Origin of the sequence: Metabacillus idriensis, from assembly GCF_050483325.1 — a bacterium.
GTDB classification, from domain to species: domain Bacteria; phylum Bacillota; class Bacilli; order Bacillales; family Bacillaceae; genus Bacillus_P; species Bacillus_P idriensis_A.
The window spans coordinates 1-55,420 of record NZ_JBCMYF010000020.1; the positions used below are offsets into that span (position 1 = coordinate 1).

Genomic DNA, 55,420 nt, shown 5'->3' on the forward strand with positions numbered 1-55,420 from the left:
AGAAATGCTGTTCTTTTTTTATGTAAAAAGAGAGAATGATTTGTACTTGGCGAGAAGAAAAGGAGCTTAGACGAGCATACGTTTCAGGGAACCAGCACAAATGACAGGTGAGTGAGCATTAAATCTGCTCTTTAAGCATCAGAACAGGACGAACAATCATACTTGTATTACCCCGATAAAGAGTGTTTCCTAGCTGCTTTCACCTTTAAAAAGCTTTCAGCCCAGATATTTTTTTGTAGACATACACGATTTGTGAACACCATCATACAATTAGAGAGGGTAAGATAATTCGAAATCTTGTATACAACTTTTGATCTGTGGCAAAACTGTTTGTATGGAGGTGGAGAGCATTGAATTCGGAGGACTTGAAGAAACCGGATGGGGAAACGTGTATTATATGTGATACAGAAAAGACGAAGGGAATTCATCTCTATACAAGCTTTGTTTGTACAGATTGCGAGACTGATATGATTCAGACTGAAACAGAAGATCCTAAATATAAATATTTTATTGATAAGCTGCGGAGAGTGAAAACGCCGCCGCTCTATTCTTAAGCTGCCGGGTCAGGCGGCTTTTTCTATTGACCTTCTACTGATATAATAACGGTAATACATCATAAAGGACGGTTTTTGTTTAAATGGCGACTCCGCTGTATTCAGCTCTTAAAAGGCATGCGATGAAGCGCCCGGTTTCGTTTCATGTACCCGGGCATAAATATGGACAGGTTTTTTCTGAAGAGGCAAGAGGGGATTTTGAAGATATATTAAAGTTAGATGCAACTGAGCTCACTGGACTTGACGATCTTCATGATCCAAGCGGTCCGATTGCAGAAGCCCAGGAGCTTGCAGCAGCTCTATATAAAGCAGATAAAACATTCTTTTTAGTCAATGGTTCAACATCAGGAAATATCGCGATGATTATGGCTTGCTGTGAGCGAGATAAGCCGGTTTTAGTCCAGCGGAACAGTCATAAATCCATTATTAACGGGATTAGACTAGCGGGAGCACACCCCGTGTTTTTGGCGCCGCAATTTGATGAAGAACTGAGGGTGCCTTCTTATGTGCCGTTGCAAACCATTGCTTTAGCAATAAAAGAATACCCGGATGCATCCGCATTAATTTTAACGAATCCGAATTATTACGGACTTGCGTGTGACCTCCATGGGGCAGTGAAGCTTGCGCATGAAAAAAGCATTCCAGTTTTGGTGGATGAAGCGCACGGGGCCCATTTTATACTTGGGGATCCCTTCCCGCAATCCGCATTGGAGGCTGGTGCAGATGTTGTTGTTCAATCTGCCCATAAAACGCTTCCTGCAATGACCATGGGGTCGTATATACATGTGAAAAGCACATTGGCAGATGCAGACCGAATAAGCCGCTTTTTATCCATTTTACAGAGCAGCAGTCCCTCTTATCCAATTATGGCCTCGTTGGACCTGGCAAGAGATTATTTGCAGGGGTTAAGATCTGCAGCAGAAGTTAATTCCATTTCTGCCTCAATCACATCTTTTAAAAATAGGATTAAGAAAATAGATGAGCTTTCAATTGTTCATTCCAGTGACAGAAACGCAAGTACGGATCCTCTTAAACTTACGATTAAGTCAACTGCCGGAATGTCTGGTTTTGAGCTTCAGAGTCACTTAGAGGCTTCTGGCGTCTATACGGAGCTTGCAGACCTTCAGAATGTTCTGCTCGTCTTGCCGCTCTCAAGTAAGATAGTGCCTAATTTTGGGTATACCACTATAAATAGTACTTACGCTGGAAAAAACGATTTTAATCCTCTGTTTTTACAGACTGGCACCAGCCCTATCAGTATGCTCCCTCTATCCTATCATCAGTTAAATGGGTATAGTAGAGAGGTTGTACCTTTTAAAGATGCATACGGCTTATTAAGCGGAGATGCTGTTATTCCATATCCGCCTGGAATTCCTCTTTTAATGGAGGGAGAAAGAATAACAAAGGAACATATCAGTCAAATACAGGCACTGATTCAGGGCGGTGCGAGGTTTCAGGGAAGCAGGGCACTGACAGAAGAAAAGCTTGCAGTTTATATAAAGAAAAGGTGATTGTAATGAAAGGGATTTTTATCACGTTTGAAGGACCTGATGGTGCAGGAAAGACAACGATTCTGAATATGCTGTCAGAGGAATTCATGGAAAAGGGAATAGAGGCAGTCTTCACCCGTGAACCGGGAGGAATCAGAATTGCAGAGCAAATCCGCGAAGTGATTTTAAATAAAGAAAATATAGAAATGGATTCAAGAACAGAGGCTTTGCTGTATGCAGCTGCTAGGCGCCAGCATATTGTCGAAAAAGTCATTCCTGCTTTAAATGAGGGAAAGCTGATTATTTGTGATCGATTTATTGACAGTTCGCTTGCTTATCAGGGGTACGCTAGAGAAATTGGTGTGGATGATGTTTATTCGATAAATATGTTTGCTATTGACGGAGTCATGCCTGAGGTAACTTTATACTTCGATATAGAGCCTGAGCGCGGATTATTGAGAATCAATGGCAGTGATAGCAGAGAAGTGAACAGACTGGATTTAGAGAAGATGGACTTTCATTTAAAGGTTCAAAAGGGCTATAAACAATTAATCGATAAATTTCCGGAACGGATAAAAGTCATCAATGCTGATCAGTCTGTAGCAGACGTCTATCGGGACGTTAAGGAAGTTTTAATTCCTTATTTAAAGTAAACGCTGATATAATAAATAACAATAATGTTACAATTACCATAAATGAAACAATGCTTTATCAGGTTTAAGCTGTTAAAATATAAGGAGGCATACCTATGAAAATGATTATTGCGGTTGTACAGGATCAGGACAGCAATAAGCTTTCAAGCGCATTGGTTGAACATAATTTCAGAGCAACGAAACTCGCAACAACTGGCGGATTTTTAAAGTCAGGCAATACAACTTTCATGATTGGTACGGAAGATGTGCGTGTTGAGAAAGCGTTGGCCGTTATTAAAGAGAACTGTCAGTCAAGAGAGCAGCTTGTAGCTCCAGTGTCTCCCATGGGCGGAAATGCAGATTCGTATGTACCTTATCCTGTTGAAGTTGAAGTTGGCGGAGCGACAGTTTTTGTGCTTCCGATCGAACAATTCCATCATTTTTAAGGCGTGGGAATAAATGAAGATCAATCAAGAGCTTCGAACAGGTTTAGATAAGAGAAATGCCAATCTGAAGACAACTGCCGGCGGATCCAAGCCGTTTTCAGAGATAGTGCTGAAACAAGAATCCAAGCTGCAGCTGCAGCAATTGAATACATTGATGGCAACTGTAGAAGAGGCTGGCCGGCGCATCGCGAAATCCAGGAATATGCGGGATCTTTCAAGATATAAATCGCTTGTCAGACGCTTCGTACAAGAAGCTGTTGACTATGGTCTGAAAGTGAAGCAGTCCGGAAGCTTCGATTATAGTGGAAACAGCCGCTCGCTTGTAACTGTAGAACAACTGGATCAGCATCTGATTGAACTGACGGAAAGTCTGCTCAATGAGGATCAGTCATCCATCGACATATTGGCAAAAATAGGTGAAATTAAAGGCCTTTTAATTAACCTCTATACGTAAAGAGTGATAGATATGACAATGAGTACTTGGAATCAGCTTGCTGATTATCAGCCTAAAGTACTGAAATTGCTGGGCAACAGTCTCGAGAAAAACCGGCTGGCCCATGCATACCTTTTTGAAGGAAGAAAAGGAACAGGGAAAAAAGAAATCAGCTTGCTTCTTGCCAGAAGCTTCTTTTGTGAAAATACCGAAGATTTCAGACCATGTGAGACATGCAGAAACTGCAAACGCATCCATTCCGGGAATCATCCGGATGTTCATTTGGTGGAGCCAGACGGTTTATCAATCAAAAAGTGGCAGATTCAAGATCTTCAGGGAGAATTCACAAAAACCGGCGTAGAATCAAGCAAAAAACTGTATATTATTTCGCATGCAGATAAAATGACGGCAAATGCTGCCAACAGCCTGCTGAAATTTTTGGAAGAGCCAAATGCCAATACGATGGCTATTTTGATGACTGAACAAGTGCATCAAATTTTAAATACAATCCTTTCAAGGTGCCAAACGCTCACTTTTATGCCGCTGCCTGTTTCAGCTATTGAGAAGGAGCTGTTAAAACAGGAGGTATCTCCTAATTATGCCAAGCTTGCAGCAAGAATGACCAACAATGTTGAAAAAGCACTCGAATTAAGTCGAGATGATTGGTTTGCACAGGCAAGACTTGTAGTGATAAAATTGTATGAAGTGATATCAAAGCGAAACGGACAGGCATTTGTCCAGGTTCAAACGCAATGGATGCCATTTTTCGCAGAAAAAGAACAGCAGGACATGGGCTATGACTTGCTATTATATTTATATAAAGACATTCTCTCCATCCAAATTGGCAATACGGATCATGTTATCTATCAAGATCTGCTTCCACAGTTAGAACAGCACGCCATTCAAGTATCTAGGCAAATGGTCCTTGAAAAAATCACTTCTATTTTAGAAGCAAAAAAAAGACTCCAGATGAATGTGAGTCCACAATTACTGATGGAGCAATTGGTTTTATCTTTGCAGGAGGGATAAGCTTGTACGATGTAGTGGGTGTCCGCTTTAAAAAAGCGGGTAAAATATATTATTTCGACCCTAATGGGCTTCAAATAGAAAACGCCGATTTTGTTATTGTTGAAACGGTAAGAGGCGTAGAGTTTGGCAAAGTAGTAATTCATAAGAAACAAGTTGGCGAGAATGATATCGTCTTGCCGCTTAAAAAGGTTCTTCGTGTAGCTGATGAGAAAGACCGGCTGATCGTTGACGAAAATCATCATGCAGCAAAAGAAGCCTACGAGGTTTGTCAGCAAAAAGTAAATGAGCACAGGCTTGATATGAAACTTGTTGATGTTGAATATACGTTTGACAGAAATAAGGTTATTTTTTACTTCACCGCTGACGGACGCGTAGATTTCAGAGAATTGGTTAAGGATCTCGCTGCCATCTTCAAAACTCGAATTGAGTTAAGGCAAATAGGGGTCAGGGATGAGGCCAAAATGCTTGGCGGAATCGGCCCTTGCGGAAGAATGCTTTGCTGCTCCACTTTCTTGGGGGATTTCGAACCGGTTTCCATCAAGATGGCCAAGGATCAGAACCTTTCGCTGAATCCTACGAAAATCTCAGGGTTATGCGGCAGATTAATGTGCTGCTTAAAATATGAGAATGATGAGTACGAATCTGCTAAAGAACAGCTTCCGGATATTGGAGAATCGATCGGGACTCCAATCGGAATTGGAAAAGTAGTCGGGTTAAATATATTGGAACGGGTATTGCAGGTTGAACTTTCAGAAAAAGACCGCGTGGTTGAATTTACTTGGGAAGAATTAATGAAAGAAGGCGCAGTTCCAATGAAATCCACAGATTAATGAGGTGGAACAAGTGGATAAAAAAGAGATCTTTGAATCTGTAAGCAGTATGGAGGAACAAATCGGCTCTCTGTATCGACAGCTTGGAGAGCTGAAGCATCATTTAGGCGAGCTGCTTGAGGAAAATCATCATTTGCAGCTTGAAAATGATAACCTTCGCAGGCGCCTGAACGCGACTGCTGCAGCAGAAAAAAAGAAGCAGAATAAACAGCATACAGATAAACAGGCACTGGATTCAAAGATTGTGGACATTGGAGAGGGATACGACAATCTGGCCCGTCTTTATCAGGAAGGCTTTCATATTTGCAATGTTCATTATGGAAGTGTCCGCAAAGATGGAGACTGCTTGTTTTGTCTTTCCTTTCTTAATAAGAAGTAAACTGGCTTTCCTGCTTAGAGGAAAGCTTTTTTTATCTGGCGTAAACGGCTAATACATAGTGATTAAGTCAAAAAAACAGGACTCTTTTCGTAAACATTGTTGCTTTTAGGCTAAATGTTTAAAACCTTAAGCGGATCGTCGCGTAAGGTAACGGACAACATTTATAATCAAAAACAACAATCTATGCGAAAACAGTAAAAAACTGACAATTATTGGAGAAGAAAAGAACTACACCGATAGAAATTTCAATTTATGGATGAGGTATACTTTGTTAATACTAACAATAAAGAAAGGATTTTATGATGGTTGATTTAATAGGAGATGAACGTCTCGATTATTTACTGGCAGAGGATTTAAGGATTATTCAAAGTCCGTCTGTCTTTGCGTTTTCATTAGATGCGGTGCTTCTTTCAAAATTTGCATATATGCCGATACAAAAGGGACGGGTCCTTGATTTATGTTCAGGGAATGCAGTTATTCCGCTGCTGCTTTCTACAAGGTCAAAAGCGATGATTACAGGAGTTGAGATTCAGGAGAGATTATTTCAAATGGCTGAAAAAAGTGTTGCCTATAATCAGCTTCAGAATCAAATTACGATGATCCATGGCGATTTAAAGGAAATGCCGGCAGTACTTGGTCAAGGGAAGTTTGATGTGATTACATGCAATCCTCCTTATTTTAAAACGCCTAAGAAAGACGAAATCAATCAGAATGAACATCTTGCCATTGCCCGTCATGAAATCCTCTGCACACTTGAGGATGTCATTAAGGCAAGCAGCAAGCTTGCCAGAATGGGAGCAAAAATAGCATTTGTTCACCGTCCGGGAAGATTAATTGAAATTACAGAGCTTATGAAAAAATATAATATTGAACCTAAGCGGATTCAGCTTGTTTACCCGAAACATGGAAAAGAAGCAAATACTTTATTAATAGAAGGAATTAAGGGCGGACAGCCGGATTTAAAGATTCTGCCTCCTTTGTTTGTATATGACGAAGCCAATGAATACACAAAAGAAGTAAAAGAGATTTTATATGGAGACAAATAGCACTCATTTCTTTTATGTGCTTGAATGCAGGGATGGGAGCTATTATGCAGGCTACACAAATGATCTTCTGACCCGCATTCAAAAACATAATGCCGGGAAAGGCGCTAAATATACCCGTGCAAGAAAACCCGTATCCTTGCTCTATAACAAACAATTTAAAACGAAAAGTGATGCTCTGAAAGCAGAATATTACTTTAAACAGCTGTCCAGGAAAAAGAAGGACGAATTTTTAAATGTGCCTGATGAGGAAAAGGTATGGGGATTTTTGCAGGGAGAGGATGATACGGATGCAGGAACAAAAAAGCTTTAATCAAGATACAGAGTGGGGTTCCCTTTACCTGGTCCCAACCCCTATAGGAAATTTAGAAGATATGACGTTTCGGGCAATCAATATATTAAAAGAAGTTGATGTGATTGCAGCTGAGGATACTCGGGAGTCAAAAAAGCTGTGCAATTACTTTGAAATTGACACACATCTGATCAGTTACCATGAGCACAACAAGGAATCAAGCGGCCATAAAATCCTTGAGCTGATGAAGCAGGGAAAAAATGTTGCATTAATAAGCGATGCCGGGATGCCAATTATTTCAGACCCAGGCAGCCAGCTTGTAGATGAAATATTGGCTGAGAACGGAAAGGTAATCCCTCTTCCGGGTGCAAATGCAGCCCTTACAGCTTTGGTGGCATCAGGAATTACCCCGCAGCCATTTTTCTTTTTCGGATTTTTGGAAAGGCAAAAAAAAGAGAAGAAAAAGCAGCTCGAACAATTATCAAAGCGTACGGAAACGATGATTTTTTATGAGTCTCCGCACCGGCTGAAAGAGACCCTGGCGGTGATGAGTGAAATATTGGGCAACCGCAGAATATGCTTATCAAGAGAGCTGACAAAACGCTTTGAGGAATTCGTGAGAGGAACAATAAGCGATGCTGTAAAGTGGTCGGAGGAAAATCAGATTCGCGGAGAGTTTTGTTTAATTGTAGAAGGCCGGGATAAAAATGACGTGACTGCTGAAGAAGAGTGGTGGAACTCCATGACGCTTGAAGAGCATGTCAATCACTATGTCAGTGAAGGGTATGCTTCAAAAGAAGCAATCAAGCAGGTAGCAAAGGAACGCAGCATCCCGAAGCGGGACGTATATCAGTCTTATCATGTGGATCAATAATACAAAAAGGACCTGACAGCTGTTGTCAGGTCCTTTTTGTATTATTTTACTAAGTTGCTTTGGATTTCTTTTAGGATTTGTTCTGCACCTTCACGGCTAAGAACTAATTTTCCGTTACCTAAAGTGAAGTTATCATCAGATACTTCGCCAGTTACAGCACAAGTCATGTTTGGCTTATATTTTTTAAGGATAATTCTTTCATCATCCACGTAGATTTCTAATGCGTCTTTTTCTGCGATTCCTAATGTGCGTCGTAATTCGATTGGAATAACCACACGGCCGAGCTCATCAACTTTACGTACGATACCTGTAGATTTCATGTTTATGTTCTCCTCCCAAAAATAGGTTCTCTATATGTGTTTTTTCTTAAACTTCGTCATTATTCGACAAAATCTTCATCCTCATAAGCATAACAGTGTTTCCAATAAACGTCAATCCTCAAATAACCAATAGTTTGTCAAAAAAAGTGAATTTTTCTTGAACCCTTATGCACTAAGCATAATATGAATATATACCCCTGATAAAAGGAAAATAAACTCATAAAAGGAAATTATTAATTATACATGCAATAGTATTAATTCAAAATATTGTTTATTTTATTATAACGATTGTTCGACAAGAATCAACAAGAAAAATTGATTAGGAAACATTTGGCATACCAGAGCCATTCATATTATTCCTGTCCTCCTTTGTTTTTTTGTCCATAGAAGGTATATTTTCTTGATATTAAAGGCTAAGATGGTATCATAAAGAGTATAAATAACAATGATTAGTCGCTCTCGTCCATTGGGGCGGGGGCTTTTCTTCTCTAACCCAGAGACAGTCTTCATTACCAGGAGGGAAACGGATGGAAGGTCACAAAAAGTCATTTTATATTACAACACCTATTTACTATCCAAGCGGAAAACTACATATTGGACATGCTTATACAACAGTTGCCGGGGATGCAATGGCCCGTTATAAGCGCATGCGCGGTTTTGATGTGATGTATTTAACAGGCACTGATGAACATGGGCAGAAAATCCAGCGCAAGGCAGAAGAAATCGGGGTAACACCTCAAAAATATGTGGATGATATTGTCAGCGGGATAAAAGATCTTTGGAGCAAACTTGATATTTCGTATGATGATTTCATCCGTACAACAGAAGACCGTCATAAAGAAATTGTCGAAAAGGTATTTGCTAAGCTTCTTGAGCAAGGGGATATTTATTTAGATCAATACGAAGGTTGGTATTGTACACCTTGTGAATCGTTCTTTACAGAAAGACAGCTTGAAAACGGGAATTGTCCTGATTGCGGACGTCCGGTAGAAAAAGTAAAAGAAGAATCCTACTTCTTCAAGATGAGCAAATATGCAGATCGTCTTCTGAAGTATTACTCAGAGAATCCGGAATTTATTCAGCCGGAATCACGCAAAAATGAAATGATTAACAACTTCATTAAACCAGGTCTTGAGGACTTGGCGGTGTCACGTACGACTTTTGATTGGGGAGTAAAAGTGCCTGGAGATCCAAAGCATGTTATATATGTATGGATTGATGCACTGTCCAATTATATTACTGCTCTTGGATATGGATCAGAGAACGATGAAAAGTACAAAAAATTCTGGCCTGCAGATGTTCATCTAGTAGGAAAAGAAATTGTCCGGTTCCACACCATCTATTGGCCGATTATGCTGATGGCGCTTGATTTGCCGCTGCCGAAAAAAGTGTTTGCACATGGCTGGCTATTGATGAAGGACGGAAAAATGTCAAAATCAAAAGGGAATGTAGTAGATCCTGTTACGTTAATTGACCGCTACGGCCTTGATGCTCTTCGTTATTATTTATTAAGAGAGGTGCCGTTTGGTTCAGACGGCGTCTTTACACCAGAAGGATTTATAGAGAGACTGAATTTTGATCTTGCCAATGACCTTGGAAATCTGCTGAACCGTACAATCGCCATGATTCAAAAATATTTTGACGGTGAAATTCCTGCGTACAGCGGACCAAAAACAGATTTTGACGGAGAATTAACAGCTTTCAGCAAAGATACCATCGTAAAATACGAAGAAGCGATGGAAAAAATGGAATTTTCTATTGCTTTGAATGCTCTATGGCAGTTCATCAGCAGAACGAATAAATACATTGATGAAACACAGCCATGGAATCTTGCCAAGGATGAGGAAAATCGTGAAAAGCTTGCATCAGTTATGTATCATCTTGCTGAGTCGCTTCGCATTTCAGGGATCCTCCTGAAACCATTCCTTACAAAAACACCTGATAAGATGTTTGAACAGCTTGGCATTCAGGACTCTGCCTTAAAAGAATGGGCAAGTTTATCAGAATTTGGGCAGCTGTCTCAAGTTAAAGTTTCTAAAGGAGTGCCGATTTTCCCTCGTTTAGAAGTAGAGGAAGAAGTTCAGTATATTAAAGAGCAGATGCAGGGAACTGCACCAGCTGCCGAGGAAGAAAAGAAAGAACAAAAAGAAGACACATCAGGCGAAATTACTTTTGATGAATTCATGAAAGTGGAAATGCGTGTTGCAGAAGTCATTCATGCAGAGCCGGTAAAAAAAGCTGATCGTTTATTAAAACTTCAGCTGGATCTTGGTTCTGAAAAAAGGCAGGTTGTATCAGGAATTGCGAAGAGCTATCAGCCTGAACAGCTTGTCGGAAAAAAAGTCATCTGCATTACGAATCTTAAACCAGTGAAACTTCGCGGTGAACTGTCTCAAGGCATGATCCTGGCGGGCGAAGAAGAAGGCAATTTGTCGCTTGCTACTGTCGATTCAAGTCTTCCGAACGGTACAATTATTAAATAAAAAAAAAGAGAAAAAAGAGGTGTTTCACGTGTAACAATCGGGAATGACGCCTCTTTTTTCTTCTGTTTACACAAGAAGAAAGGATGTCGAATCATGTTATTTGATACACATGCTCATTTAAATGCCATTCAATACGAAGATGACTTAGAAGAAGTCATTGAAAGGGCGCTGGAAGAAGGAGTAACCCATACAGTTGTAGTCGGGTTTGACACAGAGACTATCACAAGGGCAATCGAGCTTGCTGAAAAATACGATTTTATTTATGCAGCAGTTGGCTGGCATCCAGTTGACGCTATTGATATGAAAGAAGAAGATCTTCAGTGGATAAAAGAGCTTGCATCACATCCTAAAGTAGTGGCGATTGGCGAGATGGGGCTCGATTATTATTGGGATAAATCTCCGAAGGAAATTCAAAAGGAAGTATTCCGCAAGCAGATTGCCCTTGCGAAAGAAGTACAGCTTCCGATAATAATTCATAATCGGGATGCGACCTCTGATGTAGTTGAGATTCTGCAGGAGGAAAATGCGAGTGAAGTGGGCGGCATTATGCATTGTTTTACAGGAAGCCTTGAAGTGGCGAAACAATGCATGGAGATGAATTTTTATATTTCATTTGGCGGACCGGTTACATTTAAGAATGCTAAAAAGCCGAAGGAAGTTGCGGCTCAGATACCAATGGAACGTCTTTTGATTGAAACAGACTGCCCATATTTAACACCTCATCCGTTTAGAGGGAAACGAAATGAACCGAGCTATGTGAAATATGTAGCAGAGCAAATTGCAGAGCTTAGAGAAATGGATTATGCAGAATTTGTTAGACAAACTTCCGACAATGCAAAAAGAATATTCGGCATTTCTCGCTAAAGGAAATTGTAGAATTTTGCTGGAGCTTGTCCGAAAGTACAGGTTTTAAAGAGGTTCTACAAGTCTCCTTTTCTTCATAGGATATATTTGTCGACAAGAATTGCTTCACTTTTTGATAGTTTTTTAGCATAATAGTGATTACGATTAGAAAAAATTGAAAAAAGTGGGTGAGGGTTGACAGCAAGGTCGATACTCTATATAATCCTCGGAGGAGAAGGAGGCGTTTTTCATAGTGATAAATAATATGAAAAAGCTGTTATCCGCAAAACTAAGCTTTAACAAGATTGTCCTCGCAATTGTCAGTTTAGTAGTTTTGGGAACGGGTACTGCGTTCGCGACGTTTGAAGCGTCGAAGAATACGGTAACAGTTTCGCTGAACGGCAAAGACGAGAAGCTCAGGACACACGCAAGTACAGTAGATGAATTACTTCAAGATTTAGACATAGATAGAAAACAAGAAGACGATGTATCCCCATCTGGAGATACTAAGATCACAAACAATTTAAAAGTTGTTTATGAAGCTTCGAAACCTGTACAGCTTACGGTGGACGATGAGAAAAGGACAATAAGGACAACAGCAAAAACCGTAGAAGAATTTTTAAAAGAACAAAAAATAGCAGTTTCTGAGCACGATAAGATGAATACTTCGTTACATACGAAAATTGCAGATAATCTTAAGCTCAACATTGAGAAAGCCATACAGATCACACTAACAGTTGGAGATAAAAAACAACAAGTATGGTCAACTTCGACTACTGTCGCTGACTTTTTGAAAGACCAAAAGGTACAGGTAAATGAACTTGATAAGGTTGAACCCCAAATTCATGAAACATTGAGTGCAAATGACGCCGTAATAGTCACACGTGTAGAAAAAGTCACCGATGTAGTGGAAGAACCAGTTGCATTTTCGGTTGTAACAAAGAATGACAGCAGCATTCCAAAAGGTAAACAGGAAGTTATTGAACCTGGTACAGAAGGTACGGTTGCGAAGCATTTTGAAGTTATGCTCGAAAATGGAAAAGAAGTGTCAAGAAAGCTGATCAAAGAAGAAACGAAAAGTGAAAGTCAGGACCGTGTTGTTGCATTAGGCACAAAAACTGAGCCTAAGCCAGTGAGCACGGCAAATACTAAAAGCAAGCCTGAGACGGTGTCACGTTCAAACGATTCTGTCGCAAAAGAATTTACTGTTACATCAACTGCTTATACAGCTCATTGCAATGGGTGTTCAGGCAAGACAGCCACAGGTGTGGATTTAAGAGCCAATCCGAATGCCAAGGTGATTGCCGTAGATCCGAGTGTAATTCCATTGGGGTCTAAAGTATATGTAGAAGGTTACGGATATGCCATTGCCTCTGATACAGGCGGCGCAATTAAAGGGAAAAAGATTGATGTTTTCTTCTCTGATAAGGGAGCAGCCTATCGCTGGGGAAGAAAGCAGGTTAAAATTAAAGTGTTGAATTGATTCTCTGACAGGGGGTTTAGATCCCTCTGTTTTTTTGCGTTATAATGGGTTACAATTACGTTTCAATAATATAGACGTTTGACCGCTCAGGAAAGTTTCATCTTTTTGGAGGAAAACATGAAAATTAAAGAAATTATTGTTGTTGAAGGAAGAGATGATACAACTGCCATAAAACGCGCAGTTGATGCAGATACTATTGAAACGAATGGATCTGCAATAGGAGATTCGGTCATTGAACAGATCCGCCTTGCACAGAAAACGCGGGGAGTCATTATTTTTACAGATCCGGATTTTCCCGGCGAAAAAATACGCAAAACGGTTGCAGAGCAGGTTCCAGGCTGCAAGCATGCGTTTATTACAAAACCTGAGGCAAGGCCTAAAAATGGCAAAGGCATTGGAGTTGAGCATGCTTCCGCAGAAGCAATCCGAAACGCTCTAAAAGAGGTTAAAGAAGAGATGGCGGATACAGATCCGATTATTGATAAAGATGATTTACTAACTGCGGGTTTAATAGGCGGGCCGAAAGCGAAGGCTCGGCGCGAAAAACTCGGGGTGCTTTTGAAAATAGGCTATACAAATGGCAAGCAGCTTGAAAAAAGACTGCATATGTTTCAAATTACAAAACAAACTTTTGCACAAGCTATAGAGGAGATTGTTCGGGAGGAGCAGCAAAATGATTAAAGATATCGCAACACCGGTTCGCACGAAAGCTATATTGGAAAAGTACGGTTTTTCTTTCAAGAAAAGTCTTGGACAAAACTTCTTAATTGATCCTAATGTGCTGAACCGTATTGTAGACCATGCAGATGTAACAGATGAAACAGGAGTTATTGAAATCGGTCCGGGGATCGGAGCTTTGACAGAACAGCTTGCCAAACGGGCGAAAAAAGTTGTTGCATTTGAAATTGATCAGCGCCTCATCCCAATCTTAAAAGATACATTATCTCCTTATGACAATGTAACGGTCATTCATCAGGATATCCTTTTGGCGAATGTAAAAGAGGTTATGGAAGAACAATTTAAGGACTGCCGCGAAGTAATGGTCGTTGCAAACCTCCCATACTATGTAACAACTCCAATTATTATGAAGCTCCTTGAAGATCATTTGCCTTTAAAAGGGATTGTCGTCATGCTTCAAAAAGAAGTAGCTGACCGCATAGCTGCTTCACCTTCTTCAAAAGACTACGGTTCATTGTCTATAGCTGTACAGTACTATACAGACGCTAAGACGGTCATGACGGTGCCCAGAACCGTCTTTATGCCGCAGCCTAATGTGGACTCAGCCATTATCCGTCTGCTTCTGCGTGAGGAAGCAAGAGTTGTGATTAAAGATGAAGACTTTTTCTTCAAAATTGTTCGTGCAAGCTTTGCCCAGCGGAGAAAAACGCTCCTGAACAATCTGACTCATTCCCTACCGGACGGAAAAGAAAAGAAATCGGTTATTGAACAAGTATTAGAAACAGCTGGCATCGATGGAAGGAGAAGAGGAGAAACTCTTTCCATTGAAGAGTTTGCAGTCCTTAGTGATTTATTGATTGAAGAATTTCATGGATGAAAAAGATTGTCCGCAGCTGATATAGCTGCGGTTTTTTTGTGCTGGTTATTTTTAGCGGTGCTTAGCAATCTTAATAGATGGTCAGAACGGCTCGAAATGTCTTACGGAAAAAGGATTGAGTCAGATATTCTCACTGGTAGTTATTTGGAAAAAAGAAAGTATTTTCTCTAAACCGGCAAGTATTTCTCTGGTTCTCGCTAGTAAAAGGGGCATTCCGGCAAGTAAAAACCCTTTTTTAGAAAGTAAATCAGATTCACCGCAGGATTCTATTTGAAACGAAAAGTTTTATTCCGGCTAAATGAAGAGAAAAAGCCTCAATAGAGAATTGAGCCGGATCCTTATCTTCTGCCCGCTCTAACCGGGCGGCTCCGCTTTTCTCATTGTCCAGCTCCATCGCCCAACTCCTCGGCCAGAACGGATCCGTCTGTCGGAGCTAAACAGGCGATTCCGCTTTTCTCATTGTCTAGCTCCGCCTCCTAACCCCTCGGTCAGAACAAATCCGTCAGCAAAGGCAAAAAGCGCCTTCACTGCCGGATTCTTATCTGCCTGTCGGGGCTAAACAGTCGGCTCCGCTTTTCTGATGGGTCACACTTTTTATTCGTTATCATAGGCTAGAAAAGGATTGTTCTTAGCTTAGGGGTCTATAAGAAATAGACATAGAATGGGCATCACCTTAGGACCTAACCAGTCCGCGGTGCTCTTTAAAGATCAGTTCCGGCGAATCGGTCATTTGGAGTGAAGAACATGCAAGTGAAAATAGGAGATATCGTAGCCCGAAAGTCATATCGATGTGATGTCTTGTTTAGGGTGATTGACTTGAAACAAACAGAGGATGGAAAATGGGCTGCCATTTTATACGGAGAAGAAGTACGTCTGATCGCTGATGCACTATGTGATGATTTAGCTGTTATTAGTGACCGGGAACGCAATGAGAGAAAAGTGCATGAAAAGGAAATGCTTGAGCAGTCTCTTTACTTATTAAAGCAGGATTACCGGCTGCTGCAGGAGAAGCGGGAGTATGGTGCAACCGCAAGCTACAGTCACAATGAGGAATTTTTCCATTTGCCGGGAAAAGTGCTGCACTTAGACGGCGATCCGATGTATCTTCAAAAGTGTCTGACTCTCTATGAACGTGTTGGTGTCCCGGTATTTGGCGTACATGTAAAAGAAACAGAAATGGAGGATGTCGTAGCAGATTTAATTGAAGAGTACCGTCCCAATATCCTTGTCATAACGGGTCATGATGCCTATTCAAAGCAAAAAGGGGCGATTAATGATCTAAATGCCTATCGTCATTCAAAGCACTTTGTACAGACAGTGCGAAACGCTAGAAAAGCCGTGCCTCATCTAGATCAGCTGGTTATCTTTGCCGGGGCCTGCCAGTCTCACTTTGAATCCTTAATCAGGGCTGGAGCGAATTTTGCGAGTTCGCCCTCACGAGTAAATATACATGCGCTGGATCCGGTGTATATAGTTGCTAAAATAAGCTTTACTCCTTTTATGGAGAGAATTAATGTCTGGGATGTCCTCCGCAATACTCTAACAAGAGAGAAGGGCCTCGGCGGCATTGAAACCAAAGGCGTCCTCCGAACAGGGATGCCATACCACAGACATGATGAATCAAATTCTTAGGGCCGCTTTCCACTTTGAGACAGCGGTTCTTTTCTTCTGGCTGTATGCTATATGATTTCATTGGATTGTAGATGCAGTTAATATGTAAAAGAAATCATTTCCTTTCTTTACATAAAAAATAGGAATTAGGTTAATCCTAATTTGTAGATAGAACGTGAATTTTGTTGAAAATATTTTGTTGACAACGAACTTTTATCACTGTTATAATTTAAATTTTATTTGACTTAAAATAGGCTATCGTGTATACTGAAATTAGTGAGGTGGATGCAATGGCAAAAACTTTAGTCGATATCAAAAATTCCCTGGATTCTAATCTTGGAAAGCGGCTTACGCTTAAAGCGAACGGCGGCCGCAGAAAAACGATTGAGCGTTCAGGTGTTCTTACAGAAACGTACCCAGCTGTTTTCGTTGTACAACTAGATCAAGATGAAAATGCATTTGAACGTGTATCATACAGTTATGCAGATGTATTAACTGAAACAGTGCAATTAACATTTTTTGAAGATACTTCAGGTTCAGTGGCAGTTGCTGGGCAGTAGACACTAGTTTGCTGCTTTTTTTTATGGTTAAAATCAGGGCATCTTTTTCCTGAGACAGTATTTTTTTATGGATAACACTTACACAAAGCCGCACATACTACTAGTGCCGCTTTTTTTTATGCGGTTAAGTCCTTGAGGATCAGACGTAAATTAAAGGGGTGTTCTGTGATGGGAAGACGTCAGGGAATCATGTCCGATGAATTTAAATACGAACTGGCTAAAGACCTGGGATTTTATGATACAGTCAAAAATGAAGGATGGGGTGCCATTAGATCGCGTGATGCCGGAAACATGGTGAAGAGAGCGATCGAGCTTGCAGAGCAGCACATGGCAAGTCAGAATAAATCATAAAGCGTATTAATAGACGGCAGAAGCCGGGGCGACAAGCTCCGGCTTTTTATCACAATAAAAATTGTTCTTTTTTCCGGCGCTGTTATTTCAAATATTCCATCATTAAGCGGAAATGTCGAAAACTGCGTTATATTCATTCTATTTGTGGTACAATGTGGATAATTTCAGTTCGTTAAAAGTAGGTGAAAATGTTGCGTATATTAGAGAAAGCGCCGGCTAAAATTAATCTTTCGCTCGATGTTCTTCATAAGAGAACAGATGGATTTCATGAAGTGAAAATGATTATGACGACCATCGATCTTGCCGATCGCGTCGAGCTTGTCGAGCTTGCGTCCGATGAGATTAAAATTATCTCTCATAATCGGTTTGTTCCGGATGATCAGCGGAATTTAGCCTATCAGGCTGCTTCATTGTTAAAAAAGAGGTACGGTGTAAAAAAAGGCGTCTCTATAGCCATCACAAAGGTGATACCTGTAGCTGCCGGGCTGGCAGGTGGCAGCAGTGATGCGGCTGCTACTCTCAGAGGGCTGAACCGGTTATGGAAGCTTGGACTCAGCTTAGATGAGCTTGCAGAGCTTGGAGCAGAGATTGGTTCGGATGTTTCATTCTGTGTGTATGGCGGAACTGCACTTGCTACCGGCCGGGGTGAAAAAATTCAGCATATAGATACACCCCCTCATTGCTGGGTCGTGCTTGCAAAGCCGACGATTGGAGTATCCACTGCTGATGTGTACCGTAATTTAAATTTAAATACAGTTGCCCATCCTGATGTAGAAGGAATGATTGAAGGAATCAAGGCGCAGGATTTTGATCAGATTTGCAGCCTCTTAGGAAATGCTCTTGAAGGTGTTACTTTAAAGATGTATCCAGAGGTAGCGAATATTAAAGATCAAATGAAGCGGTTTGGTGCAGATGCTGTCCTTATGAGCGGAAGCGGGCCAACTGTATTTGGTCTTGTCCGCTATGAATCAAGGCTGCATCGTGTGTACAATGGATTAAGGGGTTTTTGCGATCAGGTATTTGCTGTCAGATTGCTTGGGGAACGGAATAGCCTTGATTAAATACGTATATTAAGTTATATTATCTTTAAAATATTCGGATTTTGGAGGTTATTCCATGAAATTTCGTCGCAGTGGAAGGCTTGTTGATATGACTTATTACTTGCTACAACATCCACATGCACTTGTTCCCTTAACTTTTTTCTCTGATCAGTACCAATCAGCCAAGTCTTCAATCAGTGAAGATTTGACGATCATAAAGCAAACCTTTGAACAGAGGGGCATCGGTTCCCTTTTAACCGTGCCGGGCGCTGCCGGAGGAGTTAAATTTATTCCTAAAATCGGGGTAAGTGAAGCAAAAGAAATTATTTCTGAGCTTTGCGCTCATATGGCAAAACCTGAACGCCTGCTGCCTGGGGGTTATTTATATTTAACGGATATACTTGGCAACCCGACGATCGTCAATCAGATTGGCCGTTTATTTGCATCTGTTTTCGCAGACCGGAAAATTGATATTGTCATGACTGTTGCAACAAAAGGAATTCCAGTTGCTTACGCAGTTGCAAATCAGCTGGACGTACCAGTTGTCATTGTGAGAAAAGACAGTAAGGTGACAGAAGGGCCGACTGTCAGCATCAATTATGTCTCAGGGTCATCCAAGAGAATTCAGACAATGGTTTTATCAAAAAGAAGTTTGAAGACAGGTTCAAATGTCCTGATTATTGACGACTTTATGAAAGCCGGCGGAACAATAAATGGAATGGTCAGCATGCTTGAAGAGTTTAATGCAAATCTCGCTGGAATCGGCGTGCTGGTTGAATCAGAAGGTGTAGAAGAACGCCTTGTTGATGAATACATATCTGTTGTGAAATTAACAGATGTAAATGTAAAAGATAAACAAATTGATGTCATGGACGGAAACTTCTTCCGCTTTTTAAACCAAGTAACATTATAAGGAGAGATTATGATGAGAAAAGTTGATACAAAAAAGGCTCCGGCAGCCATTGGACCATATTGTCAGGGAATGATTATTGACCGTTTATTCTTCAGTTCCGGTCAAATTCCGCTGACTGCTGAAGGTGATATGGTAAATGGCTCAATAGAAGAGCAGACACATCAGGTTTTTTCAAATTTAAAAGCTGTCCTTGAAGAAGCGGGTGCCTCTCTGCAGACTGTCGTAAAAGCAACCGTATTTTTAAAAGATATGAATACCTTCGCAGCATTTAACGCTGTGTACGGTGAATACTTCAGCGACCATAAACCTGCCCGTTCATGTGTTGAAGTAGCGAGATTGCCTAAAGATGCAATGGTGGAAATTGAAGTTATTGCTTCTGTTGACTGATCATTTTTTTGCAAGAAGAAAATTGTTTTTATGGGGTCTGCAGGGTGAAAAGTCCAGCATGATCTCTTAAATGAACGTCAAAAACAAGAACACCAATTAAAAATGAGCAAAATCACCTGATTTTTCAAAATATTTTTCCAATCTTGCAGGAAAAAGAAAAATTCCGTTGAATAACTTAACTAAAGTTTTTCATACAGGGAAAAGGTGGTGAACAGAATGGAAGTAACTGACGTAAGATTACGCCGCGTAAACACCGAAGGCCGCATGAGAGCGATTGCATCAATTACGTTGGATCATGAGTTTGTTGTTCATGATATTCGTGTGATTGATGGTAACAATGGCCTTTTTGTAGCAATGCCAAGCAAACGCACTCCAGACGGAGAGTTCCGAGATATCGCACATCCTATTAATTCTGGAACTCGCGGGAAAATTCAAGAGGCCGTATTAGCCGAGTATCATCGTTTAGGTGAACTAGAAGTTGAATTTGAAGAAGCAGGCGCTTCTTGATTATATGAAGCACTTTGAAAGTCGGGTAGGACTTAGTCCTATTCGGCTTTTTTGTTGTTAACAGCCAAAACTAAGTTGCTGTTTAAATAAGAAATGAGCCTTACATATCATGACAATTTTATGAAAAATTATGTACTTTCATATGTTTTCTTGAAATAAGGGTCTATTTGAGATATATTTTTCTATGGATAAAAAGGTATATTGGAGGCCTGAATATGGATAACCGATACGCAGTAATTTTAGCTGCCGGACAAGGCACTAGAATGAAATCAAAGCTTTATAAAGTGCTGCATCCAGTAGGCGGCAAGCCAATGGTTCAGCATGTTGTTGATGAAGTTTCTAAATTAGATTTAAGCAAAATCGTTGCCATAGTAGGTCACGGAGCGGAAAAAGTACAAGATCAGCTTGGTGAAAGTATCCAGTATGCTGTTCAAAGCGAACAGCTCGGAACGGCTCATGCTGTTATGCAGGCAGCAGCTCATTTAGAAGATTTAGAAGGAACGACTATTGTTATCTGCGGAGATACTCCTTTAATAACAGCAGATACAATGGCATCTTTACTTTCTCATCATACAGAAATGAATGCAAAAGCTACAATTCTTACAGCAAAAGCAGATGATCCTGCAGGCTACGGCCGTGTTGTCAGAAATGCTGAAGGCCGCGTTGAAAAAATTGTAGAGCACAAAGATTCAAATGCAAAAGAGCTTTTGATCAAGGAGATCAATACCGGAACGTATTGCTTCGACAACCGTTCTCTTTTCGATGCACTGAAAAAAGTGTCAAATGAAAATTCACAAGGTGAATATTATCTTCCTGATGTGATTGAAATCTTAAAAACGAACAATGAAATCGTTTCTGCATACCAGACGGCATCTTTTGAAGAGACGCTTGGAGTAAATGACAGAGTAGCTCTTGCGCAAGCTGAGCAGTATATGAAAAAGCGGGTAAACGCCTTTCATATGAAAAACGGGGTTTCTATTATTGATCCTGACAACACATACATCTCAAGTGATGCTAAAATTGGACGTGACACTGTGATTTACCCTGGCACTGTCATTTCAGGCAATACCGTTATTGGAGAGGATTCTGTTATTGGACCTCACACTGAAGTGAAAGACTGCACGGTTGGAGATCGTACAACAATCCGCCAGTCTGTTGCACATGACAGTGAAATTGGCCATGATGTAAATATCGGGCCATTTGCGCACATCAGACCTGCATCATCTATTGCTGATGAAGTTAAGATCGGCAATTTTGTCGAAATCAAAAAATCAGCAATGGGCAAAGCGAGCAAAGCTTCTCATTTAAGCTATATCGGCGATGCTGAAGTCGGTGCAGATGTAAACCTTGGCTGCGGATCCATTACGGTCAATTATGACGGCAAGAATAAATTCCTTACTAAAATTGAGGATGGTGCTTTCATAGGCTGCAATTCAAATTTAATAGCACCTGTAACAGTTGGACAAGGAGCATATGTTGCTGCAGGCTCAACAATAACGGATGATGTACCAGGCAAGGCGCTTTCTATTGCGCGTGCAAGACAAGTTAATAAAGATGAGTATATGAAGTAAAGAAAAGCGGTGGCGCGCCTTGTTCGGCGCAGGCATGGCAGATCTGTTCTGACCGTGGAGTTAGGCGCTGCAGGACATTAATGCGCAAGAATAATTACTTCTCAATATTAATAAAACCTAGTGGAGGTCTCCTTTTAATATGTCTAATCGTTATGCAGATTCTAATTTAAAGATTTTTACGCTAAATTCAAATCCGGCTTTAGCTCAAGAGATTGCTGATGAAGTTGGGGTTGATTTAGGTAAATGTTCCGTAACTCGTTTCAGTGATGGGGAAGTTCAAATTAACATTGAAGAAAGTATCCGCGGCTGTGATGTATTCGTGATTCAATCAACGAGTGCTCCGGTTAATGAACACTTGATGGAAGTATTGATCATGGTTGATGCGCTTAAGCGGGCATCTGCAAAGACAATCAATATTGTAATGCCTTACTATGGCTATGCACGCCAAGACCGCAAAGCGCGTGCACGTGAGCCGATTACGGCTAAGCTTGTAGCTAACTTGCTTGAAACAGCAGGCGCTGACCGCGTCATCACTCTTGATCTGCATGCACCGCAAATTCAGGGATTCTTTGACATCTTAATTGACCATCTAATGGGTGTGCCGATTCTTTCAGAGTACTTCCTTGAAAAAGACTTAAAGGACATCGTCATTGTTTCGCCTGACCACGGCGGTGTAACGCGTGCCCGCAAACTTGCAGACCGTTTGAAAGCGCCGATTGCCATCATTGACAAACGCCGTCCTAGACCAAATGTTGCTGAAGTTATGAACATTGTAGGGAATATTGAAGGCAAAACAGCTATTTTAATTGATGATATTATTGATACAGCTGGAACGATTACACTTGCTGCTAACGCATTAGTAGAAAACGGAGCAACAGAAGTTTATGCTTGCTGTACTCACCCTGTTTTATCAGGACCTGCGATTGAGCGTATTGAAAACTCAAATATTAAAGAATTAGTCGTTACAAACTCTATTGCTTTGGGCGAAGAGAAGAAAATTGGCAAGCTGAAACAGCTGTCAGTTGCGCCTCTAATCGGTGAAGCTATTATCCGCGTTCATGAAGAACAATCTGTAAGCACACTTTTTGATTAATGCTCTGCAAGAACACCCTTACGCCCTTTAGGCACAGAGGGTGTTTTTTTGTTTTAAGCAAAGCAGCAATCCAGCAAAGCAGCCTCGGAAAAAACCGCCCTTTTCTAAAGAAAAATGTTTAGACCCTTACGATAATGGGAATTAAATAAGACATAACTTATCGTTAGGAAGGTGTTTTGGACTATGACAACATTAAAAGTGCAAGAACGAACAGAATTTACAAACTCAGCAAGAAGAAAGGTTCGTGAACAGGGACAAGTTCCCGCTGTCATTTATGGTAAGTCAACTGATACAAAATCAATCTCCTTAGATAGCATCGAATTAATTAAAACGCTGCGTGATGAAGGACGCAACGCGATTATAAAACTTGATTTAAATGGAAAGTCCCATTCGGTCATGCTTTATGAAATGCAGACTGACCCTCTAAAAAATGAAATTGTGCATGCTGATTTCCATGTTGTCAATCTTAAAGAAGACGTAGTGGTTGAGGTTCCGGTTACACTGACAGGCGATGCAGCTGGCGTAAAAGACGGCGGAGTGCTTCAGCAGCCTATGTATCAGGCATCAATTACAGCTAAACCTGGTGATATCCCGCAATCCATTGAGGTAGATATTTCAGAGCTTGGTGTAAACGATACTCTGACAATTAAAGATGTGAAGGTTTCTGGGAAGTACACATTCAATCATGAAGAAGATGAAGTGGTAGCTTCTATCCTTCCTCCAAAGCAGGAAGAGGAAATTGACAGCGGCGAGCAGCAGGAATCTGGCGAGCCTGATAATGCTGAAGGCAGAGAGAACGAAGAAGATTCCTCTGAAGATGAAAAACAATCATGATTTGCTGAACGTAGCCATTTAATGGCTGCGTTTTTTATGGTATTGTTTAAATAGAGAAAAAAGATACTAAACTCAGGGTGATGATTTTGATTGGGATAACTCTGCTCCAATCCGCATCATCCTTTTTGAACATAACCCGGGGAAGTATGGCAAGAGGCGCGCAGCCTTAAGCACAGTCATACCACCTCTAGACTAAAGGCAGGTACGAGAATGAAACTTTTCATTGGACTTGGGAATCCAGGGAAGCAATATGAGGATACACGGCACAATGTCGGATTTATGGCGATTGACGAACTTTCAAAGAGATTGAACATTCCTCTTGATCGTTCAAAGTTTAACGGAATCTTTGGAATCGGTCATGTTTCCGGCGAGAAAATCATATTATTAAAACCACTTACATATATGAACCTTTCAGGTGAGTGCATCAGACCTTTAATGGACTATTATGAAATTGAGGATAAAGACATTGCTGTCATTTACGATGATCTTGATTTGCCGGCTGGAAAAGTGCGTATGAGAACAAAAGGCAGTGCAGGCGGACATAATGGAATTAAATCAATGATTCAGCATTTAAACACACAGGAATTTAACCGTGTGCGCATTGGAATCGACCGTCCATCTGGCGGCATGAGCGTTTCAAATTATGTTTTGGGCTCTTTTGGAAAAGAAGAACAGCCGAGCATAAAAGATGCAATCTCATTATCTGCAGATGCGTGTGAAAGCTTTATTAAAGAGCCTTTTTTACAGGTGATGAACAAATATAACTGAAGAGTATAAGCAGACTCCTGAAGGTTCATACTAGATTTAAAAACCTTTTCAGGAGGGGCTTTTAAGTGGCGCTACACTATAAATGCCGTCATTGCGGCGTAGAGGTTGGAACAATTGACAGCGTTTCAGTTTACAGCGAGCAACTGGGGTTTCATCACCTGTCGCAGGAAGAGAGACAAGAAATGATATCATATGAGTCGAATGGCGATATACTTGTAAAAACCATTTGCGAGGATTGTCAGGAAGCATTAGAGCGAAATCCTGATTATCATCAGCTGCAGCGTTTTATTCAATAGGAAAAGCTTTGGTGACGAAAGGAACCAAGGCATTTTTCCGTTAAATCCAGTAATTAGGTTTATGGCCAGGTGCTAGTTTTGGCTTCTGACCATCCATTAATAGAGAGATCGACATCCGCCTTTCTATCACTAACAAAAGGGGAGGTTTTAGCCTTTGCAAAGTTTGCAGCATTACTTTTATGATAATGACGATTTTCAGACAATTATTGAAGGGGTTCAAGGAGGCTTGAAAGAACAGCTCGTAGCAGGCTTATCCGGCTCTGCAAGGTCTGTTTTCACGTCTTCACTCTATCAGCATTCAGATAAACCGATTTTGATGATTACTCATAATTTGTTTCAGGCGCAAAAGATCTATGAAGACCTGGTCAACCTTGTCGGTGATCAGGTTCTGCTGTATCCGGTGAACGAATTAATTGCATCTGAACTTGCTGTAGCAAGTCCCGAGTTAAAAGCACAGAGAATGGAAGTGCTGAATCAACTATCACAAAATAAAAAAAGAATAATCGTTGCTCCGGTCGCAGCACTCAGAAGGTTCTTGCCGCCTAAAAAAGCATGGCTTGAAAATCAGTTTTACTTAAAGCTTGGACAAGATTTGGATCTTGAACAAACAATGGCATCTTTAATTACGATGGGGTATGAAAGAGCCGGTATGGTTTCAGCTCCAGGAGAGTTCAGTTTAAGAGGCGGAATTATGGATATCTATCCTCTTACGGAAGAATATCCAATCCGGATTGAACTGTTTGACACCGAGATTGATTCAATCCGTTCCTTTAACAGTGAGGACCAGCGTTCGATTGCTAAGCTAAAAGAAGTTCATATCGGTCCAGCTGAAGAACTGATTGTGGATCAAAGCAGAATCAATAAATGCATACAGAAGCTTGAAAACGGCTTAGCCTATAGCTTGAAGCGTTTGAAGGATGAAAAGCAAAAAGAAATTCTGGCAGAGAATATAGGGTATGAGCTTGAACAATTAAGGAATGGCCGGTTTAATCAGGAAATGTTTAAATATCTTTCATACTTCTATGAGAAGCCTGCTAGTTTACTAGATTATTTTCATGAGCAGACAATCGTTGTCATGGATGAAGTCAGCAGAATTCAGGAAATGTATGAAAATCTCGAAAAAGAAGAAGCTGACTGGTATACGAGCCTGCTTGAACACGGGAAAATTGTAAATGATGTTCAGATGTCACATAAATATGCAGATGTTCTGACTAAAACAAAACATCCGCTTGTCTATTTATCCTTATTTTTACGTCATGTTCCGCACACAAGTCCTCAGAATATCCTGAATGTATCTTGTAAGCAGATGCAAAATTTCCATGGACAGATGCACGTATTGAAAAGTGAAATTGATAGATGGAAAAAAGCGAAATTCTCGGTTGTTTTCCTTGGGGCAACAGAAGAGAGAGTTAAAAAGCTTGAAGGCGTGCTTGCCGATTATGACATCACCGCAGCTTTTTTGAAAAAAAATGAAGCGCCAAAGCTTGGGAATCTCTATCTTATGGAAGGCGATCTGCAAACTGGATTTGAACTTCCTATGCAGAAGCTTGCTGTAATTACTGAAGAAGAACTCTTTAAAAAGAGAGTGAAAAAGCAGCCAAAAAGCCAAAAGATATCAAATGCAGAGAGAATCAAGAGCTATTCGGAACTGCAAGTCGGAGATCATGTTGTTCATGTAAATCACGGGATTGGTAAATACTTAGGAATTGAAACCCTGGTGATTAACGGCGTTCACAAAGACTATCTGCATATCCGTTATCACGGAAGCGACAAGCTGTATGTACCGGTTGAACAAATTGACCTCATTCAGAAGTATGTCGGTTCAGAAGGAAAAGAACCGAAGATCTACAAGCTTGGCGGCAGTGACTGGAAGCGGGTTAAGAAGAAGGTTGAATCATCTGTTCAGGATATAGCAGATGATTTAATCAAGCTGTATGCTGAGCGGGAAGCTAGTGTAGGCTACGGATTTTCGCCTGATGGTGAAATGCAGCGCGAGTTTGAATCTGTCTTTCCTTATCAGGAAACAGAAGATCAGCTGCGCTCCATTCATGAAATCAAGCTTGATATGGAACGGGAACGTCCTATGGACCGGCTTCTTTGCGGTGATGTGGGCTATGGTAAAACAGAGGTTGCGATCCGTGCTGCATTTAAAGCGGTTGCTGATGGAAAACAGGTTGCACTACTAGTTCCGACGACCATTCTTGCACAACAGCATTTTGAAACAGTCAGAGAGAGGTTTCAGGATTATCCGATTAATATAGGCTTGTTAAGTCGTTTTAAATCAAGAAAAGAAATGAACGAAACGGTAAAAGGCCTGAAAAATGGCACAGTTGATATGGTTATTGGTACACACCGGCTCTTATCTAAAGACGTTACGTACAAAGAGCTTGGCCTCTTGATCATCGATGAAGAGCAGCGCTTTGGTGTTACGCATAAAGAGAAAATTAAACAAATGAAGGCAAATATTGATGTCCTGACTTTAACAGCAACCCCTATACCGCGCACGCTGCATATGTCGATGCTTGGAGTCCGCGATTTGTCTGTTATCGAAACACCGCCTGAGAACCGGTTCCCTGTTCAGACATATGTTGTTGAATATAATGGGGGCTTCGTCCGTGAAGCCATTGAAAGAGAGCTTGCAAGGGGCGGCCAAGTCTACTTTTTATACAACCGCGTTGACGATATTGACCGCAAAGCGGATGAAATTTCTATGCTTGTACCTGATGCACGTGTGACATACGCCCATGGCAAAATGTCAGAGAATGAACTTGAATCTACGATGCTTAATTTTCTTGATGGGCAATTTGATGTGCTTGTCAGTACGACCATCATTGAAACAGGTGTCGATATTCCAAATGTTAATACCCTTATCGTCCATGATGCAGATAAGATGGGCCTATCTCAGCTTTATCAGCTAAGAGGGCGTGTCGGCCGTTCAAGCCGAATTGCGTATGCTTACTTTACGTACCGAAAAGATAAAGTTTTGACTGAAGTGGCAGAAAAGCGTCTGCAGGCAATAAAAGAATTTACTGAGCTTGGTTCTGGCTTTAAAATCGCGATGCGCGATCTTTCTATCCGTGGGGCAGGAAATCTGCTTGGTGCCCAGCAGCATGGATTCATCGATTCTGTTGGTTTCGACCTTTATTCTCAGATGCTGAAGGAAGCAATCGAGGAACGGAGAGAAGACGGGCCGAAAGAAAAGCCGTTCCAAGTGGAAATTGATCTTGAAGTGGATGCATACCTGCCTGAAGAGTACATTTCAGACGGCAGACAGAAAATCGATATCTATAAACGTTTCAGAGCAGTTGCTTCTTTAGCAGATCTAGAAGAACTGCAGGAAGAAATCGTCGACCGATTCGGGGATTATCCGGCAGAGGTAGGTTATCTTCTGCAGATTGCAAAGCTTAAAGTTTTTGCTGTCCAAGAGAAGGTTGATATGATTAAACAGGTTAAAGATGCAGTTGCTCTATACGTCAGTGAAGATGCGAGCAGACTGATTGACGGTCAGAAGCTGTTTGAACTGAGCAATAAGTACGGAAGAGCTGTCGGTCTCGGAATGGATGGTAAAAGACTGAAAATCACCATTCAATTAAAAGGCATCAATACGGATAAATGGCTGAAGATTGCTTCAGAGCTCCTAAATGGATTAGGATCGGTAAAAAAAGAAGAGATTTCAGCAAACTGAGTTTAATACCTGTTGTTTTTGTCTAAGCTGAAAAGAAAATACTGCCTATTCAAGAAAATTCCGCTGTGATTGTGTATATTGCGTGTTTTACTGAAGAATACTATTTCTAAGCAATGATGGTTGTGGCAAAAAAAGGCTCACTTTTAGCTTGCGCCAACAATCATCCTAGTACACAATCATCAAGTGAAAGTGAGGCAGCATTAGATGAAAGCAACTGGTATAGTACGTCGTATTGATGATTTAGGCCGTGTGGTCATACCGAAGGAAATACGCAGGACTCTGCGCATCCGAGAAGGAGATCCGCTTGAAATCTTCGTCGACCGGGACGGAGAAGTAATCTTGAAAAAGTATTCACCAATCAGTGAGCTTGGCGATTTTGCCAAAGAATATGCCGATGCTCTATATGACAGTCTTGGACATCCCGTGCTGATATGTGACCGTGACACATACATAGCAGTTTCAGGCGGCTCCAAAAAGGAATACATGAATAAAAATATTAGCGAACAGGTTGAAAAAGCGATGGAAGAACGAAGCTCTGTGCTGAACACAGAAGGCGGGAATATCCAATTGATAGATGGAACAAGCGAAGAGCTTAAATCCTTCACAGTTGGACCGATTGTTGCTAATGGAGATCCTATCGGTGCTGTTGTGATCTTTTCAAAGGATCAGGCTGTTGGCGAAGTCGAGCATAAAGCAGTAGAAACAGCAGCTGGATTTTTGGCGCGTCAAATGGAACAGTAGTCATTATTCATATGGTTTTATCCAGGCAGCGATTTTTTGCTGCCTTTTCCTGTTTAACAGTATTTATATCGTCTTGAACAATGATGTCTAGCTCCATCGCCCAACTCCTCGGCCAGAACGGATCCGCAAGTATTGGCAAAAAGCGCCTTTTCTGTCGGATCCTTATCTGTCTGTCTGCGCTAAACGGGCGCTTCCGCTTTTCTAGCGGGTTGCAAATTGTGATATAATAGGCACGTTCAGCTTAAAAGTGGAAGGAGAATTGGGCGATGGACGTCCGTTCTGATAGAACAGCAAATCTCTTCCTGCAAGGTGCCTATGTATTGACGCTTGCGGGACTTATCATAAAGATCATGAGCGCTGCTTACAGGGTGCCTTATCAAAATATTGTCGGAGACATCGGATTTTACATATATCAGCAGGTTTATCCTTTTTACGGGATTGCTATTATGCTTGCTACAACCGGATTTCCGGTTATTATTTCTAAATTAATCATTGAATTTGGAGATAAAGAAAACAAATCCTCTCTTTTTTCTATCCTGAGGATTTCCTTTTTGTTCTTACTTTCCGTTTGTGTTTTTTTCTTTTTATGCCTCTATTCAGGCGCAGTGTACATTTCAGAAATTATGGGTGATGCGGAGCTTGCCCCGCTGCTTAAAATTATTTCTTTCTCTTTTCTTTTGCTTCCCTTTATATCAATTGCAAGAGGTTATTTTCAAGGGTTAGATAATATGCTGCCTACCGCTCTCTCCCAAGTAACAGAACAAGGAATCAGAGTTGTGACGATTCTTTTTTTTTCATATATTCTGATTCAAAATGGCTACTCTCTGTATGAAGCTGGAGAAGGGGCGCTGTTCGGCTCTTTAACTGGCGGAATTGCAGCAGCAGCCGTATTATCCATATTTTTAGCCAAGGATAAAAGAAGCGCTCTTTTTTTTCAAACAGGGAAATCCTTCATTCAGACTAAAACTATTTTTAAGTATTTAGTAATCAATACAATGACCATTTGCATCACAAGCTTAATGCTGATTTTTATCCAAATGATCGATGCCATGCAGCTCTATTCGGCGCTCCGCTCTAACGGAATAGAAATGTCAGCAGCCAAGGCCCTAAAAGGGATATATGACAGGGGACAGCCTCTGATCCAGATAGGAACAGTTGTTGCAACATCCTTTTCCTTATCATTAGTTCCGCTTATATCATATGCGAAAAAGAATCATGAAGATGGTGTGATTGCAGATAAAATAACGAGTTCCATGAAAATCTGCACGGTGATTGGAACAGGGGCGGCAGCAGGGCTTATCATGATTATGGAGCCGACTAACATCATGCTGTTCCGGGATGCATCAGGAACGAATGTGCTTGGAATTTTAGGCATATCTGTCTTGTTTACATCCTATGCCCTGACCCTGTCTGCTATCTTGCAGGGTCTAAGCTTTACTTTTTTTCCTGCAGCAGCAGTTGTCATTGGGTGTGCGGTTAAACTCGGTTTAAACATTCTTTTGGTGCCGTCGATGAATACGGAGGGAGCAGCTATTGCAACCGTTGCGGCATATGCAGTGATCGCTCTTTTGAATGCATGGTATTTAAAAAAGAAAGGGTACATGATCATCAGCTGGGTGGATATGCAGAAGACAGCAGCCGCTGCAGGTCTGATGCTTGCGCTGCTTTTTCTGTATATGTCTGTCTTTGATCAATATTGGACTGATCATAACCGAATGGCGGCTGCAGCTGGATCATTATCAGGTGCATTAGCAGGAGCGGTGATCTATCTATTTGCTGTTTTAAAGCTTTCAATTTTTACGAAAAACGAACTCGCTGCCTTTCCGGGCGGAAAGAAACTTGAGAAGTTTTTAAAATAAATGAAACGGGGTATGGAATGATGGTGAAAAAGATTACAGTAGTAGGACTTGGGGGCTCGGATGCCAGTCATTTGCCGCTTGGAGTTTATCGAACACTTACATCAGCCTCCCACTTGTTTTTAAGAACAAAGGAACATCCGGTTGTTGATGAACTGCTGGCAGAACTCCCGGAATACACAACATTTGATCACCTCTACGAAGAGAATGATCAATTCGGAGATGTTTACGCTAAAATTGAACTGGAGCTGTACAAGGAAGCGGAAGATAAAGAGATTATTTACGCTGTTCCCGGACATCCCCTTGTTGCAGAGCAGACAGTTCAATTGCTGCTTCAAAATGGAAGACAGAGAGGCTTTGAGATCCATATAGCGGGAGGACAAAGCTTTTTAGATGCAACATTTACTGCGCTTCAAATCGACCCGATTGACGGATTCCAAATGGCAGATGGTCTGACGATGAAAAGAGAACAGTTAAATTACAGACAGCACCTGATTATTTGCCAGGTATATGATCAAATGGTTGCTTCTGAGGTGAAACTGACGCTGATGGAAGATTTGCCTCATGACTATGAGGTTCAGATTGTTACAGCGGCCGGAAGCAGTCAGCAAAAGATCGTAAAGGTGCCTCTCTTTGAGCTTGACCGGGTTACGTCGGTAAACAACTTAACAAGTGTGTATGTGCCTCCCGCAGAGGATGAGAGCATTCTGTATCACCAATTTTCTGCACTGCGCTCGGTGATTGCGGAGCTTCGGGGACCAAACGGATGCCCGTGGGATCTCGTGCAGACCCATCAATCTCTGAAAAAATATTTGATTGAAGAATGCTATGAGTTAATTGAGGCCATTGACGAAGCAGATGAGGACCATATGGCTGAAGAACTTGGAGATGTTCTCCTTCAGGTCATGCTTCATTCTCAAATTGGTTCAGACGATGGCATGTTTTCCATTGATGATGTCATCAGAACATTAACAGAAAAAATGATCCGCAGACATCCTCATGTTTTTTCAACAGCTGTTGTAAGCGGTTCGGACGAAGTACTGTCAAACTGGCAGGAGATAAAGCGTGCAGAAAAGGGATCAGATGAAAAAGAGTCTCTTTTGAAGTCAATTGCCGGCTCACTCCCTGCATTGTCTAAGGCCTACCATATTCAAAAGAAGGCAGCTAAAGTCGGCTTTGACTGGGATCATGCTGAGTCAGCATGGGAAAAGGTTCAGGAAGAGCTGCAGGAGTTCAAGGCTGAAACATCTGAAAAACACGCGGATCAATCGAAAATTCTTGCAGAGTTTGGGGACATCCTCTTTGCACTGGTCAATATTGGAAGATTTTACGGTGTAGAGCCTGAGGAAGCCTTATCGAATACCAATCATAAATTTAAAAGACGATTCGAATATATAGAGAAAAAAGCAGATGAGCTTAATCAAAACCTTGAAGAGATGTCTCTTGAAGAAATGGATTCTTACTGGAATGAAGCAAAAAGCAAAGGGCTATAAAGGGGTGCTGAAAAGATGAGACTAGATAAATTTTTAAAGGTTTCAAGACTGATCAAAAGACGTACACTTGCAAAGGAAGTGTCTGATCAAGGGAGAATTACAGTAAACGGCACAGTTGCAAAAGCAAGTTCTATTGTGAAATTGGGTGATGAACTTGCAATTCGATTCGGCCAAAAGCGCATTACGGTAAAAATTGAAAACCTGCAGGATTCATCCAAAAAAGAGGATGCTGCAGGCATGTATTCTCTTGTAAAAGAAGAAAAGATCAGTGAAGAATAGGATTTGATATCATACGAGGGCTTGTTCTATTTCGCATTCCCGGCTCATAGAAATAGGTAAGAATATTTCTTAGAAGAATGCGGGGGTTGGCAATGAATCAATATTATGATAATCAATCACAGCCTAAGGGAACGATCCAAGAGCATGATGTTATTATGAGAGGCCGTAAACTGCTTGATATTACAGGAGTAACACATGTGGAAAGCTTTGATAATGAAGAGTTTCTGCTTGAAACGGTGATGGGCGCTCTTGCCATCCGCGGCGAGAATCTCCAAATGAAAAATTTGGACGTTGATAAAGGGATCGTCTCGATTAAAGGAAGAATTTTTGATCTTGTCTATCTCGATGAGCATCAGACGGAGAAAGCTAAGGGACTCTTTAGCAAGTTGTTTAAATGACGCTCTCCACTCAATTCCTGACGATGCTTTCCATGGTATGTTCAGGCTGTTTTATTGGCGCTTCTCTTGATACTTACGGCCGCTTTCTAATGCGGCCGAGAAGAGCCAAATGGGTCGTTTTCATAAATGACATCTTATTTTGGCTCGTTCAGGGCCTCCTTTTATTTTATGTTCTCCTGAACGTGAATGAAGGAGAATTCCGCGTCTACATTCTGCTTGCCCTGCTGTGCGGATATGCAGCTTATCAGAGCTTGATCAAGGGCATTTACTTAGCACTTCTCGAATTCATCATTAAGTGTGTGATCAGTATTTATAAGACGGTGCTGAAGCTTGGGAACTTCTTGTTGGTGAAGCCCGTTATTGGCATTTTTAATTTATTGACAGCGATTATAAGCGGACTTGTCATTTTTTTATGGAACTTGTTAAAATGGATGGCAAGAGTGATTTTTCTTATTTTAAAAGTGCTGTTATCTCCCGTTTTTTGGATCTTAAAAGGATTGTGGAAACTAATTCCTTTGTCCATCAGAAACTTTTTTTACAGGTTTTTCAAGAAAACAGCAGGATTTTATGAGAAAATCAAGAATAAGAGTGGTAACTTATGGATTTCGTGGAAAAAGAAGAAATAAAGGAGGCTAATGAATGAGTCTCGCAAAAGATCGGAAAATAACGCAGCTTCAATCACAATATATGCAGCAGCAGGAGCGGAAAGATCAAATATTAAAAAGGCGCAAACGAGGATTAATCAGACGCCTTACATTATTTGGATTGATTGCGGCGGTAACTTCTGTTATCGTATTAACGACTCTCATATCTCAATCAAGTGCCATTAATGAGAAGGTTCATCAAAAGAAAGAACTTAAAACTCAATTAACGGAGCTTCAAAAAGATGAAAAGATATTAGAGGAAGAAATCGTAAAGTTGAATGATGATGAGTATATTGCTAAAATTGCTCGTCGGGACTATTTTTTATCAGAAGACAACGAGATTATCTTCACGTTGCCAAATAAAGATAAAGAGTAGTGTTGTTGACACTTGATTTTTGGATTATGTATAATTAAATAAATGAGTTTTTTATGTTTATTAAGGAGGAGCATTTTTTTTATGTCGATAGAAGTTGGCAGCAAGTTACAAGGTAAGGTAACGGGCATTACAAATTTCGGAGCGTTCGTAGAGCTTTCGGGTGGCACTACAGGGCTCGTCCACATCAGTGAAGTTGCTGATAATTATGTGAAAGATATTAACGATCACTTAAAAGTCGGTGACGAGGTAACCGTTAAAGTCATCAATGTAGAGAAAGACGGAAAAATTGGCTTGTCAATTAAAAAGGCAATTGATCGTCCTGAGCGCCCAGAACGTTCAGAACGCCCGAATCGCTCAGACCGTCCAAACCGCTCAGATCGTCCAAGAGGCAGAACGAACACAAATGAATTCCGCCCTAAAGAGAATTTCGAGCAAAAGATGAGCAGGTTCTTAAAAGACAGTGAGGATCGCTTATCATCACTTAAACGCAATACAGAATCAAAGCGCGGCGGTCGCGGAGCAAGAAGAGGTTAACTTGCTGCTATCTGATATAAATGCTGAAACGGCTGAGAAAGTACATGAGAATGTGCTTTCTTTTTTTATTTGTCAGACGGAGCATGTACGACTAAGTTTTCAAATACTCCCTGAATAGCCGAACAGCTCTTTAATTTTTTATATCTGCATGTTTAGTGAAAATCTTGGTAAAAGGTTTATTTGGAAGTTCATGTCGAATCCGTAATACCTGCTTGCAATAGCCATTCTGTTCAGTATTTCCATTGTCCTGTTTCATCGCCCAATCCTTCGTCCTGAAGATCTGTCTGCATGTGCTAAACGGATGATTCCGGACGCCTCATTTACTGAATATTTCAACTTTCAATTTTTTGTTGACGAAAGTCGAAATCCTTTGTATTATATATCTTGTGCCTTATAACATTTGGCAGTTAAAATGGCGGTGTAGCTCAGCTGGCTAGAGCGTACGGTTCATACCCGTGAGGTCGTGGGTTCGACTCCCTCCGCCGCTACCATTTTTTCCGGCCCGTTGGTCAAGCGGTTAAGACACCGCCCTTTCACGGCGGTAACACGGGTTCGAATCCCGTACGGGTCATCATTTAAAAAACCCTGATTTTCCTTATTGGAAATTCAGGGTTTTTTGTTCTCTTTTTACAAAAATAAAAAGCATTTTCGGACATTTTGTCGCTATTCAAAAAAACAGTCGAACGTTTCTTGGGATGAGCTTCCTTCTTTTGACAAAATCTTTTTTTTGCCTTCGATATAATAACCACAACATTAAAAAGTGGGGGAATGAAAATATGGAAAAGGTAGAAAGAAGGGTTATCGAGCCCATGACGGAAGTGAATCTTGAGAGGACGCATCAATGGTTTAATCGTTCTGTTCATCGCTTTGGAACAAGAATGCAGCTGCTCTTTCTGCATAAAGGTCTTCTTTATGTGCTGATCGGCTTTCTGCTTGGAAGAGCGCTTATTTTAACGGAAGTCCTTCCATTTGCACTGCCGTTCTTTGGCGCTGTCCTTTTAATGAAAAAAGATAAAGCGCTATTCTCCTCGCTTGCTCTGATCTCAGGTGCAGTCACCATATCGTGGCAGACCTCTTTATTTGTCACAGCCTCTATTCTTATCTTTCTGATCATGAAAAAAATAATCTCTCTATTCTATCAAGATAAAATGAAAGCTTTGCCGTTTGTTGTTTTCCTCTCCATGATGATAACTAGAATCGGTTATTTCTATTTGCAGGGCTCGCTCACGCTGTACGATTATATGATGGCTGGGGTTGAGTCAGGTCTAGCGTTTATCCTGACACTTATCTTTATGCAGAGCCTGCCTCTTATATCTGCAAGAAAGTACAAGCAGTCTCTGAAAATAGAAGAAATCATCTGCATTATGATTCTCCTTGCTTCCGTGCTGACCGGTTTTGTCGGAGTCACTTACCAGGAGCTGCAGGCAGAACATATTTTATCGAGATATATTGTCCTTCTATTTGCTTTTATTGGAGGCTCCAGCATTGGATGTACAGTTGGTGTTGTAACCGGATTAATTCTGAGTCTTGCCAATGTCGGCAACCTCTATCAAATGAGTCTCCTTGCCTTCTCGGGCCTGCTTGGAGGACTCTTAAAAGAAGGACAGAAGTTTGGTGCAGCCATAGGTCTGTTAATCGGCTCTCTGCTGATTTCACTTTACGGTGAAGGGTCAAACGACCTGATGATAAATTTATCTGAATCACTCATTGCCATTGGGTTATTTCTATTAACACCAAAGGCAATTACAAATAAATTAGCCAAGCATATTCCAGGAACAAACGAACATACACAGGAACAGCAGCAGTATGTAAGAAAAATCAGGGATGTAACAGCGCATCGGGTCGATCAATTTTCTCAAGTATTCCATGCCCTATCAGAGAGCTTTGTCACTTTCTATGAAAAAAGTGAAGAGTCAGAAGATCAAAGGGGCACCGACTTGTTTTTAAGCACGATAACAGAAAAAACCTGCCAGACCTGTTTCAAAAAAGAAAGGTGCTGGGTGCAGAACTTTGATACAACCTATGATTTTATGAAGACAATTATGCATGAAAGCAAACAGAATACGTATCACAGCAATCGGAAATTAAAAAAGGAATTTGAGAGGTATTGTTCAAAACCAAAGAAAGTAGAGGAGGCTATTGAGCAGGAAATCAACTATTATGACGCGAATGAAAAGTTAAAAGAGCAGGTGCAGGAGAGCAGAAGGCTTGTAGCGGAACAGCTGATGGGCGTTTCACAGGTCATGGAGGATTTTGCAAAGGAAATAAAACGGGAGAGGGAAAACCATTTTGTTCAGGAGGAACAAATTCTTGAGGCGCTCCAAAGCTTTGGGATTGAAATCGGCCATGTGGATATTTACAGCCTTGAACAGGGAAACGTTGATATCGAGATGAGCATTCCATTTTGCAATGGACACGGTGAGTGCGAGAAGATAATCGCCCCGATGCTTTCTGATATTCTTGAAGAGTCAGTGATCGTCAAACATGAAGAATGCTCGAGCTATCCAAACGGATACTGTCACGTGTCCTTTGGTTCTTCGAGAACATATAGAGTTGATTCGGGTGTAGCACATGCTGCAAAAGGAGGAGGATTGGTTTCAGGCGACAGTTATTCAACGATTGAACTTGGCTTTGGGAAGTATGCAATTGCGATCAGCGACGGTATGGGGAATGGGGTGCGGGCTCATTTCGAAAGTAATGAGACGATCAAGCTGCTCCAAAAGATTCTGCAGTCCGGAATAGAGGAAAAAGTAGCAATCAAGACAATAAATTCTATTTTATCTTTGAGAACCACAGATGAAATCTTTTCAACGCTTGATCTGGCTATTGTGGATCTGCAGGATGCAACCTGCAAGTTTTTAAAAATTGGATCGACTCCAAGCTTCATTAAACGCGGCGATCAAATCATGAAAATTCAAGCGAGCAATCTGCCGATGGGAATCATCGATGAATTTGATGTCGATGTGGTTGGGGAGCAGCTGAAGGCTGGAGACCTTCTGATTATGATGAGCGACGGCATCTTTGAGGGGCCGAAGCACGTGGAGAATCATGATTTATGGATGAAGAGAAAAATTAAAGAGTTAGAGACGATGGATCCGCAGGAGGTTGCAGATTTAATTATGGAGGAGGTAATCCGGACGAGAGCAGGGAAGATTGAGGATGATATGACAGTAGTCGTAGCCAAAATCGATCATAATACTCCTAAATGGGCTTCTATACCAACGTCCAAGCACTATAAAAAACAGAATGTGATGTAGAAAAGCACCCGTTAAACAAGCCCCTTCTAAAGTATAAAACTCTTATTTCCTGGCGAGGATGGTAGTACATTATTTCCTTGGTGATAAGAGGATGAGGATATTAGGAGGGGCTTAACTAAAATGAATAAAGGCAAATTAAAACAAATTCTGCTTATAACAGACGGCTGCTCAAATCATGGCGAAGATCCAATCGCGATGGCAGCTCTTGCGAAAGAACAAGGAATTTCAGTGAACGTGATCGGAATTGTAGAGGAAAATGTTATTGATCAGGAAGCAATCGATGAGATTGATGGAATTGCTATGTCTGGCGGAGGCGTAAGCCAGATTGTTTATGCCCATCAGCTTTCACAAACGGTGCAAATGGTAACAAGGCAAGCGATGACTCAAACTCTGCAAGGGGTGGTCAATTCTGAACTTCAGCAAATACTCGGGAAGAAAGTGACGATGGAGGAGCTTTCTCCTGAAAAACGGGGAGAGGTGATGGAAGTAGTCGATGAGCTTGGCGAAACGATCGGCATGGAAATTTTAATTTTAGTAGATATGAGCGGAAGCATGAAGCCAAAGCTGCCAACTGTAAAAGAATCACTTTTGGATTTATCCATCAGTCTTAATTCGAGAATAGGGGAAAATCAATTTTCCGTGTCAGTATTTCCTGGGAAAAAGGAAGAGGTTGAAACCATTTTAGAATGGACGCCGAAACTTGAATCTTTATCCTCTATTTTTCCTAAACTCACAACAGGCGGCATTACACCGACCGGCCCGGCTATTCGTGACGGCATCCACTCATTTAAGAAAAAGCGTTCTTTAAGGAGTTTGCTCTCAGATGATGAACAATACTTCAATGAATCAAACATGTAAAGCGGCACCAGGCACCATTATCAAGGGGAAATGGCATCATCAGCAATACCGGATTGTGAAAGCTCTTGGCCAGGGTGCTACAGGGATTGTCTATTTAGCAGAGGGGAAAAATGGACTTTCAGCTCTCAAAGTCAGTGAGAACAGCATGTCCATTACTTCTGAAGTGAATGTCCTTAAACACTTTTCAAAGGTCCAGGGGAATTCCCTTGGACCTGCTTTAATTGATGTAGATGATTGGATGAATCCCGGGACGCGAACGCAAGTTCCTTTTTATGTGATGGAGTATATTAAAGGAAAGCAATATCTTGATTTTATCGGGAACAATGGTCATGAGTGGATTGGTGTTTTAACGGTTCAGCTTCTATCAAATCTTCAGGAGCTACATCAGGCAGGCTGGGTTTTCGGAGACTTGAAGCCCGAAAATCTGATTGTTGCTGAAAGGCCTGTCCGGCTAAGGTTTATAGATGTTGGAGGAACAACGCTTCAGGGAAGATCGATAAAAGAGTTCACCGATTTTTTTGACAGAGGATACTGGGGACTTGGGACCCGTAAGGCGGATCCTGAGTATGATTTGTTTGCAGCTGCTATGATTGTCATTAATTCTGTATACCCTAAACGATTTAAAAAGCAGGGAGACGGATACAGTCAGCTGGATGCTGTTATTCAGTCAAATCCTTATCTGAGAGAGCATTCTGCCGTTTTAAAAAATGCGATCATGGGAAAATACAAATATGCTTCTGAAATGAAACAGGATTTTCTGAAGTCTCTTTATCCAAAACCGGGCAGAAAGCCCCCTGCTTCAGTCAAGCAGCCAGCTCAAAATCAGCAGCAGAAAACTACTCGCGTGCAGGTTAAAAAGAAAAAGAAGAGCAGAGTAAGCGGATGGGCCGAAACAGTGCTGATTATTACCGCCTTATGTATTATCTATTCGTTCTACGTTTATCACTATCTCATGTAAATTTGATAAATATGTGAACGGGGGACTTCTTTTTTGCAGACGTCAAAGTATGCGTGATAGTATGAAGTTAGATGTACCGTTCTCGGACAGGATGCGTTTTAAGGAAAACTTATTAAATTCAGCTGAAAAAAGAGGAATGCCATGCTAGAACGTTTTCGGACTTTTCTTAATGTAAACGATATAAAAGATGCCACCGTTGTCATCGGGGTTTCAGGCGGTCCTGATTCGCTCGCCCTTCTTCATCTTTTCATGAGGTTTCAGCAATCTTATCGTCTTTCAATCATTGCTGCTCATGTGGATCATATGTTTAGAGGTTCACAATCAGAAGAAGAAATGGAGTTTGTAAAGCGTTATTGCCGTTCAAATGGAATTCTTTGTGAAGCTGTCCGGCTGAACGTTCCTGATTTCACCCGCAGGCACCCTGAAATGAGCGCTCAGCACGCAGCCAGAGAGTGCCGCTACTCTTTTTACAGCAAAGTAATGGAGAAGTATGACGGCGCGTATTTGGCTTTAGGGCATCATGGCGATGATCAGGTTGAAACCATTCTGATGAGAATGACAAGAGGGGGCCTTGGCGCTTCAATTGCCGGAATTCCTGAAATTCGTGAGTTTAACCGCGGGAAACTCATTCGTCCGTTCTTATCCTATACAAAAGATCAAATTCTTGCGTACTGTCATGAACAAGGTCTGTCTCCGCGTTTTGATCCAAGCAACGAGAAACAGGACTATACGAGAAATCGCTTCCGCAAACATGTTTTGCCGTTTCTTAAGGAAGAAAACCCTAAGGTTCATGAGAGATTCCAGTTTTTCAGCAGAACATTTAGAGAAGATGAGCAGTTCTTACAGGAATTAACGAAAGAAAAATTGAATACAGTATTGAAAAGGAAAGAAAAGAACGAAATCGAACTGAATATAGAAATGTTTAAAACCCTGCCTATGCCTTTACAAAGAAGAGGTATTCAACTAATATTAAACTATCTTTACGAAGATATTCCATCTTCCCTTTCTTCTATACATATAGAGAGTCTTCAGTCCTTACTCTCGCAAAAACATCCTTCCGGTTCACTTGATTACCCAGACGGTCTAAAAGTAATCAAATCCTATCAAACGTGTTTGTTTACTTTTGAACAAAACACAGACCAGTCATTTGAGATGCAGGTGCAGATCCCTTCTTGCACAGCCCTCCCAAACGGGTATATTATAACCTGTGAAATTTCGGACGGGAGTCCTGATGATCTGTCAGGGAACCATGTGTTCGTCATGCCATATTCTTCTTTGAACAAGCCCTTGCTTATCCGAACAAGAAGGCAGGGTGATAAAATCAAACTGAAAGGCATGAACGGTACGAAAAAAGTAAAAGATATATTTATTGATGCTAAAGTACCGATCAATAAGAGAAACAGCTGGCCTGTTTTAGAAGATGGCAGCGGTAATATCCTCTGGCTTCCCGGTCTTAAGAAATCTTCTTTTGAAGAATACGGGTTAACCGAGGGTGATTGTGTTGTACTGGAATATAAAGAGCAATGATTTTGTAGGGGGCAACTTGTAATGAAGCAGGATATCGAAAAAGTATTAATCACAGAAGAAGAGATCAGCGTCAAAGTAAAAGAATTAGGCAAAGTGCTGACGGAAGAATACAAAGACCGTTTTCCGCTTGCAATCGGTGTTTTAAAAGGTGCTATGCCTTTTATGGCTGACTTGCTGAAGAACATTGATACATACTTGGAAATGGACTTCATGGATGTTTCAAGTTATGGTACATCTACAGTCTCTTCCGGAGAAGTTAAAATCCTTAAGGATTTAGATACTTCAGTTGAAGGCAGAGACATCCTGATCATTGAAGATATCATCGACAGCGGACTGACTTTAAGCTATTTAGTTGAGCTTTTCCGTTACCGCAAAGCAAAAACAATCAGCATTGTGACACTGCTTGATAAACCGACTGGACGCAAAGCTGATATCCAGGCGGATTATGTAGGCTTTGAAGTGCCGGACGCATTTGTAGTCGGCTATGGCTTGGATTACATTGAACGCTACCGAAATCTTCCGTATATCGGCGTACTGAAACCTGAAATTTATCAAAATAAATAACATTTGATTTTGTCAAGTACACAAATGGCTAATTAGTTGTATTGCCATGATTTTCTATGATACTATTTAAAATAGTTGTGTTTACTGTGGGAGGAGGTAAGGAATGAATCGGATCTTCCGTAATACCATATTTTATTTATTAATCTTTTTAGTGGTAATTGGAGTCGTCAGTTTTTTCCAAGGAAACAATACAAAAACTGAACCATTAACTTACAGCAAATTCATTTCTGAACTTGAGGCTGGGGATGTTGAAGAAATAACGATTCAGCCGCTGCGAGGGGTATATGAAGTAAAAGGTAAGTTAACTGATTATAAAGAAGATGAGCTATTTGTTACACATGTATTAAGCGACAAAGCATTAGACCGTGTGGATGCTGCTGCTCAGGGGAAAACGACCGTTAAGTTCGTGCCTGCAGAAGAAACCAGCGGATGGGTAACATTCTTTACGTCCATTATTCCTTTTGTCATTATCTTCATTCTTTTCTTCTTCTTGCTAAACCAGGCTCAGGGCGGCGGCAGCCGTGTCATGAACTTTGGAAAAAGCAAAGCCAAGCTTTACAGCGAAGAAAAGAAAAAGGTCAGATTTAAAGACGTTGCAGGTGCAGATGAAGAGAAGCAGGAGCTTGTAGAAGTCGTGGAATTCCTGAAGGATCCGCGTAAATTCGCAGAGCTTGGTGCACGTATTCCTAAAGGTGTTCTTCTTGTAGGACCCCCTGGAACAGGTAAAACGCTTCTTGCCCGTGCTGCTGCCGGAGAAGCTGGCGTGCCATTCTTCTCTATAAGCGGATCTGATTTCGTTGAAATGTTTGTCGGTGTAGGGGCTTCACGTGTTCGTGACTTGTTTGAGAATGCGAAAAAGAATGCACCGTGTATTATCTTTATTGATGAAATTGATGCAGTCGGCCGTCAGCGAGGCGCCGGTCTTGGCGGAGGCCACGATGAGCGTGAGCAGACGCTTAATCAGTTGCTTGTTGAGATGGACGGATTTGGCGGAAATGAAGGAATCATCATGATTGCTGCCACAAACCGCCCTGACATTCTTGACCCTGCATTATTGCGACCAGGCCGTTTTGACCGTCAGATTACGGTTGACCGCCCTGATCTTAAAGGCCGTGAAGCAGTGCTCGAAGTACATGCCCGCAACAAGCCTTTAGATGAGTCTGTCAACTTAAAATCAATCGCTGCCCGTACACCAGGATTTTCAGGAGCAGATCTTGAAAACTTGCTGAATGAGGCTGCACTTGTTGCAGCACGCCGTGATAAGAAAAAGGTCGATATGACTGATATCGATGAAGCAACAGACCGTGTAATTGCCGGTCCTGCGAAGAAAAGCCGTGTTATTTCTCAAAAAGAACGCAAAATTGTTGCCTATCATGAAGCAGGTCATACAATTATCGGAGTGATTCTTGATGAGGCTGATATGGTGCATAAAGTAACAATCGTTCCGCGCGGTCAAGCTGGCGGGTACGCGGTTATGCTTCCTAAAGAGGATCGTTACTTTATGACGAAGCCTGAGCTTCTTGATAAAATTACCGGATTGCTTGGAGGCCGTGTAGCTGAGGACATCGTATTCGGCGAAGTCAGCACAGGAGCATCCAATGACTTCCAGCGTGCGACAGGCATTGCCCGCCGCATGGTAACAGAGTTTGGTATGAGTGATAAGCTTGGACCGCTTCAATTTGGCCAATCTCAAGGACAAGTGTTTTTAGGACGCGACTTTAATAGTGAGCAGAACTATAGTGATGCCATTGCACATGAAATTGATATGGAAGTGCAGCGCTTCATTAAAGAAAGCTATGAGCGTGCTAAGAAGATTCTTACTGAGAATCGTGATAAATTAGAGCTGATTGCTCAAACGCTGCTTGAAATTGAAACACTTGATGCAGAACAAATTAAACATCTTGTGGATCATGGCACATTGCCTGAACGTCCGGCTGCAGGTCTTGATAAAAAACAAGAAGATGTGAAAGTGAACATCCTCCCGAAAAAGGATGAAGAACAAACATCTGAAATACATGAAGATCGCAAAGAAGATTAAGTGATCTAAAGAGAGAACCGCACGTTCATTATGAGCTTGCGGTTCTTTCTTTTTGCAATTCAGCGTCTATTAAGAATAAAATGGAGATGTTGTTTATTTCGTGGAATAAAAATGGATTCAGTTCTTATTTTTATCCGATTCGGATCCTTAACTCATATGATATGATTGAAAAGAATAAACCTTCGATTGTTAAAAGAAACTAGACAAAGTGGTGATACATATGTTTTTAGTATTGGATGTAGGGAATACAAATACGGTTTTAGGCGTTTTTGAAAATGATGAATTAAAACATCACTGGCGTATTGAAACGACAAGAAACAAAACGGAAGATGAATTTGGCATGCTGATTAAATCATTATTTGAACATGAAGGCATATACCTTTCAGACATAAAAGGCATTATTATTTCGTCCGTTGTTCCTCCTATTATGTTCTCTCTTGAGAGAATGTGTTCAAAGTACTTTAAGCAAAAGCCCTTAGTTGTAGGACCGGGAATTAAAACGGGTCTGAATATTAAGTATGAGAATCCGCGCGAGGTCGGTGCTGACCGTATTGTAAATGCAGTAGCGGGCATTCACTTATACGGAGGGCCATTGATTATTGTTGATTTTGGCACAGCCACAACCTATTGCTATATCAATGAGGATAAACAATATATGGGGGGAGCTATTGCCCCTGGAATTAACATTTCGACAGAAGCGTTATATTCACGTGCTGCAAAGCTTCCGAGAATCGAAATTGCAAGACCGGATGATATTATCGGGAAAAATACGGTAAGTGCGATGCAAGCCGGTATTTTATTTGGCTATGTAGGACAAGTTGAAGGTATTGTTAATAGAATGAAACAACAGGCAAAAGCAGAGCCTAAAGTTATTGCTACAGGAGGGCTGGCATCATTGATAGCATCTGAATCAAGTGTGATTGAAATTGTCGATCCTTTTCTGACGCTAAAAGGCCTGCAGCTTATTTATGAAAGAAACAGCATATAATTTGGAAGGTGAGATTACATTGGATTATCTAGTAAAGGCACTTGCGTTTGAAGGACAAGTGCGAGCATATGCAGCTAAAACAACTGATACAGTTGGAGAGGCACAAAGAAGACATCAGACGTGGCCGACTGCTTCAGCAGCTTTAGGCCGGTCTATGACAGCTGGGGTTATGCTTGGATCTATGCTTAAAGGCGAGAACAAAATGACGATTAAAGTTGAGGGAGGCGGGCCTATCGGTGTCATTGTTGTAGACAGCAATGCAAAAGGCGAAGTGCGAGGCTACGTTACAAACCCTCAAACTCATTTTGATCTTAACGAAAAGGGCAAGCTCGATGTGGCAAAGGCGGTAGGTACTACAGGAATGCTTTCGATTGTGAAGGATCTTGGAATGAAAGAACATTTTACTGGTTCTGTTCCAATTGTATCTGGTGAATTAGGCGAAGATTTTACTTATTACCTTGTATCCTCAGAGCAGGTTCCATCTTCAGTGGGTGTCGGCGTATTAGTGAATCCGGATAATACTATCCTTGCAGCTGGAGGATTCATCATTCAATTAATGCCGGGTACAGATGAATCAACAATTACAGAGATTGAAAAACGTCTTAGCAGTGTCGAGCCCATCTCGAAATTAATTCAAAAAGGATTAACTCCTGAAGAAATTCTTTTTGAAGTATTGGGAAAAGAAAATGTGAAGCTTCTTGATAAACACCCTGTTGCGTTTCATTGTCCTTGTTCCCGTGATAGAATTGCCAATGCCATTATCAGCCTTGGTGCTGAAGAAATTCAAAGTATGATCGAAGAAGATGGCAAAGCAGAAGCAGAATGTCATTTTTGCAATGAAAGATACCATTTTAATAAAGAGGAATTAACTGAGCTGAAAGAAAGCGCCTTAAACTGAACAATGAAACAGGAGATGGAGAAATGAGCGGAAAAACAGTATGGCCAATCATTTTCGGTCTTGTCATCATTAATTGTTTTACCTTGGCGTATTTCTTATCTAAAGATGACAGTATGGCAGCTGTTGTTTCTGGTGAAAACCAGGAATCTGAGTCAATTGCTGCAGTCGGAAAAAAAGAAATTACAAGGGAAGACTGGATGGCTGAGCTTGAAGAGCGTTTCGGAAAAGAAACCCTTGAAGAGATGATTAATTTTACAGTAGTCGAGGAGCTTGCTGAAAAGCACAGCATCAAGATCCCAGATGAAGAACTTGACCGCGAGCTTACGATATATAAATCCATGTACAACTCACTTGACAATGAACATCTTACAGATACTAAAGAGCTGCGCGAGCAAATCAGGTACAGCATTCTCCTTGAAGAATTGTTAACAAAGGATGTTGAAATATCTGATAAGGAACTAAAAGCCTATTATGACTCCAACAAAGATCTGTATTCCATTGAGGATTCATATCACTTATTCCATATTGTGACGAAGACAGAGGAAGATGCATTAAAAGTGATAGAAGAATTAAAAGGCGGCTCAAGCTTTGAAGCGCTGGCATCTGAAAAATCAATGGATGAGTTCACAGCAAATGAGGGCGGAGAGCTTGGATTTGTGTCTGAGAATAATGATTATCTTCCCTCGCAATATGTTGTTGAGGCTGAGAAGCTGAAGGTTGATGAGTGGAGTAAGCCGATTAAGAGCGATCTCGGCTATTCTGTCCTTTTATTAAAAGAAAAGCTTGATGGAGTTCAGTATTCTTACGAAGATGTGAAAAACCAAATGAGAAGGCAGATTGCACTTGAGCAAATGGAATCTGCGGTATCCGTTAAACCGTTGTGGGAAGAGGCGGGAGTTACGTGGTTTTATGGTGACAAGTCCTCTAAAGAATAAGCAGTTTGTCCTATTCGAGAAGTAAGAAAAGATTGACAATTCAGACTGAGTTTTGGTACATTCATTTTAAAGCCAATAAAAATACTCGGAAATAGAGGTGGTCAGATTGACGCGTGTAGCAAATTCTATACACGAACTGATTGGGGAAACACCGATAGTGAAGTTAAATCGCATTGTAGAAGAGAATAGTGCTGATGTTTATTTGAAGCTTGAGTTCATGAATCCGGGCAGCAGTGTAAAAGACCGGATCGCTCTTGCGATGATTGAGGCAGCTGAAGAAAAGGGTTTGCTTAAAGCAGGAGATACGATCATTGAACCGACAAGCGGAAATACGGGAATTGGCTTAGCGATGGTTGCTGCAGCCAAAGGCATTAAAGCAATCTTGGTTATGCCTGAGACAATGAGTATGGAGCGCCGTAATCTTTTAAGAGCATATGGAGCAGAGCTTGTGCTCACTCCAGGTCCTGAAGGAATGGGCGGAGCCATCCGAAAAGCTGAAGAGCTATCTAAAGAACATGGCTACTTCATGCCTCAGCAGTTTAAAAATGAAGCAAATCCAGACGTTCACCGCAGAACGACAGGTCCTGAAATTGTAAGCCAAATGGGCGGTCAGCTTGATGCATTTATCGCGGGCATCGGAACTGGAGGTACAATCACCGGTGCAGGCGAAGTGTTGAAAGAAGCTTATCCGGACATTTTGATCTATGCAGTTGAGCCTTCAGACTCCCCTGTATTGTCTGGCGGTAAACCAGGTCCTCATAAAATTCAGGGCATTGGCGCAGGATTTGTCCCTGATATTTTAAAAACAGACATTTACGACGGAGTCATTACCGTTAAAAATGAAGAAGCATTTGAGGTGGCCCGCCAAGCTGCTAAAGAAGAAGGCTTGCTTGGAGGAATTTCTTCAGGTGCAGCTATTAAAGCGGCATTGCAAGTTGCAAAAGAATTAGGCAAAGGCAAAAAAGTACTGGCCATTATTCCAAGCAACGGCGAAAGATACTTAAGTACTCCGCTTTATCAATTTGATTAAAAATAAAAACAGCCCCCGGGCTGTTTTTTTCTATATGGCTTCACAGTTTCCTCTCCTTTCAATATTTTCATCATGTAATCTTCTTGCGTTTTAGGTAAAATGAAAGTATGAGTTTTAAAGGAGAGGGTTCAGATGCATCTTGAGAGAAAGCCGCTCGCGAAAAAAACGGCATACAATCTTGATTTCTTTAAACAATATCAGCATCTATCAAAACATGAGGAGTATCATGCTTTTTTAGAAAGCGGAAGAGGCGGACGGTACAGCATTGCGGGACTTAAGCCTGAGGCGATAGTGCGCGGGAAAGAGTCTGTTTTAACCATACAAGTGAAAGATTTTGCAGAAGAACGGAAAGGGAATCTGCTCGATGTATTCAGAGATTGGTTTTCTGCTTATAAATCTGTAAAAGATGAAGAACTTCCGGATTTTCAGGGAGGAGCCATTGGTTTTTTCAGCTACGATTGTGTAAGGTATTTCGAAAAGCTGACCCCGCAATCAGAAGATGATCTTGAAACACCTGATTTATTTTTCCTGCTGTTTGATGACCTTGCTGTTTATGATCACGAAAAGCGAGAAATTTGGTACATTACCCATTATCGTGCGGATAATGAAAAAGAAGAGGCTGAGAAGCTGCTTGCTGAAATGGAACAGAGGTGGACAGAGGACCTCACTGAGCCGTTTATTCATAAACCGGCCGCTGAGCCTTTATCGGATGCGTTAAATGGTGCTTTTACCCGGGAATCATTTATGGAAGCGGTTGGGAAAATCAAAGAATATATTGAGAGCGGCGATGTTTTTCAAGTGAACTTATCCGTAAGGCAGACGCAGCCGCTCGGAGTTCATCCGCTGAAAGTGTATGAAACCCTTAGAGAATTAAACCCTTCTCCTTATATGGCCTATCTGGAACTGAAGGATTTCCAGATTGTCAGCGGATCTCCAGAGCTTTTAGTGAAAATTGATGGAGAAAAGGCAAGCACTCGCCCCATTGCAGGAACCAGGTCCAGAGGGGAAAACGCGGAAGAGGATACAAAGCTTGCAAATGAACTGATTGAAAATGAGAAGGAACGGGCAGAGCACGTTATGCTAGTTGATCTCGAGAGAAATGATTTAGGCCGGGTGTGCAAATACGGAACGGTTGAAGTAAATGAGTTCATGGTGATTGAAAAGTATTCGCACGTCATGCATATTGTTTCAAATGTCCAGGGAACATTAGCCGAGGGCAAAGACTATATCGACGTTTTTAAAGGTGTTTTTCCTGGCGGCACGATAACAGGGGCGCCGAAAATTAGGACGATGGAAATCATTGAAGAGCTGGAACCATCACGCAGAGGCATATATACAGGATCGATTGGCTGGATTGGATATAATGGTGATATGGAGCTGAACATTGTTATCCGTACACTGCTTGCAAAGGATGGACATGCTTACATCCAGTCAGGAGCGGGCATCGTCATCGATTCAAATCCGAAGCATGAATACAAAGAGTCATTGAAAAAGGCGCAGGCCTTATTGAGAGCAAAAGAGCTGAGTGAAGAAGAGAATATGACAGCAGAGGTGAGAGAAAGATGATTTTAATGATTGATAATTATGATTCATTTACGTTTAATTTAGTGCAGTATTTAGGAGAGCTTGGTGAAGAACTGCTTGTCCGCAGGAATGATGAAATCACTTTGGATGAAATTGAAGAGCTTGCTCCCGATTTCCTGATGATTTCGCCAGGGCCATGCAGTCCTAACGAAGCGGGCATCAGTCTTGCAGCCATCGAACGCTTTGCAGGGAAAATCCCTATCTTTGGAGTTTGCCTTGGGCATCAATCCATTGCACAAGTATTCGGCGGTGATGTCGTCCGAGCGGAACGCCTTATGCACGGTAAAACATCAGAAATGCATCATGATGGAAAAACGGTTTTTCAGGATATCGAAAACCCATTTACCGCAACGCGTTACCATTCCTTAATTGTGAAAAAAGAAACGCTGCCTGAGTGCTTTGAGATTACCGCTTGGACAGATGAAGATGAAATTATGGCAATTCGTCATAAAACACTTCCGATTGAAGGGGTGCAATTTCATCCTGAATCAATTATGACTTCTTTCGGGAAACATTTACTCGGCAATTTCATTAAAACATACCAGCCGTTAAAAAAGCCGGTTTAACGATATGTATATTTACCTTAATTCAAGTTATGTAAAAGCAGAGAATGCGAAGGTCTCTCCTTTTGATCATGGATATCTGTATGGATTAGGGGCATTTGAAACATTCAGGCTGTATAAAGGGCACCCTTTTTTGCTGGACGATCATTTGCATCGTCTCCAGGGTGCCCTGAAAGAGCTTCATATCCACTTAGATCTGTCAGGTCTGCAAGTGGAGGAAGTGATTCAGAAGCTGCTTGAGCTGAATCAGCTGGAGAACGAGGACGTTTCTGTCCGTTTAAATGTTTCTGCGGGCGCAGGCGGGCTTGCCTTTGGTGCAATGGAATATAAGGAGCCGACTGTGATGCTCTTTATGAGGAAGCTGCCTGAAATCTCTGAGGACTTTGAAAAGTGCGGGCGCATTTTATCACTGCCCCGCAACACCCCTGAGGGAGAACAGCGCCTAAAATCGCATCATTATCTTAATAATGTTTTAGCCAAGCATGAAATCGGCAATGACCCATCAGTTGAAGGTATCTTTTTAACGCAAGAAGGTTTTGTGGCAGAAGGGATTGTATCAAATCTTTTTTGGGCAAAAGACCAAATCGTCTATACCCCTGCAATTAATACAGGGATTTTAAATGGGATTACCCGCCAGTTCGTTATTCGCTGTTTAGAAAAAAGCAGTGTTCAGGTGGAAGAGGGTTTCTATTTGGCAGAAGAGCTGCTGAAGGCTGATGAGGTATTTGCAGTCAATTCTGTTCAGGAGATCATTCCTTTAAAAGAAATTGGTTCCCAATCTTTTTTAGGGAAAAAAGGTGAAATTACGCAAACACTACAGAGGAAGTATAAGCAAAATACAATGCTGCTGAAAAGCAGATTCGAGCTGTAAAGGATTGATGAGAAGATGGACACGATCTTGTTGGATAATAAAAAAGAAGTATTATGCGGGCCTTATAAATTAAACCTCAGCGAGAAAACCTTTATCATGGGGATCTTAAATCTTACACCAGACTCTTTCTCTGATGGAGGGAAATTTAATCATATAGATGCGGCAGTCGCGCATGCAATAGAGATGATTGCTGATGGAGCGGATATCATAGATGTTGGAGGTGAATCCACACGTCCAGGTGCGGAGTATGTTGATGCTGCAGAAGAGATTAAAAGAGTGGTTCCAATCATTGAAAAACTTTCTAAGACCATCAATGTGCCAATATCAATTGATACGTACAAAGCGGATGTCGCTGAACAGGCCATCTTGGCCGGAGCAACTATCATCAACGATGTGTGGGGAGCAAAAGCAGATCCAAATATGGCTGCTGTAGCGGCCAAGTACAATGTCCCGATTATTTTAATGCACAATCGGGCTGAGCGGAATTATGGCAGCCTGATTTCTGATATGATTGCCGATCTTAAAGAAAGTGTAGAAATTGTCAAGCAGGCTGGTGTTCAGGATGATAAGATTATCTTAGATCCGGGTATAGGTTTTGCAAAGACAATGGAGGATAATCTTTTTGTCATGAGAAACCTTGAATCATTTTCGCAGCTTGGTTATCCGGTTCTTCTGGGAACATCAAGAAAAACATTCATTGGCCGCATCCTTGACCTGCCGCCTTCTGATAGAATGGAAGGAACGGGCGCTACAGTGTGCCTCGGCATTGAAAAGGGATGCAGCATTGTGCGTGTGCATGATGTTCAGGGCATTGCAAGAATGGCTAAAATGATGGATGCAATGCTTGGAAAAGGGGCGGCTGTTCATGGATAAAATTTTTGTAAGCGGCATGGAATTCTACGGGTATCACGGGGTATTCTCAGAAGAAACAAAACTCGGCCAGCGATTCCGCGCAGACCTCACAGTTGAGCTTGATCTGCGCGAAGCGGGACGCACGGATGATCTTCATCATACAGTGAATTATGCTTCTCTCTATAACATCTGTAAAGACATCGCTGAAGGCAAGCCTTATAAGCTTGTAGAATCTGTAGCGGAAATGATAGCTGAAAAAGTGCTGAAGGAGTTTAAGCAGGTAAATCACTGCACGGTAAAACTGTACAAGCCGGATCCTCCTATAGCAGGACATTATCAGCACGTTGCGGTTGAAATCAGAAGAGGCCGCACATGAATAAAGCCTTTCTTGCACTTGGATCTAACATAGGAGATAGAGAGCGTTATGTAAAAGATGCCATCCTAAGCCTGAACGAGCATTCGGAAATAGCGGTAGAAAATATTTCCTCTATTTATGAAACAGATCCAGTAGGCTACGAAGATCAGGATGCATTTTTGAACATGGTGCTCTCCGTCCGTACAGACCTGTCAGCATTTCAGCTGCTGGATGTTATGCAGACGATTGAAATAGAGCTTGGGAGAAAAAGAGTAGTAAAATGGGGCCCGCGAACTTTAGACCTTGACATTTTATTGTTTAATCACGAAAATATTGAAACAGAGCACCTAATTATTCCTCACCCAAGGATGTTAGAGCGTTCGTTTGTATTAATTCCGCTTTATGAGATACAGCCAAATATAAGGATTCCAAACAGCGAGCAGCCGCTTTCGATGATTATAGATCAATTAACAGATAAAAAAGGAGTACGAATATGGAAGCAGAAAAATGGGGAAGACGTATTCGCGCTTTTCGAAAGCTAAAAGGATATACTCAAGAAGGATTTGCAAAAGACCTGGGTATTTCCGTGTCTGTTTTAGGTGAAGTTGAACGGGGAAACAGACTGCCGAATGATCAGTTGATTCAAGAAGTAGCGGCCGCGCTGAATGTCACCATAGAAGAACTGTCACCAAGAGATTAAGGAAAGGAGGTCAAAGATTGTTTAAAATAGGCGATATAGAACTGAAAAACCGTGTGGTTCTTGCACCGATGGCAGGAGTCTGCAATTCCGCATTCCGTCTGACAGTAAAAGAATTTGGAGCAGGTCTCGTCTGTGCTGAAATGGTCAGCGATAAAGCGATACTTTATAACAATGCCAGAACAATGGGTATGCTGTATATAGATGAGCGCGAAAAACCGCTAAGTCTTCAAATTTTCGGAGGTGTAAAAGACACACTGGTAGAAGCCGCTAAATTCGTAGATAAGAATACGACTGCTGATATTATTGATATTAATATGGGATGCCCTGTACCTAAAATCACGAAGTGTGATGCGGGTGCAAGATGGCTTCTTGATCCAGATAAAATATACGATATGGTTTCGGCGGTTGTTGAGGCCGTAGAAAAACCAGTTACTGTTAAAATGCGGATGGGCTGGGATGACAAGCATATCTATGCTGTCAGAAATGCTCAGGCAGTTGAAAGAGCTGGCGGGAAAGCTGTGGCGCTTCATGGCCGTACAAGAGTTCAAATGTATGAAGGAACGGCAAATTGGGATATCATTAAAGAAGTTAAACAATCCGTTACTATTCCTGTTATCGGAAATGGGGATGTTCAAACTCCCCAAGACGCAAAAAGAATGCTTGATGAAACAGGTGTGGATGGCGTCATGATCGGCCGTGCGGCTCTTGGAAACCCATGGATGATCTATCGTACAGTTCAGTATCTTGAAACTGGAGAATTGATCGGTGAGCCGTCTGTGCGTGAAAAAATGGATGTCTGCAAGCTTCACTTGGACCGCTTAATCGCGTTAAAAGGGGAAACTGTAGCTGTCAGAGAAATGAGAAAGCATGCGGCGTGGTACCTTAAAGGAATCCGCGGCAACGCCATCGTAAGAAATGCCATTAATACTATGGAGACAAGAGATAACTTCGTAAACTTGGTTGATGAGTTTACTTTAGAAGCAGAAGCAAAACAACAAAACAGCATTCAGGCAGGATAATCTGTCTTTCACCGCAGCGAATGCATACTGCCAGTTTGAACTGGCAGTTTTTCTGCTTTCGTTCGCAACTAATAGAATAGGAGCTGATTTTTTTGAGTCACGAAGAATTAACCCATGAAGAGCTGAATGACCAGCTGAAAGTGAGACGGGAAAAACTACATACATTGCGGGAAAAAGGTTTGGACCCATTCGGCAAACGTTTCGAGCGTACAGGTTATACAGCACAATTGGTGCGCGAGTACGGTGAAATATCAAAAGAAGATCTTGAAGAAAGAGAAATCTCTGTTACGCTTGCCGGAAGAATTATGACTAAGCGCGGCAAAGGCAAAGCGGGATTCGCTCACATTAAAGACATCGAAGGGCAAATTCAGATCTATGTTCGCAAAGATGCTGTAGGCGATGAGCAATATGAGCTTTTTAACACAGCTGACTTAGGGGATATTGTCGGGGTTACAGGTGTTATGTTCAAAACAAAAGTTGGCGAGCTTTCTATTAAAGTTACAAGCTTTGAATTGCTGACAAAATCATTGCGTCCTCTTCCAGATAAATTTCACGGCTTAAAAGACATCGAGCAGCGCTACCGTCAAAGATACCTTGATCTAATCATGAACGACGAGAGCAAAAGCACATTTATCGCACGCAGCAAGATCATTCAGTCAATGCGCCGTTATTTGGACCAAAACGGCTATTTAGAGGTTGAAACTCCAACTATGCATACAATCGCTGGTGGAGCATCGGCGCGTCCGTTTGTAACACACCACAACGCACTTGATATGCAACTGTACATGCGCATCGCGATTGAGCTTCATTTGAAAAGACTTATTGTGGGCGGAATGGAAAAAGTATATGAAATTGGCCGTGTATACAGAAATGAAGGTATTTCTACACGCCATAACCCGGAGTTCACTATGATTGAGCTTTATGAGGCTTATGCTGACTACAGAGACATCATGTCATTAACTGAAAATCTGATCGCTCATATTGCTAAAGAGGTAACAGGATCTACCAAAGTGACTTATGGCGAATATGAAATTGACCTTCAGCCTGAGTGGACCAGACTGCATATGGTTGATGCAATTAAAGAGCGTACTGATGTAGACTTCTGGCAGGAAATGACCGTTGAGGAAGCACGTGCGCATGCAGCTGAGCATCATGTTGAAATCAACAAAAATATGACGGTTGGTCATATCATCAATGAATTCTTTGAGCAAAAAGTAGAAGAGCATCTAATTGAACCGACATTTATCTTTGGCCATCCGGTTGAAATCTCTCCTCTTGCGAAAAAGAATGATGAGGATCCCCGTTTCACTGATCGTTTTGAGCTGTTCATTGTAGCTCGCGAACATGCGAATGCATTTACAGAACTAAATGATCCAATTGATCAAAAAGAGCGTTTTGAAGCACAGCTAGAAGAAAGAGAACAAGGAAATGATGAAGCGCATATGATGGACGAAGACTTCATTGAAGCTTTGGAATACGGAATGCCTCCAACAGGCGGTCTTGGCATCGGGATCGACCGTGTTGTTATGCTTCTGACAAACTCATCTTCTATTAGAGATGTATTGTTGTTCCCGCATATGAGACATCGTTAATATAGGTGAAAAACCTCCGTTTAATGACGGAGGTTTTTTTATTTTATTTTTTTGTAAAAAAGGCTTGCTTAATAGTGTTGGCGGTGATATATTATTAAACGTTGCCGCAAAAAAGCGGACAAACAGAAAAACAAAAAGTTGAAAAGAGTGCTTGACTTATTAAAACGAATTTGTTATTATAATAAAGCTGCTCTTGAAGCAAATGATC

Annotated in this window: 58 protein-coding genes and 2 tRNA genes; 58 read left to right on the top strand and 2 right to left on the bottom strand. The window is 41.4% G+C overall.

From position 1 onward, the window contains the following. Positions 1-350 precede the first annotated feature (350 nt). From ABEQ24_RS12445 to rsmI, 11 genes are all read left to right on the top strand, one after another. Positions 351-554, top strand: a complete 204-nt coding sequence (locus tag ABEQ24_RS12445; RefSeq protein WP_430007086.1) for a sigma factor G inhibitor Gin — start codon at positions 351-353, stop codon at positions 552-554. Positions 555-637: 83 nt separating this feature from the next. After that, entirely contained in the window at positions 638-2,065 is a 1,428-nt protein-coding gene (locus tag ABEQ24_RS12450) for an aminotransferase class I/II-fold pyridoxal phosphate-dependent enzyme (protein ID WP_430007087.1), read from the top strand. Positions 2,066-2,070: 5 nt separating this feature from the next. Beyond that, complete coding sequence (gene tmk, locus ABEQ24_RS12455) at positions 2,071-2,697, top strand: dTMP kinase (RefSeq protein ID WP_430007088.1); 627 nt, start codon at positions 2,071-2,073, stop codon at positions 2,695-2,697. A gap of 95 nt (positions 2,698-2,792) precedes the next feature. Beyond that, on the top strand, positions 2,793-3,122 hold the full coding sequence (locus ABEQ24_RS12460; RefSeq protein WP_430007089.1) for a cyclic-di-AMP receptor: 330 nt from the start codon (positions 2,793-2,795) through the stop codon (positions 3,120-3,122). 13 nt (positions 3,123-3,135) lie between these two features. Next, entirely contained in the window at positions 3,136-3,576 is a 441-nt protein-coding gene (locus ABEQ24_RS12465; RefSeq protein ID WP_430007090.1) for a YaaR family protein, read from the top strand. An 18-nt stretch (positions 3,577-3,594) separates the two neighbouring features. Then, positions 3,595-4,584, top strand: coding sequence for a DNA polymerase III subunit delta' (holB, locus tag ABEQ24_RS12470; RefSeq protein WP_430007128.1), 990 nt, complete (start codon positions 3,595-3,597; stop codon positions 4,582-4,584). 2 nt (positions 4,585-4,586) lie between these two features. Further along, on the top strand, positions 4,587-5,414 hold the full coding sequence (locus tag ABEQ24_RS12475) for a PSP1 domain-containing protein (protein ID WP_133313855.1): 828 nt from the start codon (positions 4,587-4,589) through the stop codon (positions 5,412-5,414). Positions 5,415-5,427: 13 nt separating this feature from the next. Beyond that, positions 5,428-5,793: a DNA replication initiation control protein YabA gene (yabA, locus tag ABEQ24_RS12480; RefSeq protein WP_133313854.1), complete on the top strand. Its 366-nt coding sequence runs from the start codon at positions 5,428-5,430 to the stop codon at positions 5,791-5,793. A 302-nt stretch (positions 5,794-6,095) separates the two neighbouring features. Next, a complete protein-coding gene (locus ABEQ24_RS12485) occupies positions 6,096-6,839 on the top strand; it encodes a tRNA1(Val) (adenine(37)-N6)-methyltransferase (RefSeq protein ID WP_430007091.1) in 744 nt (247 codons plus the stop codon). Further along, on the top strand, positions 6,826-7,149 hold the full coding sequence (locus ABEQ24_RS12490) for a GIY-YIG nuclease family protein (RefSeq protein WP_430007092.1): 324 nt from the start codon (positions 6,826-6,828) through the stop codon (positions 7,147-7,149). The genes ABEQ24_RS12485 and ABEQ24_RS12490 overlap by 14 nt, the downstream gene beginning before the upstream one ends. Next, on the top strand, positions 7,127-8,002 hold the full coding sequence (rsmI, locus tag ABEQ24_RS12495; RefSeq protein WP_430007093.1) for a 16S rRNA (cytidine(1402)-2'-O)-methyltransferase: 876 nt from the start codon (positions 7,127-7,129) through the stop codon (positions 8,000-8,002). The genes ABEQ24_RS12490 and rsmI overlap by 23 nt, the downstream gene beginning before the upstream one ends. Before the next feature lie 41 nt (positions 8,003-8,043). Here the strand turns inward: rsmI and ABEQ24_RS12500 are convergent, their stop codons facing one another. Then, positions 8,044-8,328, bottom strand: a complete 285-nt coding sequence (locus ABEQ24_RS12500; RefSeq protein WP_175443492.1) for an AbrB/MazE/SpoVT family DNA-binding domain-containing protein — start codon at positions 8,326-8,328, stop codon at positions 8,044-8,046. Positions 8,329-8,849: 521 nt separating this feature from the next. On the opposite strand from ABEQ24_RS12500, the gene metG reads away from it, so the two are divergent. From metG to rsmA, 5 genes are all read left to right on the top strand, one after another. Then, on the top strand, positions 8,850-10,805 hold the full coding sequence (gene metG / locus ABEQ24_RS12505) for a methionine--tRNA ligase (protein ID WP_430007094.1): 1,956 nt from the start codon (positions 8,850-8,852) through the stop codon (positions 10,803-10,805). A 93-nt stretch (positions 10,806-10,898) separates the two neighbouring features. Then, positions 10,899-11,669, top strand: coding sequence for a TatD family hydrolase (locus ABEQ24_RS12510; protein WP_430007095.1), 771 nt, complete (start codon positions 10,899-10,901; stop codon positions 11,667-11,669). A 232-nt stretch (positions 11,670-11,901) separates the two neighbouring features. After that, positions 11,902-13,131, top strand: a complete 1,230-nt coding sequence (locus ABEQ24_RS12515; protein ID WP_430007096.1) for a ubiquitin-like domain-containing protein — start codon at positions 11,902-11,904, stop codon at positions 13,129-13,131. Positions 13,132-13,248: 117 nt separating this feature from the next. Then, on the top strand, positions 13,249-13,812 hold the full coding sequence (gene rnmV / locus ABEQ24_RS12520) for a ribonuclease M5 (protein ID WP_309194784.1): 564 nt from the start codon (positions 13,249-13,251) through the stop codon (positions 13,810-13,812). Continuing rightward, a complete protein-coding gene (rsmA, locus tag ABEQ24_RS12525) occupies positions 13,805-14,686 on the top strand; it encodes a 16S rRNA (adenine(1518)-N(6)/adenine(1519)-N(6))-dimethyltransferase RsmA (RefSeq protein ID WP_430007097.1) in 882 nt (293 codons plus the stop codon). Before rnmV ends, rsmA begins: the two co-directional genes overlap by 8 nt. A gap of 253 nt (positions 14,687-14,939) precedes the next feature. Here rsmA and ABEQ24_RS12530 read toward each other — a convergent pair whose 3' ends face one another. Next, positions 14,940-15,080: a hypothetical protein gene (locus ABEQ24_RS12530; RefSeq protein ID WP_430007098.1), complete on the bottom strand. Its 141-nt coding sequence runs from the start codon at positions 15,078-15,080 to the stop codon at positions 14,940-14,942. Between the two features lie 350 nt (positions 15,081-15,430). Here ABEQ24_RS12530 and yabG point away from each other — a divergent pair, with 350 nt between their 5' ends. The 42 genes from yabG to lysS all read left to right on the top strand — a co-directional run bounded on the left by yabG (position 15,431) and on the right by lysS (position 55,212). Next, positions 15,431-16,318 carry a sporulation peptidase YabG gene (yabG, locus tag ABEQ24_RS12535; protein ID WP_430007099.1) on the top strand — a complete coding sequence of 296 codons (888 nt, stop codon included), beginning with the start codon at positions 15,431-15,433 and terminating at the stop codon, positions 16,316-16,318. A 269-nt stretch (positions 16,319-16,587) separates the two neighbouring features. Further along, a complete protein-coding gene (gene veg / locus ABEQ24_RS12540; RefSeq protein WP_070877642.1) occupies positions 16,588-16,857 on the top strand; it encodes a biofilm formation stimulator Veg in 270 nt (89 codons plus the stop codon). A 168-nt stretch (positions 16,858-17,025) separates the two neighbouring features. Continuing rightward, entirely contained in the window at positions 17,026-17,208 is a 183-nt protein-coding gene (locus ABEQ24_RS12545; RefSeq protein ID WP_430007100.1) for a small, acid-soluble spore protein, alpha/beta type, read from the top strand. Positions 17,209-17,399: 191 nt separating this feature from the next. After that, positions 17,400-18,269, top strand: a complete 870-nt coding sequence (gene ispE, locus ABEQ24_RS12550; protein WP_430007129.1) for a 4-(cytidine 5'-diphospho)-2-C-methyl-D-erythritol kinase — start codon at positions 17,400-17,402, stop codon at positions 18,267-18,269. Between the two features lie 55 nt (positions 18,270-18,324). Beyond that, positions 18,325-19,161 carry a pur operon repressor gene (purR, locus tag ABEQ24_RS12555; protein ID WP_430007101.1) on the top strand — a complete coding sequence of 279 codons (837 nt, stop codon included), beginning with the start codon at positions 18,325-18,327 and terminating at the stop codon, positions 19,159-19,161. 9 nt (positions 19,162-19,170) lie between these two features. Further along, positions 19,171-19,548 (top strand): RidA family protein, encoded by a 378-nt coding sequence (locus ABEQ24_RS12560; RefSeq protein WP_430007102.1) that lies wholly within the window; start codon positions 19,171-19,173, stop codon positions 19,546-19,548. A gap of 216 nt (positions 19,549-19,764) precedes the next feature. Next, positions 19,765-20,055: a septation regulator SpoVG gene (gene spoVG, locus ABEQ24_RS12565; protein WP_070877647.1), complete on the top strand. Its 291-nt coding sequence runs from the start codon at positions 19,765-19,767 to the stop codon at positions 20,053-20,055. 215 nt (positions 20,056-20,270) lie between these two features. Continuing rightward, positions 20,271-21,626: a bifunctional UDP-N-acetylglucosamine diphosphorylase/glucosamine-1-phosphate N-acetyltransferase GlmU gene (gene glmU, locus ABEQ24_RS12570; protein ID WP_430007103.1), complete on the top strand. Its 1,356-nt coding sequence runs from the start codon at positions 20,271-20,273 to the stop codon at positions 21,624-21,626. Between the two features lie 139 nt (positions 21,627-21,765). Then, positions 21,766-22,719, top strand: a complete 954-nt coding sequence (locus tag ABEQ24_RS12575; RefSeq protein ID WP_430007104.1) for a ribose-phosphate diphosphokinase — start codon at positions 21,766-21,768, stop codon at positions 22,717-22,719. 183 nt (positions 22,720-22,902) lie between these two features. Continuing rightward, on the top strand, positions 22,903-23,553 hold the full coding sequence (locus tag ABEQ24_RS12580) for a 50S ribosomal protein L25/general stress protein Ctc (protein ID WP_430007105.1): 651 nt from the start codon (positions 22,903-22,905) through the stop codon (positions 23,551-23,553). Positions 23,554-23,763: 210 nt separating this feature from the next. Beyond that, positions 23,764-24,321 (top strand): aminoacyl-tRNA hydrolase, encoded by a 558-nt coding sequence (pth, locus tag ABEQ24_RS12585; RefSeq protein WP_430007106.1) that lies wholly within the window; start codon positions 23,764-23,766, stop codon positions 24,319-24,321. 65 nt (positions 24,322-24,386) lie between these two features. Then, positions 24,387-24,617, top strand: a complete 231-nt coding sequence (locus tag ABEQ24_RS12590) for an anti-sigma-F factor Fin family protein (protein ID WP_070877652.1) — start codon at positions 24,387-24,389, stop codon at positions 24,615-24,617. Positions 24,618-24,771: 154 nt separating this feature from the next. Continuing rightward, the gene (gene mfd / locus ABEQ24_RS12595) at positions 24,772-28,302 is read left to right on the top strand and encodes a transcription-repair coupling factor (protein ID WP_430007107.1); all 3,531 of its coding nucleotides are present in this window, start codon (positions 24,772-24,774) and stop codon (positions 28,300-28,302) included. Between the two features lie 204 nt (positions 28,303-28,506). Next, positions 28,507-29,043, top strand: a complete 537-nt coding sequence (gene spoVT, locus ABEQ24_RS12600) for a stage V sporulation protein T (protein ID WP_070877654.1) — start codon at positions 28,507-28,509, stop codon at positions 29,041-29,043. Between the two features lie 266 nt (positions 29,044-29,309). Further along, complete coding sequence (locus ABEQ24_RS12605; RefSeq protein ID WP_430007108.1) at positions 29,310-30,902, top strand: putative polysaccharide biosynthesis protein; 1,593 nt, start codon at positions 29,310-29,312, stop codon at positions 30,900-30,902. A gap of 20 nt (positions 30,903-30,922) precedes the next feature. Further along, positions 30,923-32,392 (top strand): nucleoside triphosphate pyrophosphohydrolase, encoded by a 1,470-nt coding sequence (mazG, locus tag ABEQ24_RS12610; RefSeq protein WP_430007109.1) that lies wholly within the window; start codon positions 30,923-30,925, stop codon positions 32,390-32,392. 15 nt (positions 32,393-32,407) lie between these two features. Beyond that, on the top strand, positions 32,408-32,671 hold the full coding sequence (locus ABEQ24_RS12615) for an RNA-binding S4 domain-containing protein (protein WP_070877657.1): 264 nt from the start codon (positions 32,408-32,410) through the stop codon (positions 32,669-32,671). Positions 32,672-32,763: 92 nt separating this feature from the next. After that, the gene (gene yabP / locus ABEQ24_RS12620) at positions 32,764-33,069 is read left to right on the top strand and encodes a sporulation protein YabP (RefSeq protein WP_070877658.1); all 306 of its coding nucleotides are present in this window, start codon (positions 32,764-32,766) and stop codon (positions 33,067-33,069) included. After that, positions 33,066-33,695: a spore cortex biosynthesis protein YabQ gene (yabQ, locus tag ABEQ24_RS12625; protein WP_430007110.1), complete on the top strand. Its 630-nt coding sequence runs from the start codon at positions 33,066-33,068 to the stop codon at positions 33,693-33,695. Before yabP ends, yabQ begins: the two co-directional genes overlap by 4 nt. 13 nt (positions 33,696-33,708) lie before the next feature. Next, the gene (locus ABEQ24_RS12630) at positions 33,709-34,089 is read left to right on the top strand and encodes an FtsB family cell division protein (RefSeq protein WP_430007111.1); all 381 of its coding nucleotides are present in this window, start codon (positions 33,709-33,711) and stop codon (positions 34,087-34,089) included. An 81-nt stretch (positions 34,090-34,170) separates the two neighbouring features. Next, positions 34,171-34,623: a S1 domain-containing RNA-binding protein gene (locus tag ABEQ24_RS12635; RefSeq protein ID WP_070877661.1), complete on the top strand. Its 453-nt coding sequence runs from the start codon at positions 34,171-34,173 to the stop codon at positions 34,621-34,623. A gap of 414 nt (positions 34,624-35,037) precedes the next feature. Beyond that, positions 35,038-35,114, top strand: a tRNA-Met gene (locus ABEQ24_RS12640). Positions 35,115-35,122: 8 nt separating this feature from the next. After that, a tRNA-Glu gene (locus ABEQ24_RS12645) sits at positions 35,123-35,194 on the top strand. Positions 35,195-35,432: 238 nt separating this feature from the next. Next, the gene (spoIIE, locus tag ABEQ24_RS12650) at positions 35,433-37,880 is read left to right on the top strand and encodes a stage II sporulation protein E (RefSeq protein WP_430007130.1); all 2,448 of its coding nucleotides are present in this window, start codon (positions 35,433-35,435) and stop codon (positions 37,878-37,880) included. Between the two features lie 120 nt (positions 37,881-38,000). Then, complete coding sequence (locus ABEQ24_RS12655) at positions 38,001-38,738, top strand: hypothetical protein (protein WP_430007112.1); 738 nt, start codon at positions 38,001-38,003, stop codon at positions 38,736-38,738. Beyond that, entirely contained in the window at positions 38,704-39,696 is a 993-nt protein-coding gene (locus tag ABEQ24_RS12660) for a protein kinase domain-containing protein (protein WP_430007113.1), read from the top strand. Before ABEQ24_RS12655 ends, ABEQ24_RS12660 begins: the two co-directional genes overlap by 35 nt. A gap of 141 nt (positions 39,697-39,837) precedes the next feature. Then, complete coding sequence (tilS, locus tag ABEQ24_RS12665) at positions 39,838-41,223, top strand: tRNA lysidine(34) synthetase TilS (protein WP_430007114.1); 1,386 nt, start codon at positions 39,838-39,840, stop codon at positions 41,221-41,223. A 21-nt stretch (positions 41,224-41,244) separates the two neighbouring features. After that, positions 41,245-41,787: a hypoxanthine phosphoribosyltransferase gene (gene hpt, locus ABEQ24_RS12670; protein ID WP_070877665.1), complete on the top strand. Its 543-nt coding sequence runs from the start codon at positions 41,245-41,247 to the stop codon at positions 41,785-41,787. 103 nt (positions 41,788-41,890) lie between these two features. Continuing rightward, complete coding sequence (gene ftsH / locus ABEQ24_RS12675) at positions 41,891-43,825, top strand: ATP-dependent zinc metalloprotease FtsH (protein ID WP_430007115.1); 1,935 nt, start codon at positions 41,891-41,893, stop codon at positions 43,823-43,825. A 220-nt stretch (positions 43,826-44,045) separates the two neighbouring features. Beyond that, positions 44,046-44,813: a type III pantothenate kinase gene (locus ABEQ24_RS12680; RefSeq protein WP_430007116.1), complete on the top strand. Its 768-nt coding sequence runs from the start codon at positions 44,046-44,048 to the stop codon at positions 44,811-44,813. Next, on the top strand, positions 44,794-45,711 hold the full coding sequence (gene hslO, locus ABEQ24_RS12685; RefSeq protein WP_430007117.1) for an Hsp33 family molecular chaperone HslO: 918 nt from the start codon (positions 44,794-44,796) through the stop codon (positions 45,709-45,711). The genes ABEQ24_RS12680 and hslO overlap by 20 nt, the downstream gene beginning before the upstream one ends. A gap of 23 nt (positions 45,712-45,734) precedes the next feature. Next, entirely contained in the window at positions 45,735-46,646 is a 912-nt protein-coding gene (locus tag ABEQ24_RS12690; RefSeq protein WP_430007118.1) for a peptidyl-prolyl cis-trans isomerase, read from the top strand. 106 nt (positions 46,647-46,752) lie between these two features. Then, the gene (gene cysK, locus ABEQ24_RS12695; protein ID WP_430007119.1) at positions 46,753-47,676 is read left to right on the top strand and encodes a cysteine synthase A; all 924 of its coding nucleotides are present in this window, start codon (positions 46,753-46,755) and stop codon (positions 47,674-47,676) included. A gap of 132 nt (positions 47,677-47,808) precedes the next feature. Then, the gene (trpE, locus tag ABEQ24_RS12700) at positions 47,809-49,242 is read left to right on the top strand and encodes an anthranilate synthase component I (protein ID WP_430007120.1); all 1,434 of its coding nucleotides are present in this window, start codon (positions 47,809-47,811) and stop codon (positions 49,240-49,242) included. Next, a complete protein-coding gene (pabA, locus tag ABEQ24_RS12705) occupies positions 49,239-49,826 on the top strand; it encodes an aminodeoxychorismate/anthranilate synthase component II (RefSeq protein ID WP_430007121.1) in 588 nt (195 codons plus the stop codon). Before trpE ends, pabA begins: the two co-directional genes overlap by 4 nt. 4 nt (positions 49,827-49,830) lie before the next feature. Continuing rightward, positions 49,831-50,694, top strand: coding sequence for an aminodeoxychorismate lyase (gene pabC / locus ABEQ24_RS12710; protein WP_430007122.1), 864 nt, complete (start codon positions 49,831-49,833; stop codon positions 50,692-50,694). Between the two features lie 15 nt (positions 50,695-50,709). Then, positions 50,710-51,567, top strand: coding sequence for a dihydropteroate synthase (gene folP, locus ABEQ24_RS12715; RefSeq protein ID WP_430007123.1), 858 nt, complete (start codon positions 50,710-50,712; stop codon positions 51,565-51,567). After that, positions 51,560-51,922, top strand: coding sequence for a dihydroneopterin aldolase (folB, locus tag ABEQ24_RS12720; RefSeq protein ID WP_430007124.1), 363 nt, complete (start codon positions 51,560-51,562; stop codon positions 51,920-51,922). Before folP ends, folB begins: the two co-directional genes overlap by 8 nt. Further along, positions 51,919-52,443: a 2-amino-4-hydroxy-6-hydroxymethyldihydropteridine diphosphokinase gene (gene folK, locus ABEQ24_RS12725; RefSeq protein ID WP_430007125.1), complete on the top strand. Its 525-nt coding sequence runs from the start codon at positions 51,919-51,921 to the stop codon at positions 52,441-52,443. Before folB ends, folK begins: the two co-directional genes overlap by 4 nt. Next, on the top strand, positions 52,395-52,601 hold the full coding sequence (locus tag ABEQ24_RS12730; RefSeq protein WP_070877677.1) for a helix-turn-helix domain-containing protein: 207 nt from the start codon (positions 52,395-52,397) through the stop codon (positions 52,599-52,601). Before folK ends, ABEQ24_RS12730 begins: the two co-directional genes overlap by 49 nt. A 17-nt stretch (positions 52,602-52,618) precedes the next feature. Then, entirely contained in the window at positions 52,619-53,620 is a 1,002-nt protein-coding gene (gene dusB / locus ABEQ24_RS12735; RefSeq protein WP_430007126.1) for a tRNA dihydrouridine synthase DusB, read from the top strand. Between the two features lie 92 nt (positions 53,621-53,712). Further along, entirely contained in the window at positions 53,713-55,212 is a 1,500-nt protein-coding gene (gene lysS, locus ABEQ24_RS12740; RefSeq protein ID WP_430007127.1) for a lysine--tRNA ligase, read from the top strand. Positions 55,213-55,420 lie beyond the last annotated feature (208 nt).

Excerpts from the sequence above, each read along its gene's own strand:
- ABEQ24_RS12605 (WP_430007108.1), top strand. The coding sequence starts at position 29,310 with ATGGACGTCCGTTCTGATAGAACAGCAAATCTCTTCCTGCAAGGTGCC.
- ABEQ24_RS12450 (WP_430007087.1), top strand. The coding sequence starts at position 638 with ATGGCGACTCCGCTGTATTCAGCTCTTAAAAGGCATGCGATGAAGCGC.
- ABEQ24_RS12655 (WP_430007112.1), top strand. The coding sequence starts at position 38,001 with ATGAATAAAGGCAAATTAAAACAAATTCTGCTTATAACAGACGGCTGC.
- ABEQ24_RS12490 (WP_430007092.1), top strand. The coding sequence starts at position 6,826 with ATGGAGACAAATAGCACTCATTTCTTTTATGTGCTTGAATGCAGGGAT.
- ABEQ24_RS12635 (WP_070877661.1), top strand. The coding sequence starts at position 34,171 with ATGTCGATAGAAGTTGGCAGCAAGTTACAAGGTAAGGTAACGGGCATT.
- ABEQ24_RS12690 (WP_430007118.1), top strand. The coding sequence starts at position 45,735 with ATGAGCGGAAAAACAGTATGGCCAATCATTTTCGGTCTTGTCATCATT.
- ABEQ24_RS12530 (WP_430007098.1), bottom strand. The coding sequence starts at position 15,080 with ATGGAGCTGGACAATGAGAAAAGCGGAGCCGCCCGGTTAGAGCGGGCA.
- rsmA (WP_430007097.1), top strand. The coding sequence starts at position 13,805 with ATGATTAAAGATATCGCAACACCGGTTCGCACGAAAGCTATATTGGAA.
- folB (WP_430007124.1), top strand. The coding sequence starts at position 51,560 with ATGGATAAAATTTTTGTAAGCGGCATGGAATTCTACGGGTATCACGGG.
- ftsH (WP_430007115.1), top strand. The coding sequence starts at position 41,891 with ATGAATCGGATCTTCCGTAATACCATATTTTATTTATTAATCTTTTTA.
- veg (WP_070877642.1), top strand. The coding sequence starts at position 16,588 with ATGGCAAAAACTTTAGTCGATATCAAAAATTCCCTGGATTCTAATCTT.
- spoVT (WP_070877654.1), top strand. The coding sequence starts at position 28,507 with ATGAAAGCAACTGGTATAGTACGTCGTATTGATGATTTAGGCCGTGTG.
- purR (WP_430007101.1), top strand. The coding sequence starts at position 18,325 with ATGAAATTTCGTCGCAGTGGAAGGCTTGTTGATATGACTTATTACTTG.
- yabQ (WP_430007110.1), top strand. The coding sequence starts at position 33,066 with ATGACGCTCTCCACTCAATTCCTGACGATGCTTTCCATGGTATGTTCA.
- mazG (WP_430007109.1), top strand. The coding sequence starts at position 30,923 with ATGGTGAAAAAGATTACAGTAGTAGGACTTGGGGGCTCGGATGCCAGT.
- rnmV (WP_309194784.1), top strand. The coding sequence starts at position 13,249 with ATGAAAATTAAAGAAATTATTGTTGTTGAAGGAAGAGATGATACAACT.
- rsmI (WP_430007093.1), top strand. The coding sequence starts at position 7,127 with ATGCAGGAACAAAAAAGCTTTAATCAAGATACAGAGTGGGGTTCCCTT.
- tmk (WP_430007088.1), top strand. The coding sequence starts at position 2,071 with ATGAAAGGGATTTTTATCACGTTTGAAGGACCTGATGGTGCAGGAAAG.
- folP (WP_430007123.1), top strand. The coding sequence starts at position 50,710 with ATGGACACGATCTTGTTGGATAATAAAAAAGAAGTATTATGCGGGCCT.
- pabA (WP_430007121.1), top strand. The coding sequence starts at position 49,239 with ATGATTTTAATGATTGATAATTATGATTCATTTACGTTTAATTTAGTG.
- ABEQ24_RS12680 (WP_430007116.1), top strand. The coding sequence starts at position 44,046 with ATGTTTTTAGTATTGGATGTAGGGAATACAAATACGGTTTTAGGCGTT.
- pth (WP_430007106.1), top strand. The coding sequence starts at position 23,764 with ATGAAACTTTTCATTGGACTTGGGAATCCAGGGAAGCAATATGAGGAT.
- ABEQ24_RS12630 (WP_430007111.1), top strand. The coding sequence starts at position 33,709 with ATGAGTCTCGCAAAAGATCGGAAAATAACGCAGCTTCAATCACAATAT.
- ABEQ24_RS12660 (WP_430007113.1), top strand. The coding sequence starts at position 38,704 with ATGATGAACAATACTTCAATGAATCAAACATGTAAAGCGGCACCAGGC.
- ABEQ24_RS12560 (WP_430007102.1), top strand. The coding sequence starts at position 19,171 with ATGATGAGAAAAGTTGATACAAAAAAGGCTCCGGCAGCCATTGGACCA.
- ABEQ24_RS12615 (WP_070877657.1), top strand. The coding sequence starts at position 32,408 with ATGAGACTAGATAAATTTTTAAAGGTTTCAAGACTGATCAAAAGACGT.
- ABEQ24_RS12465 (WP_430007090.1), top strand. The coding sequence starts at position 3,136 with ATGAAGATCAATCAAGAGCTTCGAACAGGTTTAGATAAGAGAAATGCC.
- ABEQ24_RS12730 (WP_070877677.1), top strand. The coding sequence starts at position 52,395 with ATGGAAGCAGAAAAATGGGGAAGACGTATTCGCGCTTTTCGAAAGCTA.
- ABEQ24_RS12580 (WP_430007105.1), top strand. The coding sequence starts at position 22,903 with ATGACAACATTAAAAGTGCAAGAACGAACAGAATTTACAAACTCAGCA.
- pabC (WP_430007122.1), top strand. The coding sequence starts at position 49,831 with ATGTATATTTACCTTAATTCAAGTTATGTAAAAGCAGAGAATGCGAAG.
- hslO (WP_430007117.1), top strand. The coding sequence starts at position 44,794 with ATGAAAGAAACAGCATATAATTTGGAAGGTGAGATTACATTGGATTAT.
- hpt (WP_070877665.1), top strand. The coding sequence starts at position 41,245 with ATGAAGCAGGATATCGAAAAAGTATTAATCACAGAAGAAGAGATCAGC.
- glmU (WP_430007103.1), top strand. The coding sequence starts at position 20,271 with ATGGATAACCGATACGCAGTAATTTTAGCTGCCGGACAAGGCACTAGA.
- tilS (WP_430007114.1), top strand. The coding sequence starts at position 39,838 with ATGCTAGAACGTTTTCGGACTTTTCTTAATGTAAACGATATAAAAGAT.
- spoIIE (WP_430007130.1), top strand. The coding sequence starts at position 35,433 with ATGACGGAAGTGAATCTTGAGAGGACGCATCAATGGTTTAATCGTTCT.
- yabP (WP_070877658.1), top strand. The coding sequence starts at position 32,764 with ATGAATCAATATTATGATAATCAATCACAGCCTAAGGGAACGATCCAA.
- ABEQ24_RS12575 (WP_430007104.1), top strand. The coding sequence starts at position 21,766 with ATGTCTAATCGTTATGCAGATTCTAATTTAAAGATTTTTACGCTAAAT.
- ABEQ24_RS12545 (WP_430007100.1), top strand. The coding sequence starts at position 17,026 with ATGGGAAGACGTCAGGGAATCATGTCCGATGAATTTAAATACGAACTG.
- ABEQ24_RS12485 (WP_430007091.1), top strand. The coding sequence starts at position 6,096 with ATGGTTGATTTAATAGGAGATGAACGTCTCGATTATTTACTGGCAGAG.
- trpE (WP_430007120.1), top strand. The coding sequence starts at position 47,809 with ATGCATCTTGAGAGAAAGCCGCTCGCGAAAAAAACGGCATACAATCTT.
- yabG (WP_430007099.1), top strand. The coding sequence starts at position 15,431 with ATGCAAGTGAAAATAGGAGATATCGTAGCCCGAAAGTCATATCGATGT.
- ABEQ24_RS12460 (WP_430007089.1), top strand. The coding sequence starts at position 2,793 with ATGAAAATGATTATTGCGGTTGTACAGGATCAGGACAGCAATAAGCTT.
- metG (WP_430007094.1), top strand. The coding sequence starts at position 8,850 with ATGGAAGGTCACAAAAAGTCATTTTATATTACAACACCTATTTACTAT.
- spoVG (WP_070877647.1), top strand. The coding sequence starts at position 19,765 with ATGGAAGTAACTGACGTAAGATTACGCCGCGTAAACACCGAAGGCCGC.
- holB (WP_430007128.1), top strand. The coding sequence starts at position 3,595 with ATGAGTACTTGGAATCAGCTTGCTGATTATCAGCCTAAAGTACTGAAA.
- folK (WP_430007125.1), top strand. The coding sequence starts at position 51,919 with ATGAATAAAGCCTTTCTTGCACTTGGATCTAACATAGGAGATAGAGAG.
- ABEQ24_RS12510 (WP_430007095.1), top strand. The coding sequence starts at position 10,899 with ATGTTATTTGATACACATGCTCATTTAAATGCCATTCAATACGAAGAT.